The sequence below is a fragment of the Kitasatospora sp. NPDC023120 genome (assembly GCF_055560835.1).
Genome location: NZ_JBVHHY010000026.1, coordinates 56,497 through 114,167 on the forward strand (window position 1 = coordinate 56,497; position 57,671 = coordinate 114,167).

Annotated in this window: 38 protein-coding genes and 3 pseudogenes (2 of these 41 only partly in view); 17 read left to right on the plus strand and 24 right to left on the minus strand. The window is 73.3% G+C overall.

Annotated features, from left to right (window positions below):
* Positions 1-294: the beginning of a hypothetical protein gene (locus ACZ3TI_RS31610; RefSeq protein WP_465732260.1), read on the minus strand. Its footprint begins 375 nt before the window's first position; 294 of the gene's 669 nt are visible here — the first part of the coding sequence; it begins with the start codon at positions 292-294; its stop codon lies off the left edge, out of view.
* A 255-nt stretch (positions 295-549) separates the two neighbouring features.
* Between ACZ3TI_RS31610 and ACZ3TI_RS31615 the strand changes: the two genes are divergently transcribed.
* Both ACZ3TI_RS31615 and ACZ3TI_RS31620 read left to right on the plus strand, forming a co-directional pair.
* Positions 550-1,557, plus strand: a complete 1,008-nt coding sequence (locus ACZ3TI_RS31615; protein WP_465732262.1) for an NHL repeat-containing protein — start codon at positions 550-552, stop codon at positions 1,555-1,557.
* A 237-nt stretch (positions 1,558-1,794) separates the two neighbouring features.
* The gene (locus ACZ3TI_RS31620) at positions 1,795-2,640 is read left to right on the plus strand and encodes a hypothetical protein (protein ID WP_465732264.1); all 846 of its coding nucleotides are present in this window, start codon (positions 1,795-1,797) and stop codon (positions 2,638-2,640) included.
* 89 nt (positions 2,641-2,729) lie between these two features.
* Here ACZ3TI_RS31620 and ACZ3TI_RS31625 read toward each other — a convergent pair whose 3' ends face one another.
* The 6 genes and pseudogenes from ACZ3TI_RS31625 to ACZ3TI_RS31650 all read right to left on the minus strand — a co-directional run bounded on the left by ACZ3TI_RS31625 (position 2,730) and on the right by ACZ3TI_RS31650 (position 6,685).
* On the minus strand, positions 2,730-2,927 hold the full coding sequence (locus ACZ3TI_RS31625) for a hypothetical protein (protein WP_465732266.1): 198 nt from the start codon (positions 2,925-2,927) through the stop codon (positions 2,730-2,732).
* The gene (locus ACZ3TI_RS31630) at positions 2,924-3,367 is read right to left on the minus strand and encodes a hypothetical protein (RefSeq protein ID WP_465732268.1); all 444 of its coding nucleotides are present in this window, start codon (positions 3,365-3,367) and stop codon (positions 2,924-2,926) included. Before ACZ3TI_RS31630 ends, ACZ3TI_RS31625 begins: the two co-directional genes overlap by 4 nt.
* Before the next feature lie 193 nt (positions 3,368-3,560).
* Positions 3,561-5,102 carry a sensor histidine kinase gene (locus tag ACZ3TI_RS31635; RefSeq protein WP_465732372.1) on the minus strand — a complete coding sequence of 514 codons (1,542 nt, stop codon included), beginning with the start codon at positions 5,100-5,102 and terminating at the stop codon, positions 3,561-3,563.
* Positions 5,103-5,110: 8 nt separating this feature from the next.
* A complete protein-coding gene (locus ACZ3TI_RS31640; RefSeq protein WP_465732270.1) occupies positions 5,111-5,878 on the minus strand; it encodes a response regulator transcription factor in 768 nt (255 codons plus the stop codon).
* Between the two features lie 229 nt (positions 5,879-6,107).
* Positions 6,108-6,419: pseudogene (locus tag ACZ3TI_RS31645) on the minus strand (response regulator); the annotation flags it as partial.
* Positions 6,407-6,685 carry a hypothetical protein gene (locus ACZ3TI_RS31650; RefSeq protein ID WP_465732272.1) on the minus strand — a complete coding sequence of 93 codons (279 nt, stop codon included), beginning with the start codon at positions 6,683-6,685 and terminating at the stop codon, positions 6,407-6,409. The pseudogene ACZ3TI_RS31645 and the gene ACZ3TI_RS31650, both read right to left, overlap by 13 nt.
* A gap of 96 nt (positions 6,686-6,781) precedes the next feature.
* On the opposite strand from ACZ3TI_RS31650, the gene ACZ3TI_RS31655 reads away from it, so the two are divergent.
* Positions 6,782-8,122, plus strand: coding sequence for a GH1 family beta-glucosidase (locus ACZ3TI_RS31655; RefSeq protein WP_465732274.1), 1,341 nt, complete (start codon positions 6,782-6,784; stop codon positions 8,120-8,122).
* Between the two features lie 554 nt (positions 8,123-8,676).
* On the opposite strand, the gene ACZ3TI_RS31660 is transcribed toward ACZ3TI_RS31655, so the two are convergent.
* The 5 genes from ACZ3TI_RS31660 to ACZ3TI_RS31680 form a co-directional block, all read right to left on the minus strand.
* On the minus strand, positions 8,677-9,849 hold the full coding sequence (locus tag ACZ3TI_RS31660) for an alpha/beta hydrolase family protein (protein WP_465732276.1): 1,173 nt from the start codon (positions 9,847-9,849) through the stop codon (positions 8,677-8,679).
* A 52-nt stretch (positions 9,850-9,901) separates the two neighbouring features.
* A complete protein-coding gene (locus tag ACZ3TI_RS31665; protein ID WP_465732278.1) occupies positions 9,902-10,264 on the minus strand; it encodes a hypothetical protein in 363 nt (120 codons plus the stop codon).
* Between the two features lie 37 nt (positions 10,265-10,301).
* Entirely contained in the window at positions 10,302-10,499 is a 198-nt protein-coding gene (locus tag ACZ3TI_RS31670; RefSeq protein WP_465732280.1) for a hypothetical protein, read from the minus strand.
* A 275-nt stretch (positions 10,500-10,774) separates the two neighbouring features.
* On the minus strand, positions 10,775-12,079 hold the full coding sequence (locus ACZ3TI_RS31675) for an aminotransferase class I/II-fold pyridoxal phosphate-dependent enzyme (RefSeq protein ID WP_465732282.1): 1,305 nt from the start codon (positions 12,077-12,079) through the stop codon (positions 10,775-10,777).
* 195 nt (positions 12,080-12,274) lie between these two features.
* Positions 12,275-14,530, minus strand: coding sequence for an MMPL family transporter (locus tag ACZ3TI_RS31680; protein ID WP_465732284.1), 2,256 nt, complete (start codon positions 14,528-14,530; stop codon positions 12,275-12,277).
* 141 nt (positions 14,531-14,671) lie between these two features.
* Between ACZ3TI_RS31680 and ACZ3TI_RS31685 the strand changes: the two genes are divergently transcribed.
* Complete coding sequence (locus ACZ3TI_RS31685; RefSeq protein ID WP_465732286.1) at positions 14,672-15,346, plus strand: TetR/AcrR family transcriptional regulator; 675 nt, start codon at positions 14,672-14,674, stop codon at positions 15,344-15,346.
* 184 nt (positions 15,347-15,530) lie between these two features.
* Here the strand turns inward: ACZ3TI_RS31685 and ACZ3TI_RS31690 are convergent, their stop codons facing one another.
* Positions 15,531-16,265, minus strand: coding sequence for a DUF899 domain-containing protein (locus tag ACZ3TI_RS31690; RefSeq protein ID WP_465732288.1), 735 nt, complete (start codon positions 16,263-16,265; stop codon positions 15,531-15,533).
* A gap of 343 nt (positions 16,266-16,608) precedes the next feature.
* Between ACZ3TI_RS31690 and ACZ3TI_RS31695 the strand changes: the two are divergent.
* The 5 genes and pseudogenes from ACZ3TI_RS31695 to ACZ3TI_RS31715 all read left to right on the plus strand — a co-directional run.
* Positions 16,609-17,280 (plus strand): annotated as a pseudogene (locus ACZ3TI_RS31695) (ATP-binding cassette domain-containing protein); the annotation flags it as partial.
* A 213-nt stretch (positions 17,281-17,493) separates the two neighbouring features.
* A pseudogene (locus tag ACZ3TI_RS31700) lies at positions 17,494-18,609 on the plus strand (ATP-binding SpoIIE family protein phosphatase); the annotation flags it as partial.
* A gap of 231 nt (positions 18,610-18,840) precedes the next feature.
* Positions 18,841-20,976, plus strand: a complete 2,136-nt coding sequence (locus tag ACZ3TI_RS31705) for a SpoIIE family protein phosphatase (protein WP_465732290.1) — start codon at positions 18,841-18,843, stop codon at positions 20,974-20,976.
* A 172-nt stretch (positions 20,977-21,148) separates the two neighbouring features.
* Positions 21,149-23,743, plus strand: coding sequence for a SpoIIE family protein phosphatase (locus ACZ3TI_RS31710; protein ID WP_465732374.1), 2,595 nt, complete (start codon positions 21,149-21,151; stop codon positions 23,741-23,743).
* Between the two features lie 280 nt (positions 23,744-24,023).
* Positions 24,024-24,908 carry a metallophosphoesterase family protein gene (locus ACZ3TI_RS31715; protein ID WP_465732292.1) on the plus strand — a complete coding sequence of 295 codons (885 nt, stop codon included), beginning with the start codon at positions 24,024-24,026 and terminating at the stop codon, positions 24,906-24,908.
* Between the two features lie 282 nt (positions 24,909-25,190).
* Here the strand turns inward: ACZ3TI_RS31715 and ACZ3TI_RS31720 are convergent, their stop codons facing one another.
* The 6 genes from ACZ3TI_RS31720 to ACZ3TI_RS31745 form a co-directional block, all read right to left on the minus strand.
* On the minus strand, positions 25,191-27,731 hold the full coding sequence (locus tag ACZ3TI_RS31720; protein WP_465732294.1) for an acyl-CoA reductase: 2,541 nt from the start codon (positions 27,729-27,731) through the stop codon (positions 25,191-25,193).
* Positions 27,728-28,894 carry a LuxE/PaaK family acyltransferase gene (locus tag ACZ3TI_RS31725; RefSeq protein WP_465732296.1) on the minus strand — a complete coding sequence of 389 codons (1,167 nt, stop codon included), beginning with the start codon at positions 28,892-28,894 and terminating at the stop codon, positions 27,728-27,730. The genes ACZ3TI_RS31720 and ACZ3TI_RS31725 overlap by 4 nt, the downstream gene beginning before the upstream one ends.
* A 34-nt stretch (positions 28,895-28,928) precedes the next feature.
* On the minus strand, positions 28,929-30,080 hold the full coding sequence (locus tag ACZ3TI_RS31730; RefSeq protein ID WP_465732298.1) for a GNAT family N-acetyltransferase: 1,152 nt from the start codon (positions 30,078-30,080) through the stop codon (positions 28,929-28,931).
* Positions 30,077-31,399 (minus strand): MFS transporter, encoded by a 1,323-nt coding sequence (locus ACZ3TI_RS31735; protein WP_465732301.1) that lies wholly within the window; start codon positions 31,397-31,399, stop codon positions 30,077-30,079. The genes ACZ3TI_RS31730 and ACZ3TI_RS31735 overlap by 4 nt, the downstream gene beginning before the upstream one ends.
* A gap of 32 nt (positions 31,400-31,431) precedes the next feature.
* A complete protein-coding gene (locus ACZ3TI_RS31740; protein WP_465732303.1) occupies positions 31,432-32,694 on the minus strand; it encodes a phenylacetate--CoA ligase family protein in 1,263 nt (420 codons plus the stop codon).
* 357 nt (positions 32,695-33,051) lie between these two features.
* On the minus strand, positions 33,052-34,329 hold the full coding sequence (locus tag ACZ3TI_RS31745; protein WP_465732305.1) for an aspartate aminotransferase family protein: 1,278 nt from the start codon (positions 34,327-34,329) through the stop codon (positions 33,052-33,054).
* Positions 34,330-34,786: 457 nt separating this feature from the next.
* On the opposite strand from ACZ3TI_RS31745, the gene ACZ3TI_RS31750 reads away from it, so the two are divergent.
* Complete coding sequence (locus ACZ3TI_RS31750; RefSeq protein ID WP_465732307.1) at positions 34,787-36,193, plus strand: family 16 glycosylhydrolase; 1,407 nt, start codon at positions 34,787-34,789, stop codon at positions 36,191-36,193.
* Positions 36,194-36,334: 141 nt separating this feature from the next.
* Here ACZ3TI_RS31750 and ACZ3TI_RS31755 read toward each other — a convergent pair whose 3' ends face one another.
* The 4 genes from ACZ3TI_RS31755 to ACZ3TI_RS31770 all read right to left on the minus strand — a co-directional run bounded on the left by ACZ3TI_RS31755 (position 36,335) and on the right by ACZ3TI_RS31770 (position 41,302).
* A complete protein-coding gene (locus ACZ3TI_RS31755) occupies positions 36,335-38,458 on the minus strand; it encodes an HAD-IIB family hydrolase (RefSeq protein ID WP_465732309.1) in 2,124 nt (707 codons plus the stop codon).
* Between the two features lie 199 nt (positions 38,459-38,657).
* Positions 38,658-39,632 carry a hypothetical protein gene (locus tag ACZ3TI_RS31760; RefSeq protein ID WP_465732311.1) on the minus strand — a complete coding sequence of 325 codons (975 nt, stop codon included), beginning with the start codon at positions 39,630-39,632 and terminating at the stop codon, positions 38,658-38,660.
* Positions 39,633-39,646: 14 nt separating this feature from the next.
* Positions 39,647-40,486, minus strand: a complete 840-nt coding sequence (locus ACZ3TI_RS31765; RefSeq protein WP_465732313.1) for a papain-like cysteine protease family protein — start codon at positions 40,484-40,486, stop codon at positions 39,647-39,649.
* Between the two features lie 327 nt (positions 40,487-40,813).
* A complete protein-coding gene (locus tag ACZ3TI_RS31770) occupies positions 40,814-41,302 on the minus strand; it encodes an Lrp/AsnC family transcriptional regulator (protein ID WP_465732315.1) in 489 nt (162 codons plus the stop codon).
* A gap of 159 nt (positions 41,303-41,461) precedes the next feature.
* On the opposite strand from ACZ3TI_RS31770, the gene ACZ3TI_RS31775 reads away from it, so the two are divergent.
* The 5 genes from ACZ3TI_RS31775 to ACZ3TI_RS31795 all read left to right on the plus strand — a co-directional run bounded on the left by ACZ3TI_RS31775 (position 41,462) and on the right by ACZ3TI_RS31795 (position 53,025).
* Positions 41,462-43,135 (plus strand): PLP-dependent aminotransferase family protein, encoded by a 1,674-nt coding sequence (locus ACZ3TI_RS31775; RefSeq protein ID WP_465732317.1) that lies wholly within the window; start codon positions 41,462-41,464, stop codon positions 43,133-43,135.
* A gap of 501 nt (positions 43,136-43,636) precedes the next feature.
* The gene (locus ACZ3TI_RS31780; RefSeq protein WP_465732319.1) at positions 43,637-44,464 is read left to right on the plus strand and encodes a hypothetical protein; all 828 of its coding nucleotides are present in this window, start codon (positions 43,637-43,639) and stop codon (positions 44,462-44,464) included.
* Between the two features lie 19 nt (positions 44,465-44,483).
* Positions 44,484-46,679, plus strand: coding sequence for a CHAT domain-containing protein (locus tag ACZ3TI_RS31785; protein WP_465732321.1), 2,196 nt, complete (start codon positions 44,484-44,486; stop codon positions 46,677-46,679).
* Complete coding sequence (locus tag ACZ3TI_RS31790; RefSeq protein ID WP_465732323.1) at positions 46,676-51,808, plus strand: hypothetical protein; 5,133 nt, start codon at positions 46,676-46,678, stop codon at positions 51,806-51,808. The genes ACZ3TI_RS31785 and ACZ3TI_RS31790 overlap by 4 nt, the downstream gene beginning before the upstream one ends.
* Complete coding sequence (locus ACZ3TI_RS31795; RefSeq protein WP_465732325.1) at positions 51,805-53,025, plus strand: hypothetical protein; 1,221 nt, start codon at positions 51,805-51,807, stop codon at positions 53,023-53,025. The genes ACZ3TI_RS31790 and ACZ3TI_RS31795 overlap by 4 nt, the downstream gene beginning before the upstream one ends.
* 432 nt (positions 53,026-53,457) lie before the next feature.
* Here ACZ3TI_RS31795 and ACZ3TI_RS31800 read toward each other — a convergent pair whose 3' ends face one another.
* Complete coding sequence (locus ACZ3TI_RS31800; RefSeq protein WP_465732327.1) at positions 53,458-54,870, minus strand: COG1470 family protein; 1,413 nt, start codon at positions 54,868-54,870, stop codon at positions 53,458-53,460.
* A gap of 207 nt (positions 54,871-55,077) precedes the next feature.
* Between ACZ3TI_RS31800 and ACZ3TI_RS31805 the strand changes: the two genes are divergently transcribed.
* Together ACZ3TI_RS31805 and ACZ3TI_RS31810 are read left to right on the plus strand one after the other, a co-directional pair.
* Positions 55,078-55,839: a helix-turn-helix transcriptional regulator gene (locus ACZ3TI_RS31805; protein WP_465732329.1), complete on the plus strand. Its 762-nt coding sequence runs from the start codon at positions 55,078-55,080 to the stop codon at positions 55,837-55,839.
* A gap of 147 nt (positions 55,840-55,986) precedes the next feature.
* Positions 55,987-57,671: the 5' portion of a hypothetical protein gene (locus ACZ3TI_RS31810; RefSeq protein WP_465732331.1), read on the plus strand. 1,597 nt of this gene lie beyond the right edge of the window; only the first 1,685 of its 3,282 coding nucleotides appear in the window; its start codon is at positions 55,987-55,989; its stop codon lies beyond the right edge, outside the window.

Sequence of the window (57,671 nt, forward strand, 5' to 3'; positions counted from 1 at the left end):
CCCCAGCCACTCCAGGGCCGCCGACTCGTCCCCCGCGCAGGACCGGACGACCAGCTCCGCCGCGCGTCCGGCGACCGCCCGCAGCGCAGCCGCCGCAGGCACCCGCAGGCCGGGCGCGGCCGGGTCGCCGAACGCCAGCCAGGCGTCCGCGAACGAGGCCGCCCGCAGTCCGCCCACCCACGCCGGTGCCCCGCCCGCGGCGCCCAGCCACTCCTGCGCGCCCAGCCGGACCAGTCCGACGGCGACCAGGTACGCCGCGTCCCCGTCGAGCCCCGACGCCCGTCCGTTGCGCATCACACACCACCCCCACCAGCGGTCATCACCCCGTGTGCGCACATCACATCACACCGGGATGCGAACCAACTAGTCAGGGCCACGTCACAAAATGAGCCGATTCCGGACGTCCGGAGGGTGCCTGGCCGCGGCGGCGGGGCGACCGACCGGGGGATGTTGCCGCGGGCGCGACCGCCGATCGCGGGTGACGCACAGTCAAGGGTGTTCTGCTGGCGGGCAGGCGATCTCGCCACCCCCGTCGATCAAGGAGAGACCATGTCCCGCCTGCCCGGAGCGGCCCGCCGCTCACCCCTCCGCCCGCTCCACCGCTCGCCCCGCACCGGCAGGGCCGCCGGCGCCGTCTCCGCGGCCTGCGCCGCCCTCGCCCTGCTGGCCGTGACCCCCGCCGTCGCCGTCGCGCCGCCGCTGTCCAACCCCAGGATCGTCGCCCACTTCGACCTGGACAAGGGGCAGCAGCCCGAGAACATCGCCCTCGAACCGGACGGCTCCGCCGACCTCACCCTGTCCTTCGCCCGGCAGATCGGCCGGGTCGACACCGGCGGCAACCTCACCGTCCTCGCCACCCTGCCCGCCCCCGCCAAGCCCGCCACCCCGCTCATCGGCGCCGCGGTCGTCACCGGGATCGCCCGCGCCCACGACGGCACCCTCTACTTCGGCTACGCCACCGGCACCGAGGACCTGAACGGCATCTGGCGGCTCTGCCCCGACGGCACCCCCGAGCGGATCGCCGCCCTGCCCGTCACCGGCTTCCCCAACGGACTCGCCCTGGACGAGCACCACGGCCTCCTCTACACCGCCGACTCGGCGCTCGGCGTCGTCTACGCCGTCCCGGCGGACGGCGGCACCGCCACCACCTGGTCCGACGACGCCCTGCTCAAGCCCACGACCGCCTTCGGCGCCAACGGCCTCAAGCTGCACCACGGCGCCGTCTGGGTGAGCAACACCGACACCGGCAACCTGCTGCGCATCCCCGTCGGCGGCGACGGCGCGGCCGAGCCCGCCGAGGTCCGTGCGAGCGGGCTCGCGGGCATCGACGACTTCGCCTTCACCGGGCACGGCGACGCCCTGATCGCGGCCCTCAACTCACCGACCGAGGCCGTCTACGTCGCGGGCGACGGCAGCCACCACACCGTCCTCACCGGCGCCGACGGGCTCTCCAACCCGACCTCGGTGGCCGTGCGCGGCGGGACGGTCTACGTCCCGAGCGCGGCCTACTTCACCCGGACGGACCCCAACCTGCTGCTCGCCGACCTGCAGCGGTGACGGACCCGCCGCTCTAGGGCCCTCGCCCGGGGCTCCCGCCCGGCCCTCGCCCGGGGCTCCCGCCCGGCCCTCGCCCGGGGCTCCCGCCCGGCCCTCGCCCGGGGCTCCCGCCCGGCTCCCGCGCTCCGGCGTGGTGGCCGGGCGGGGCTGTTCCGGGGGTGCCCCGGGGTGCGGTCGGGAGGGCGGGGTCGGCGTGCCAGGCGGTCGGGCGAGGGGGTGGCGCCGTACCGTCTGCCCATGATCGTCGGTCTGCTGTCCGCCCTCCTCGCCGCGCTGCTCACCGGTTCGGCCACCGTGCTGCAGGCGGTCGGCGCCCGTCGTGCCGCCGCCGCGGGCCCGCAGGCGGGGGAGGCGGCCGCGCTGGCCGGGGCGCTGCGGCAGTGGCCGTTCCTGGCGGGGGTCGGGATGGACATGTGCGGCTTCGCCGCCGAACTCGTCGCCCTGGAGCGGCTGCCGCTCTACGTGGTCGAGGCGGCACTGGCCTCCGCGCTCGCCGTGACGGCGGTCGGGGCGGCCCGGGTGCTGCGGGTGCGGTTGCGGCGCAGCGAGTGGGCCGGGGTGGTGGCGGTGTGCACTGGGCTGTTGCTGCTGGCGCTCACCGCCGGACGGGACGGCCACGGTACGGGTGACGACGCACTGCGGCTGGGGGTGCTGCTGGTCGCGGTGGCCCTGGTCGGCGCGGGCTGGGCGGTGGTGCGGTACGGCGGCGCCCGGCGCGCCCCGCTGCTCGGGCTGGTGGCGGGGCTGCAGTTCGGGGTGGTCGGGGTGGGGGTGCGGGTGCTGCCGGAGCCGAGGCTGCCGCAGCTGCTCGCCGAACCTTCGGCGTACGCGGTCGCGGTGGCGGGGATCGGCGGGTTCGCCGCGCTGACCTGGGCGATGCAGCACGGCTCGGTGACCTCGGCGACGGCCGCGATGGTGCTGGGGGAGACGCTCGGGCCGGCGGTGGTCGGGGTGCTTGTCCTCGGCGACCACACCCGGCCGGACCTGGCCCCGGTCGCCGTCCTCGGTTTCCTGACTGCCGTGGTGGGTGCGCTGACCCTGGCGCGTTTCGGCGACGCCGAGCAGCCGGCCGCCACGGCCTGAGGCCCGGAACGGGGCCGGGCGGCCCGAGGAACTCGGACCGCCCGGCGGTGTGGTCGGGCCCAGGCTCCCCGGCCGGGCGGCTTCGACGCTCAGTTGTCGTCGGCCGCCGTGTCGCTGTCGGCCTGGGCGGCCGCGCTGTCGGCGGCGTCGAGCTTGTGCTGCATGTCCTGGACCTGGCTGGTGTCGGCGGCTCCGGGGGCCGGGTGCTCGGCGGGGCCGCAGGCGGTGAGCAGGGCGGTCCCGGCGAGGACGAGCGCGGCGAGGGGGCCGGTCGGGCGGCGGGTCACTTGGAGTCGCCCTGGTCGTGGGCGGCGCACCAGGTGGCGACGGACTTGAGGTCGTTCTGCCGGGTCTGCAGGGTGGTGACCAGGCTCTTGCGGGCGGTGAGACGGTCGTTGAGGAGCGTCTCGATCTCGGTGTGGCCGGCGGCCTTGGCGTTGGCGGCCCGCTGCTGCAGGCGGGCGACCGAACCGGCGGTGGTCGCGTCGCCGTTCAGCCGGGTGAGCGCCTTGGTGACGCGCTGCTCGGTCTTCGGCAGCCGCTTGCAGACGGACTTCGCACCGTCGCCCGTGGGCGTGGACCCGGCGTGCGGTGCGGCGGACGGCGAGCCGCCCGCTCCGTCGGCCTGGGCGGGGACGGCGGCGAGCAGCGAACCCGCGAGAGCGAGGGCGCCGAGGGCGCCGAGAGCGGTGGCCCTGCGGCCGGCGGACGTGCGGTGGGCGGACATGGGCGTCCCTTTCTGCCGTGGACGGTCTCGGACACCGGGCGGGCAGGCGCGTCGCCGCGCGGCACGGCCCGGCGACGACCCGGCTACGGCCTGGCGACGTCCGGCCCGGCCCGGTCGCCGGGAGCGTAGGACGGCTTCTTGTGGATTCCCTGTGGAACGGGGAGCGCGGCGAGGACGCCCCGCTCAGACGTGCCTAGCCCGTGATCCAGTCCCGCCGCGCCGGGAGCCGTACGGTCGGCGCGTCGGTGTCCGGGAGCGGCAGGCGGACCTCCACCCGGCACCCGGTCCCGCCGGGCGGTTCGGTGATCCGGACGGCACCCCGGTGCAGCGCGGCCTGCTGGGCGACCAGGGTCAGCCCGAGCCCCGAGCCCGGGCTGTCGCGCCGACGGTGGAAGCGGTGGAAGACCGTCTCGCGCTCGTCCGGCGGGATGCCGGGCCCGGCGTCGTCGACGGTGAGCAGCGCGACCGGACCGGCCGGGACCAGCCGGACCGTCATCCGGGCCGGCTCCGCCCGCCCCGACCCGTCGTGCCCGTCGGGCCCGCCTGGCCTGGCACTCCCGTGGACGGCGGCGTTGACCAGCAGGTTGACGAGCATGATCCGCAGCCCGGGCTCCCAGCCGAACACCCGTAGCTCCGACGGAAGTTCGACGGTGATCTCGGCCCTGGGGTGGCGGCGCCGGGCGTCGGCGGCGGCCGCGTCGGTGAGTTCGGCGAGGTCCACCGGGCCGAAGGAGTCGACCTCGACCAGATCGCCGCGCGCGAGCGTGCCGAGCGCGGTGAGCAGGTCCAGCAGCCGGGTGTGGTCCTCGCGCAACTCGGCGACGATCTCGGCCCGTTCGCCGGACGGGAGTTCCGGGTGGGCGGCCAGCACGTCCAGGTTGGTGCGCAGGCTCATCAGCGGTGTCCGCAGCTCGTGCGAGGCGGCGGAGGAGAAGGAGCGCGCGGTCTCCAGGGCTTGGGCGGTGCGTAGCGCCTGTTGGTCGTAGCGGGAGAGCAACAGGGCGAGGGCGGCGGCGAGTTCGTCGACCTCGGCGGTGCCGGTGCGCTCCGCGCTGAGCGCGGCACGGTTCGGTTCCGCGCTGCCCTCGCCCTCGCCGGTGCCGTTGTCGGTGCCGGGCGCGGGAGGTGCCGCGGGGTCGAGCTCCGCCGCCCGGCGGCTGAGCCGGCGCAGCGGTGCGGTGGCGCGTTCGGCGAGGGCGAAGCCGATCAGGGCGGAGACCGGTGCGGCGATCGCGGCCACCAGCAGGACCCGTCGGCGCACGGCCGCCGTCTGGCTGCCGGCCAGTCCGCCGGGCTCGCTGATCCAGAGCGTGCCGCTGCCGCCGTTCGCCCCGGTGCCGGAGACGCGGACGGTCAGTACCCGCCAGGCCGCGCCACGGTCATGGACGGTGGCGGGCCCGCCGGGCGCGGTGGGGAACGCCTGGTCGTCGGCGGGCTGCGGGCCGACCGACAGCAGCACGGTGCCGTCCCCGGCGGTGACCCGGACGCCCGAGTCCAGCGCGGCGTCCAGCACCTTGCGCTGCTGGTTCTGCTCGGCCTTGGAGCGGCCGCGGGCGTCGGCGGAGACCAGCGCGCGCACGCTCGGCAGGACGGCGGCCGCCCGGTCGCCCAGCCGGGCGTCCTGCTGGTGCCGCAGGTCCCGGCCGACCAGCGGCAGCAGGAGCAGCCCGGCCAGTGCCACCAGCAGCGGCACCACGGCGGCGGCCCACAGGGCGATCCGGGTGGAGAGTCTCACGGCGGCCGCTACCCGTTCCCGCCGGGCAGCCGCAGGACGAAGCCGACGCCCCGGACGGTGTGGATCAGCCGGGGCCGCCCGTCGGCCTCCAGCTTGCGCCGCAGGTAGCTGACGAAGGTGTCCACGGCGTCGCTGCGCACCTCGAAGTCGTACCCCCAGACCCGCTCCAGCAGCAGCTCGCGGGAGAGCACGATGCCGGTGTTCCTGGCGAGTTGTGTGAGAAGCTCGAACTCCCGCCGGGTGAGCCGCAGTTCGCGTCCGTCGAGGTGGGCCTGTCGGGTGGCCGGGTCGATCGTCAGTGGTCCGGCGTGCACCCGGTCGGCGGGCTGCGGCGGTCGGCGGCGCAGCAGGGCGCGCAGCCGCAGCACCAACTCCTCCAGGGCGAACGGCTTCACCAGGTAGTCGTCCGCCCCGGCCTGCAGGCCGGCCACCCGGTCGGCGGGCTCGTCCAGCGCCGAGAGCATCAGCACCGGGATGTCGTCGCCCCGGGCGCGCAGGGCCCGGCAGACCTCGGCGCCGCTGAGCCCGGGCATCGAGACGTCGAGCACCAGGACGTCCGGGGCGGTCGGTAGCGGTGCGGTCGGTACCGGGGCGTCCGGTGCGGCGGGCACCAGCCGGGCGAGCGCCGTCTCGCCGTCCTCGGCCAGTGCGACGGTGAAGCCGCTGAGCCGCAGCCCGCGCTCCAGGGTGCGGCGGATCGCCGCGTCGTCGTCCACCACCAGGACCCGGCCACCGCCGCCGGGGCCGTCCCCGCCTGCGGGCCCGTACCCGTGCATCGGCTCCTCCTCGCGTCCGGGCCGCCGACTCTCTCACACCCTCCGGTCGGGGCTGCCGCGGGGGTGCCGGGCGGGGGCGGGCAGGGCCGCACGGCGGAGGGTCAGCCCGCGTCGCCCCGCAGGTGGGCCAGCACCGCGAGGACCCGGCGGTTGCCCTCGGCCGGGTCGAGGTGCCGTCCCCGCTCCGCCCGTCGCTCATGCTCTGCCCGCCCCTGCCCCGCCCGTTGCCGCCCTGCCCACTGCCGCCGCCGAGGAGCAGCTGGGTGGCGTAGGCCGTGGCCACGTACTGGGAGAGCACCAGGACGGGCAACCGCTCGTGTCGGGCGCGCAGTTCGAGTGCCGCCCTGAGCCCTTCGTCGCGGAAACCCGGCGGCATCCGGACGTCGGTGATGACGATGTCGGGCCGGTGCTCGTCCACGGCTTCGGCGAGGGCCCGCGCGTCCCCGACCGCGGCGACCACCCGGTGCCCGCTGCGGTCGAGGATCTCGGTCAGGCCCGCCCTGAGCAGGACGGCGTCTTCGGCCAGGACTACGCGGAGCACGGGACCTCCACCCGGAGCTGGGCACTCGGCGCCGTCACGTTCGCCATCCTGGGTGTGTTCGTCGGCGCCGGTGAGTACGCCACCGGAATGATCCGTACCACGCTGTCGTTCACCCCGGCCGCCACCGGGTGCTCGCCGCCAAGGCCCTGGTCGTCTTTGCCCTCACCTTTGCAGCCGGCGTCGTCATCGACGCCGCCGCCTTCGCGGCGTCCCAGGGCGTCCTGTCCCGCGACCACGTGGGCCGTCCGCTCCACCGCCGGCGCCATCGGTGGTGGGGTCTCCGGGCACGGTCGACGGTCCTCTGGTGTTCCGGTACGGCGTCGATAACATGAGTACTCCTCGCATTATCGTCAGGAGGCTTCATGTCGGACCGCTACGACCTGCCGGCGGGATTCCGCTGGGGTGCCGCCACCGCCGCCTACCAGATCGAGGGGGCGGTGGACGAGGACGGGCGCGGCCCGTCCGTCTGGGACGTCTTCTGCGCCCGCCCCGGCGCCGTCCGGGACGGGCACACGGGTGCCGTGGCCTGCGACCACTACCACCGCTATCCCGAGGACATCGCCCTGATGAAGGGCCTCGGGCTGGACGGCTACCGCTTCTCCATCGCCTGGCCCCGCGTTCTCCCCACAGGCCCGGGTGCGCTCAACCCGGTCGGCCTCGCCTTCTACGACCGTCTGATCGACGCCCTCCTCGAGGCCGGCATCACCCCGCTGCCCACCCTCTTCCACTGGGACCTGCCGCAGGCCCTGGAAGACGAGGGCGGCTGGCTCAACCGCGACACCGCCTACCGCTTCGCCGAGTACGCCGCCGTCGTGGCCGACCGGCTCGGCGACCGCGTCCCCACCTGGATCACCCTCAACGAGCCCTTCGTCCACACCGTCTTCGGCTACGCGCTGGGCACCCACGCCCCGGGCCGCACCCTGATGTTCGAGGCCCTGCCCGCCGCCCACCACCAGCTCCTCGGCCACGGGCTCGCCGCCTCCCTGCTCCACGAACGAGGCCTGGAGGTGCTGCTCTCCAACAACCTCACCCCCGTCGAGCCGGCATCCCACTCGCCTGAGGACGCGGCCGCCGCCGCTGCCTACGACACCCTCCACAACCGGCTGTTCACCGACCCCGTCCTCCTCGGCCGCTACCCCGACCTCTCCGCCCTCGGCGTCCCCGACGACATCTACGGCGCCGTGCGCGACGGCGACCTCGACCTCATCCACACCCCCGGCCTGGACGGCCTCGGCCTCAACTTCTACAACCCCACCCGCATCGCCGCCCCCACCGACCCCGCCCTCCCCTTCGACCTCGTCGACATCCCCGACGTCCCCCACACCGCCTTCGGCTGGCCCGTCGTTCCCGACGCCCTTCGCCGACTCCTCCTCCAACTCCGGGACTTCTACGGCAAAGCCCTCCCGCCCATCACCATCACCGAGAACGGCTGCTCCGTCGCCGAAGCCACCACCCCCGACCAGCCCCGCATCGACTACCTCGCCACCCACCTCGACGCCCTCGCCCAGGCCGTCGCCGAAGGCATCGACATCCGCGGCTACTACACCTGGTCCCTCCTCGACAACTTCGAATGGGCGGAGGGCTACCACCAGCGCTTCGGCCTCGTCCACGTCGACTTCGCCACCCAGCGACGCACACCGAAGGCCTCGTACGCCTGGTACCGCGACCGGATCGCCGCCCATCAGGCAAGGCGCGTGCGGTAGTCGGGCTCTGGGCTGGATGCGGCACCCGTTGGGCTCGACTCAGGTCCGGTGGGGCTTTGCGAGTATCTCTGGGGGCTGAACACCGTGCGAGGCGAGAAATGACAGGGTGATCGACAGGTCGGACGGTCTTCGCCAGTGGTTCGGCCGGAGGCCCGATGACCGCGCATCTTCCGGAGGTGCCCGTGTACCTGCACCGGCTGGTCCTCGGAGCCCCTTCTAGACTCCGGCGCGCGGATGCCGGGGCAGGGCTGCGGCGAGCTGGACCAGGGCGAGTGAGAGTGCTCGCGCAGACGCCGAAGCCGGCCTGGAAGCCCCGCTCTGGCCCTCGCCACCGGCGTCCTGCTGAGGCTTCTCGTTCGGATGACCCGAGTGCCCGGCGGCGGGCACCCGGGCGAAGGCGGGAGCGAACGGGAAGACGAACGCGGAGGACGAAACGGATGAAGCCCGTGGCCCTGCCCAGCTGGGCCGCTTTCGCCTGCGCCGCCCTCACCCTGCTGACGCCGGCCCGGTGCGGCGGGAGACGGTTCGAGCAACGCCAGAGGTGTCGGTCCGGTTCACTGCCAGAGCTGGTCGAAGGTGTGGATGGCCTGCTGGGCCGCCGGGGCGAGGGTGCTGGTGGTGGCGGGCGAACCGGCCGGCTGGAGGAGGTGGGTGACGTCGGGGAGGGTGACCAGGCCGGGCCCGCCGGTGCCGGCGGACTTGAGGGCGCTGACCAGCGGGCCGGTGGTCGAGCACGGCACCTGGGTGTCGGCGGTGCCGCAGGTCACCATCACCTTGGTGCTGGAGGGCAGCTTGGCCGCCAGGTCCGGCGGGTACACGGCGTCGTCGGTGCGAGCGAAGGCGAGGTTGGCGTTCAGGCTCTGGAACACCGTCGCGATCGGCCCGGGCAGGCCCGTGGCGTCGGCGGGGTTGCCGGCACGGATGCTCGACACCCCGTTGGTCACGGCGGTTTTGACGGTGGGGGCCTGGGCGGAGCTGAGCTGCCCGGCCGAGACGGCGGCGTCCACCTGCTGGTCCACCTGAAGAGTGACGAGGTCGAGCAGTCGCTCGTCCTGGGGCTCCAGCAGCGCCAGCCCGGCCACGGCCGGATTCGCGGCCTGCTCGACCTCGAGGGCGATCATTGCGCCCTCGCTGTGGCCGGCGATGAGCAGCCGCTGTGTGTCGACGCCGGGCTGACCGGCGAGGAACTGGTAGGCGGTGGTGGCCTGTTGGACGAAGGAGTTCAGGTCGAGGCCGCCCGGGTTGCTCGCGTAGGTGCCGAGGCCGGTCTGGCCAGTGCCGTACTTGTCGTATCGCAGGGTCATGATGCCGTCGTCGCCCATCTGCTGAGCGATGTCGGCGAGGGTGTCGGGCGTCAAGTGCGGGGGCTGGTTGCCGTTGCGGTCCGTGGGCCCACTGCCGGGCAGCAACAGAGCGGCCGGCATCTTCGCACCGGTCGCGTTCGACGGGATGTGCAGGGTGCCGTAGGTGGTGGTGCCGTTGACGACGAAGGACACTTGTTGGTCGCCCGGGGCCGTGGGCGACCCGGGTGAGGACGGGGAGGCCGAGGCGGTCGCCGGGGTCGCCTCGACCTGGGCGGCGGCGCTGACGGCGGCCCGGCCGCCGGCCGGCGTGGGCTCGGGCTTGTCGCCAGAGCCGCAGGCAGTGGTCAGGCCCAGCGCGGTGAGCAGAGCGATCGCCGAGGCCAGTCGGACGGTCGGACGGTTCGAGGGTGCGGACAGATACATGGGTTCACTCCTGGGATGGAGATCCATCGGTCGACAGCGGACAGCCGCGTCCTCAGAGGTCCGCAGCTGCCCGGACCTGCGCGACCACAGCCTCCGGGTCCGGGACGGCCACCAGGAGCACGTCGAAGTCGCCCCCGTCTTCCGCCAGTTCGATGCGTACGGCCCGTCGGCCCCGACTCGCCAGGACGAACTGTCGTCCCTCGGTTGAACTTCGCCAGGTCCCGGCCTTGACGACGCCCGGAACGCTGGTTCCCGGCGCGCGCAGGCCGTGTGCCGCCGTCAGCGGCTGATCCTCCACCGACACCGAGCGGATGGTGGCCAGCGGCACGGCGATGTCGCTGTGCATCGCCTCGATCCGCTCCCACGCCGTCAGACGCACCACCAGTCGGCCCGCCTCGGTCAGGATCTCCGCCATGCTCGTACCTCCGCCGCATTGTCGGGGGATCCAGGGATTACCACCCCGTTGGCCCCGGGTGCGCCACCGACACCACGCGACCACCCCAGTCCACCGCTGAATGGGTGGATAGGCCGATGCCCGGCTGGTCGAACTTGATACCGACGGTGATCTTCTTACCGCTCATGCCGCCGCCGGAGCTGCAGCCGGCAGCCGTCAGGGACAGCACGAGCGCTGCGGAGGCCCCGACGGTCACCTAGCGAAGCTTCATGGTGCTCATCCCTCGTGGCCGGGCGTGTACTCCTCCACGATCCGTCCATCTGCGATGAACACCACGCGATCCGCAGCCGAACGGGCGAATCCCGCCCGCTGATGGGCGCCAGAAGGCGGCGGGTGCCCGGTGGTCGTGTGGTCCGGGAGGGCGAGCCGCGGGTGCCGAACGTCGTGGTCGACAGCCGGCCTGACCGGCCCGTCGCCGATCGCACCGGCAGCGTGCTGGACGCCGCTCACACTCAGGCGTTGGGCATTGCGTCACGCCGACCCGGTATGTTCGGCGCCGGCGTGAGGCAGCACGGGACCGAAGGCGGCTCGGACGTCGGCCATCGTACGGCCGACGTCCCGGACGGCCTTCGGGAGATGGCGTGCCAGTGCCTCGACCAGTCTCCGGATGTGACTGTGGTCGACGTGCCGGGTGAGGGTGAAGCGCAGGCCCGACTTCCTGAGGGGGACGACGGGGAAGGACGTCTGGTTCACATACAGCCCCTCGTCGATGACGCGACGCACCATGGCGTAGCTCACCTCGGGCCGGCCGAGTCCGAGGTAGTAGATCGGTGTCCGGGGGTCGGAGACGACGGGAAGGCCGCAGGTGGTGAGGAGCTCGTTGCAGTATTCCCGGCGCTGCGCCAGTTCCGTCTGGAGGGCTTCGATGTGGTCGGACAGGTGGATCCGCGCGGAGGCGATCGCGGCTCCCAGCATCGGGGGCGGCAGCGGGTGGGAATACATCAGCGGTCCGCCGTTGATCTGGACCTTGTCGAACAGTTCCTCTGTGGGGAACACGGCGACGCCGCCGATGGTCCCGAAGCCTTTGGCGAGCGTCGTGGCGAGCACCACCCGGTTGCTCAGGCGTCGGCCCAGCTTCTCGAAGACGTAGCCCGCGCCGTGTCGCCCGTACCAGCTCATGCCGTGGGCGTCGTCGGCGTAGAGGTGCAGCGAGGGGTACGCCTCCATGAGCCGGACGAGGTCGTCGATCGGCGCCACGTCGCCGAACATTGAGTACACGCCGTCGATCAGGTACCAGACCCGCTCGCCGGTGGCCTGAGAGTGCCGGAGCCTGCGTTCGAGTGCGTCCAGGTCGTTGTGCCGCACCATCGTGAGCCGGACCCCCTGCTGCCGCACGAGTTGGGCGGCGGTCTGGACGCTGAAGTGGACCTGCTGGTCCAGCACGGCGATGTCGCCGGCCTCAAGCAGCGCCGGCAGCACGGAGATGTGGCACAGCGACGTGGAGGAGTACACGAGCACCGGGTGACCTGCGTACATCTCCCTCAGCAGTGCTTCGAGTTCGAGGTTCAGGCCGGAGGCCACATACGACCGGGAGACCGAGAACTGAACGCCGAAGCGCTCGATCGCGTCGACGGCTCCACGGCGGATCCGCTCGTCCTGTTCGAGGGAGAGGTAGCCGCAGGTGCCGAAGTTGACCAGATCCCTGCCTCCGATCCGCAGGTGCGTGCCCGGCCGCGCGTCGAGCTCGGTCGCCAGATGGCTGGTGCCCCGCCTCCTCGCCTCGGCGATCAGCTTCCTGGCGGTGTCGGCGGAGCTCTGGTAGGGCACAGTGGCCATGGCGTTCCCCTCAGACCATGCGTCGGTCGGACTATGAGACAAACGCCATGGCGGCATGGAGGTTACGCGGAATCCAGCCCGGATCCGGCGGCATGCCCGGTCGGCTACCGCCAAGCCCACGTGACCGGCAGGTGATCTTCTTCCATGGGATGCGGACCGCGGGCGTCCTGGGGCGCCCGCGGTCCGCTGCTGTGACTAGCCGACCACTGCCGGGGAGCGGGGCGCCTCGGCGGCGGCCTCCGGCTGGTAGGACTCGGCGTGTCCTTCAACGTGGAGGTGGGGCAGGCGGCGGTCCAGCCAGGTGGGCAGCCACCAGTTGCCGCGGCCGAGCAGGTGCATCACGGCCGGTACCAGCAGCAGTCGGACCAGCGTGGCGTCGATCAGGATCGCCGACCCCATGCCGACGCCGATGACCTTGATCGGCAGGTCGGGCGCCGGGACGAAGGCCGCGAACACGGCGACCATGATGGCCGCCGCCGCGGTGATCACCCGCGCGGTGCCCGCCAGTCCGCTGACGATGGACTCCGCGTTGTCGTCGGTGCGCAGCCAGGCCTCACGCATCCGACTCACCAGGAAGACCTCGTAGTCCATCGAGAGGCCGAACAGGACGGCGAAGGTCAGCACCGGGACAAAGGCCGGCAGCGGGGTGGGGCTGTCGATGCCGATCAATCGGCCGGCGGTGCCGCCTTCGAGGACGAGGGCGACGACGCCGTACGCGGCGCCGACGGAGAGCAGGTTCATCACAGCGGCCTTGAGGGCGACGGCGAGGCTGCGGAAGGCCACCAGGAGCAGGAGCATCGACACCGTGACCACACCGCCGACCAGCAGCGGGATGCGGCGGGCGATGTTGTCGGTGCTGTCGATCGCGCTGGCGGTCGCCCCGCCGACGTGCACCCGGACGCCGGGGCCGACCGCAGCCGGGATGACGTGATCGCGGAGGTCGCGGACCAGGGTCTTGGTGGCGCTGGACTGCGGACCGCTGTCCGGGACGACGGTGAGCAGCAGCGAGCGGCCGTCGGAGCCGAGCACCGGAGGGGTCACGGCCGTGACGCCCGGCACCGCCTTCAGTGCGGTGGGCAGCGAGGCTGTCGCGTCGGCGGGGGTGCCCGGCGCCAACTCGGCGACCAGGACCAGCGGTCCGTTGCTGCCCGGTCCGAAGCCGGCGGCCACCGTGTCGTACGCCAGCCGGTTCGAGCGTCCGGCGGGGTCGTTGCCCGCGTCGGGGAAGCCGAAGCGCACACCGAGGAACGGCGCCGCTAGCGCCAGCAGGACGACGACCCCGGTGACGGCACCGAGGACGCGGTGCCGCTCGACGAGCCTGCTCCAGCGCAGCCAGCCGGCGCCCACCGGGCGCTCGCCCTGGGCGGCGCGGCGCTGGGGCAGGGGCAGCCGGAGACGCTCGATGTGTCGGCCGAGGTAGCCGAGCAGGGCGGGGAAGAGAGTGGCGGACGCGGCGATCACGACGAGCACGGAGAGGATCGCCGAGACCGCGGCGCCGCGCATGAACGACAGGCCCATCGCGAACAGCCCGAGCATGCTGACCACCACGGTCATTCCGGCGACCACGACCGCGCGGCCCGCGGTGTCCAGCGCGGCGACCGTGGCGGCCTCGGGTTCGAGCCCCTCGGTGCGCCACTCGCGGAACCGGGTGACCAGCAGCAGCGCGTAGTCGATGCCGACGCCGATGCCCAGCATCGCGGCGAGCGAGGTCGACCAGTCCGGGACCGGCATGATCGCGGCGAGGACCGGCAGCAGGGCGCTGCTGACCGCGAGCCCGCCGAGCGCGGTGAGCATCGGCAGGCCGGCGGCCACGACCGAGCCGAAGGTGATCACCAGGATCACGGCGGCGGCCGCGATGCCGATGCCCTCCGAGCCGATCGCGCCCTGCTCGGCCTGCTGGACCGTCATGCCGCCGAGGTGGACGCGCACGCCGCCGTCGACGGGGCGGGCGAGGTCGAGCAGCCGTTGGGTGTCCGCCTTCGGCATGTCGGGGGCGGCGGCGACGTCCAGGTGGATCTGCCCCAGGGCGGTGCGGCCGTCGGCTGACACCTTGCCGCGCGGGCCGTACGGGTCGTCGATGCCGCTGACGTGCGGCACCTCGGCCATCCGGGCGAGCAGGTCCTTGACCCGGTCGCGGGTGTCGGCGTCGGTCACGCTGCCGTCGGAGGTCAGCACCAGGCTGATCGATTCACCGCCCAGCCCGGGGAAGTCCCGTGCCAGCAACTGCTGGGCCTGCTTGGAGTCCGAGCCGGGCGCGGAGTAGTCGGCGCTGTACTTGGCGCCGAGGCCGGCCGAGAGGCCGAAGGCCGCGCCGGCGGCGAGCAGCCAGAGCAGCACCGTGCGGCCCCGGTTCCGGAAGCTCCAACCGGCTATTCGGCCGAGCGGCCCGGGCCTGTGCGGCCCGCTCTCCCCGGCGGCTGTCCGCCGATCCTCGCGCAGTCCCTGCGACATGTGGTCCTCCGTACGTTGTCAGGGGCCCCGTCCCCCGGCAAAGCGTTACGCTTCATAACGCGTCTTATGAACCGTAACGTTTCCCTCGACGGGTACGGATTGTCAACGCGGTGACTGGCACAGCGAGCCGATGGAGATGTGATGACGGGTGGGACGACCGATGAGAGCGGGGGGCGGAGCCGCCGTGAGCGGCTGCGCGCCGACACCGTGGAGGAGATCAAGCACGCGGCCCTGTGCCTGATCGTCGAGCGCGGCGCCGCGAACCTCCGCTTCACCGACATCGCCCGCAGCATGGGCATGACCCCGCCCGCGCTGTACCGCTACTTCGCGGACCGGGACGACCTGCTCACCGCCCTGGTCGCCGACTCGTACGACAGCCTGTCTGACGCGTTGACGGCGGCCTGCGAGACCGTGCCGGTGGACGACCGGGACGGACGCTTCGTGGCCACCTGCACCGGCTACCGCACCTGGGCGCAGCGGAATCCGGAGCGCTTCGCCCTCATCTTCGGCTCCCCCGTGCCCGGGTACGCGGCCCCACCGGACGGACCGACCGTGGTGGCCGCCCGGCGGGCGATGGAGCACATGGCCGAACTCGTCGCCGACACGGCCGAACGCGGCGGGCTCGGCAGCCCGCTGGTGCCGGACGCGGGGGAGGCCCTGATGCTGGCCTGGGCCACCGTGCACGGCTTCGTCACCCTTGAGGCGTACGGCCACTTCCACGCGCTCGACCAGGACGCGCGGGACCGCCTCTTCGCAGTCCAGGCGGGCGTCGCCGCGCGCACCGCGGGCCTGTCGCCGGCCGTGGACCAGTGGTGATCAAGGCCCGCACGGCAGACGGCCATGGCTTGGGCGGAGGACGGGCCCGGGACCTCATCAGCCGCGCAGCCGCCCGCGGCCATCCCCGGAGGTCGCCTGGTACCGCGACCTGATCACAGCCCACCGGGAGTCGTGGAAGCGGTAGTCGGGCGTGGGGGGAACTGGTCCGTGTCGGGTCGGATCCTCAGGCTTTCCCGTACTCGTCGTGGCGGCGCAGCCAGTGGGTCTCCTCGCCCTCCTCGTGGCGGCCCAGCGGCGTCCGGTCGAGGAGGCCGTAGTAGGCCATGGCGGGCTCGAGGCCGCGCGCAGTGGTGACGTACGTGCGGTGGACGGTGCCGTCCGAGCGCGCGTAGGCGCTCAGCCCGGGCCCCTCGGTGACGTATCCGAGCACGTCCGTGCCGCAGGCCTCGGCCATCTGACGCACGGTCGGGGGGATGTCGCCCTCGAGGAACGGCCTCAGTTCCTCCTCGGTGTACTGGAATCCGAGGTCACGGTGGAAGTCGCTGCCGCCGGCGGAGACCCAGTCGAAGCGCCAGCCCATCCGCTCCCGGTAGGCGAGGAGCTTGTCGACGGGCGCCCGCGAGGAGCAGATCAGCGTCACGTCGCGGGCTTTCAGGTGGACCGCGTTGGGGCTGAGGGTGTCCGCGATCGAGGAGCAGACCGGGCATCCGGCCTCGTAGGGCGGGCCGAACATGAAGTGGTAGACGAGCAGCTGCGAGCGCCCGTCGAAGAGGTCCGCGAGCGACTTGGTCCCGTCCGCGGTCTCGAAGCCGTAGTCCTTCTCGACCGGCACCCAGGGAAGCTCCCGCCGCTTCCGCGCGAGCTCGTCACTTCGCCGGGTGAGCTGCTTCTCCTCCGCCAGCAGTTCCGCTCGGGCCGCCTCGAACTCGTCCTGCGTGCCGATCCTGTGCTCGGGCATGGCCTTTCCCTCCTGTGTGGGAGCAGAACACCGCGTCGCGGCGTGCGGCACCCGCGGTGGCAGCCGACGGCGCGTGCCTCCGGCTACCCGTTCGGCCGTACATCCACCGTACGCGCGCGGCGGCGGGCCCGGTTCACGGTCCGTGCCGTCGAAGGACGGCCCCCGGCGGCCGGGTGCCCACCGGAGCCCGGGCCGTCCGTTCACTCGCCCGGTACCACGTTCGACAGCGGCAGGCCTTCGAAGAAGGCCACCGCCTCCTCGCGCCGGTCCGTCGGCGGACGACCGTCGTCGCCCCGCCTCCGGAGCCTGCTCGGCAGGAGTGTTCAGGGCCGCCCGGGCCAGTATGGGAAGGAGGCCGGCCGCTCACTCACCGGCTCGAACGAGGTCTTGTGACGGGCATGTCGTGGCAGGCGGCGGCACGGCCCGGGCGGGGAGCACCGCACCGACGACACCGTGCTGCTCCCCGTCCGGTCCGTCCCCGGTGAATCACGACGGGAAGGAGGCGGTTTCCGTGGCGCGAACCCCCCTGCTGGCCGTACGCGGCATCTCCAAGCGGTTCGGCGCCGTACAGGCACTGAGCGACGTCGACCTCGCCATCGAGGAGGGGGAGGTGGTCGCGCTCGTCGGGGACAACGGTGCCGGCAAGTCCACCCTGGTCAAGGTCGTCTCCGGGGTGTCCTCGCCGGACAGCGGAGTGATCGAGTGGGAGGGGCGGAGGGTCGACCTCCGCAGGCCGCTCGACGCCCAGAACCTCGGCGTCGCCACCGTCCACCAGGACCTGTCGCTGTGCGACAACCTCGACACGGTCGCCAACATCTTCCTCGGCCGTGAACTGCGCAGATTCGGCATCCTCGACGAGATCGAGATGGAGAAGCGCTGCCGGAGGCTGCTGAGTGCCCTGTCGCTCCGTCTTCCCAGCCTGCGCGTCCCGGTCGGCTCGCTCTCCGGCGGTCAGCGTCAGACCGTCGCCATCGCGCGCGCGATGATCGGCGAGCCCCGGATGGTCATCCTGGACGAGCCCACCGCCGCCCTCGGGGTCGGTGCGACCGCGGTGGTCCTGGAGCTGGTCGAGCGCCTGAGGGCCCGGAAACTCGGCGTACTGATCGTCAGCCACGACCTGGACAACGTGCGGGCGGTCGCCGATCGGGTGGTGGTGCTGCGCCTGGGCCGTAACGGAGGCTTCTTCGACACCAGGTACGCCACCCAGGAACAGATCGTCTCGGCCGTCACGGGCGACCACAGCACGGCGGTGACCCTGCAGCAGAGCCTGCTGCCGCACGGGCTGCCCGAGCAGGACGCTCTGGACGTCGCCTACCGCTACCTGCCCGCGCAGTCGGGCGTCGGCGGGGACTGGTTCGATGTCATCCCCCTGTCGGGCACCCGCGTCGCGCTGGTCGTGGGGGACATCGTCGGGCACGGTGTGCACGCGGCCGCCACCATGGGCCGTCTCAGAACGGCCGTGCACAACTTCTCGATGCTCGACCTGCCTCCCGACGACCTGCTCGCGCACCTCGACGAACTGGTCAGCCGGATCGACAAGGACGATGCCGCCACCCGTGGCGACCCCGGGATCACCGGTGCCACCTGCCTGTACGCGATCTACGACCCGGTGTCGCGGTACTGCGAGCTGGCCCGGGCCGGCCACCTCCCGCCCGCACTCGTCTCGCCGGACGGCACGGTGGAGTACCTCGACCTGCCGACCGGGCCTCCGCTCGGCGTGGGCGGCCTGCCGTTCGAGACCGCACGGCTGCGGGTGCCCGATGACGGCCGGCTGGTCCTGTACACCAATGGCCTCGTCGAGGACCGGCGCCGGGACATCGACCGCGGACTCGAAATCCTGCGCAGGACCCTGGCCGACGCGCACCGGACACCGGAGGAGACCTGCGACGCGGTGCTCGAGGCGCTGCGGCCCGCGAACTCGACGGACGACATCGTCCTGCTCGTGGCGCGTACCCGCGCACTGCCGGCCGACGGGGTCGCGGAGTGGGAGGTTCCGCCGGATCCGGCCGCCGTGGCAGGCATCCGGGCCGAGGCCGGCCGGCAGCTGGCCAAGTGGGGGCTGGCGGAACTGGAATTCACCACGGAGCTGATCCTCAGCGAGCTGATCACCAACGCGATCCGCTACGGCAGCGGGCCGATCGGCGTCCGCCTGCTGCTGGGCCGCACCCTGATCTGCGAGGTTTCGGACGCCAGCAGCACCGCCCCGCACCTGCGCTACGCCGCGGCCACGGACGAAGGCGGACGCGGACTCTTCCTCGTCGCCCAGTTCGCCGAACGCTGGGGGACCCGCTACACCCCCGATTGCAAGATCATCTGGGCGGAGCAGCGCTACTCGGGTCGGTAGTGGGTCAGCAGCAGGGCGATGTCGTCGGAACGGTGCGGGGAGTTCCTGGCCCTTCGCAGGAGTCGATCGGCGAGTCCGTCGAGGCTCCCGTCGGCCGGATGGACGGTCGGGCTCCCGGCATGGGCGCCGGCCGGGAGGCGAGGGCGCCCGAAGGAGCTCAGGTGGGCCCGGCCGGGCCACTATGGGAGGGGGCGCGCGGGTTCACTGGTCGGCTCGAATGGGGTGCTCGTGATGGGCGTGCCGTGGCATCCGTCGCCGAGGCCCGGGCACGAGGCCGCCGAGGCGCCGGGCAGCAGCGGTCTTGCGGCGCTGGAGCAGATCCTGCGGTCGGCGCCGGACCGGCTCGACGCGCACATCGGCGGCCTCTACCTGCTGTCGGAGGACCGGCAGCTGCTCGAACTGGCCGTGACGCTGGGGGCCGCCCGGCAGTTCACCAGGCCGTGGCAGCACATCGGCGTGACCGCGCCGGTTCCGGTGGCCGAAGCGGCGCGCAGCGGCCGGACGGTGTGGGTGGGCAGCGCGGAGGACATGGCGCGCCGGTACCCGAGGGTCGCGGTCGCCATGCCGTACCCGTTCTGCCTCGCGGCCGCGCCCGTCGTCACACGGCGTACGGTGTACGGGGCCGTCTTCGTCCTCTGGCCCGCCGCGCACCCGCCCGCTATGACGCCGGGCGAGAGCGCGGGGCTCGACGCGCTCGCCGCCCGCCTGGCCGGGGTACTGGCGGAGGCGGCCCGGGCAGGCCGTCCGATCCGAGCGGGCCCGCGCCCTTCGGTGGTGCAGCACCGTGACGCCGACCCCCTCGCCACGATGGCGGCACGACTTCCGGAGGGCATCTGCGACGTCGATCCGGACGGCAGGCTGGCCGCCGTCACACCGGCCGCCGCCGAGTTGCTCGGCGAGCCGGTCGAGCGACTGCTGGGCGCACGGCCGTGGGTGGTCCTGCCGTGGCTACGGGACCCGGTGTACGAGCACCGCTACCGGACCGCGGTGATCAGCGGGCAGCCCACCGCGTTCGTCGCCCTACGGCCGCCGGACCGGTGGCTGTCGTTCGAGCTCTTTCCGGACCCGTCCGGAGTCACCGCGCGGATCGTCGCCGCCGACGGCGCCCACCGCGGCCGGCCCACCGGGGAGCCGGTGGAGCGGGTGGAGCACACGCGGCCCGGAGCGCTGTACCACCTCCTCCACCTCGCCAGCGCGCTGACCGAGGCCGTCAGCGTGCAGGACGTGGTGACCATGGTCTCCGAGCAGATCGTGCCGGCCTTCGGCGGCCAGGCCGTGGCGGTGCTGATGGCCGAGGGCGGCCGACTGCGCATCGCGGGCCACCGCGGTTATCCACCCGGGCTGATCGACCGGTTCGACGGCACCCCGCTGACCGAGCCCACACCCGGGGTGAAGGCGTCCACCAGTCCCGTGCCGGCGTACTTCGAGACGCGGGCGGAGCTGGAGCGGCTCTACCCGAACCGGTACGAGACACAGGACGGGATGGCCGCCTGGGCCTACCTTCCGCTGGTGACCTCGCGCAGGCTGATCGGCACCTGCGTGCTGGCGTTCGCCGAGCCGCACCACTTCGACCTGGAGGAACGCGCCGTCCTCACCTCGCTCGGCGGACTGATCGCCCAGGCCCTGGACCGTGCCCGGCTGTACGACACCAAGCTCGTCCTCGCCCACGGCCTCCAGGAGAGCCTGCTGCCCGGTGCGCTGCCCGAGGTCCCCGGTCTGGAGATCAGCGCCCGCTACCTGGCGTGCACCGAGGGCATGGACGTCGGGGGCGACTTCTACGACCTCATCCGGGTCGGGCCGGACTCCGTGGCGGTGGTGATCGGCGACGTCCAGGGCCACAACGTCAACGCCGCCGCGCTGATGGGCCAGGTCCGCACCGCCGTCCGTGCCTTCGCCGCCGCCGATCCCGATCCGAGCACCGTCCTCTGCCGCACCAACCGCCTGCTGGGCGACCTGGACACGGCCCTGCTGGCGAGCTGCGCCTATCTCCGCGTCGACCTCGCGCGCCGGCAGGCCTGGCTGGCCGACGCCGGCCACCCCGTGCCCCTGCTGTACGGCCCGGACGGCCGGGCGGACGTCGTGGAGCCGCACATCGGCACGGTGCTGAACGTCGACCCCGCCGCCGAGTACCCGCAGATCCGCGTCGACCTGCCAATCGGCACCACGCTGGTCCTGTACACCGACGGCCTCGTCGACAGGCCCGGCACGGACCTCGACCAGGCACTGGCCGACCTCACCGCCACGCTGGCCCGCCATGGCGGCGAACCGCTCGACCGACTGGCCGATGCGCTCGTCGACCGGGCCGGGCACGGAGAGCACCGCACCGACGACGTCGCGCTGCTGCTGATCAGGTCCGTCCCCCGGTGAGCCGGGACGGGAGGGGGACCATGGGTGTATGGCGAAAGACACGGGCTCCTCTCCCGGGGCTCCGGGCCGATCGGGTGGCCGCCGTGGCCGGCGGCATCCGGGCCCGGTCCCGCGGGATCCGTCGGTGCGGCGTCTGCGGTCGGTGTTGAGCATCCGCAGCGTCGCCGGTCAGATGTTCGTCCTGCAGGTGCTGATCGTGGTGCTGCTCGTGGTGGCGGCCGTCGTCACGCTGCTGATCGAGTCCCGCACCGACCGCTTCGCCGCGGCGCGGGACCGCTCGCTCGCCGCGGCCGAGGCGTTCGCCCACAGCCCCGGCCTGGTGGCGGCGATGCAGGGCCCCGACCCCAGCGCGGTGCTCCAGCCGCTCACCGAGGCGGCCCGCAAGGACGCCAACGTGGACTTCATCGTGGTGACCGACCGCAACGGCATCCGCTACACGCACCCGGAGCCGGAGCAGATCGGCAAGCAGTTCGTCGGCACCATCGGGCCGTCGCTGCGGGGACTGGTCACCGTCGAGCAGGTGCACGGCCCGCTCGGCCTGGAGTACCAGGTGGTGGTCCCGGCGGAGGACTCCCACGGCGCGGTCGTGGGCATCGTGTCCGCCGGGATGAAGGTCGCCAATGTGAGCAGCGCGATCAACCGCCAGCTGCCGGTGGTCCTGGGCGCCGGCACCGTCGCGCTCGGCCTGGCCACGGCCGGTACGGCGCTGGTGGGCAGACGCCTGCTGCGGCAGACCCGCGGCCTCGGGCCGGAGGAGATGACCCGGATGTACGAGCACCACGACGCGGTGCTGCACGCGGTGCGCGAGGGCGTGGCGATCGTCAGCGGCGACGGCCGGGTCCTGCTCGCCAACGACGAGGCGCGTCGGCTGCTCGACCTTCCTCCCGACGCGGAGGGGCGCGCGGTCACCGACCTCGGCCTCGCCCCCGGCGCGGCCGAACTGCTGGTCTCCGGCCACGAGGTCACCGACGAGATCCTGCCCGTCGGCGACCGCCTGCTGGCCGTCAACAACCGGCCCACCGACAGCGGGGGAGGCCCGTCCGGCAGTGTCACCACGCTGCGCGACTCCACCGAGCTGCTCGTCCTCGCGGGGAAGGCCGAGGTCGCCCGCGGCCGGCTCAGGCTGCTGTACGACGCGAGCGTGGCCATCGGCACGACCCTGGACGTCCGGAGAACCGCGCAGGAGCTCGCCGAGGTGGCCACCCGGGAGTTCTGCGACTACGCCACCGTCGACGTCGCTGAGGAGGTCCTGGTCGGCGAGGAACCGCGGACCCTGGCCGTCGGCGCTCCGGTGGTACTGCGGCGGGTGGCGGTCACCGGCATCCGGGACGACTCGCCGCTGTACCCCCAGGGGGAGCTGGTCAGGTGGGCCGGGAGCACCCCGCAGGCGGCGGGCTTCGTCAGCGGGCGGTCCGCGCTGGTCCCCGAGCTGGCGACCGACGCCGGGTGGCGCAGGCAGGACGCCGAGCGCACGCAGGCGGTGCTGGAGTTCGGCCTGGCATCGCTGATCGCCGTCCCGCTGACGGCGCGGGGTGTGCTGACGGGCGTCGCCTGCTTCTGGCGCAGCCGGGACCGGGGACCGTTCGAGGAGGACGACCTGTCCCTGGCCGAGGAGCTGGCCGCCCGGGCCGCCGTGTCCGTGGACAACGCCCGCCGTTTCACGCGCGAGCACACGATGGCCGTCACGCTGCAGCACAGCCTGTTGCCGCGCGCCCTGCCCGAGCAGAGCGCCCTCGACGTCGCCTACCGCTACCTGCCGGCCCAGGCCGGGGTCGGCGGCGACTGGTTCGACGTCATCCCGCTGTCGGGCACCCGGGTGGCGCTGGTCGTCGGCGACGTGGTCGGCCACGGCCTGCACGCAGCCGCGACCATGGGCCGCCTGCGCACCGCGGTCCAGAACTTCTCCACCCTGGACCTGCCGCCGGACGAGCTCCTCGGCCACTTGGACGAACTGATCGCCCACATCGACCAGGAGACGGCCGCGGTCGACGGGGCGATCGCGATCACCGGTGCGACCTGCCTCTACGCCATCTACGACCCCACCACCGCCACCTGCGCCCTGGCCCGGGCCGGCCATCCCCCGCCCGCGCTCGTCCACGCGGACGGCACGGTGGAGTTCCTCGACCTCCCGGCCGGCCCGCCGCTCGGCCTGGGCGGGATGCCCTTCCAAGCCACCGAGGTGCGGCTGGAGCCGGGCACCAGTCTGGTCCTCTACACCGACGGCCTCGTCGAGGACCGCACCCGCGACATCGGCATCGGCCTGGACGTCCTCGGCGCCACCCTGGCCCGGCCGGACCGATCGCCCCAGGAGGTCTGCGACGCCGTGCTGGAAGCCCTGCTGCCGGCCCGGCAGACCGACGACATCGCCCTCCTCGTCGCCCGTACCCGCGTACTGGAGCCCGACCGGATCGCCGGGTGGGAGGTGAGCGCGACTCCGGCGGCCGTGGCCCTGGCCCGCGCCCAGGCCACCCGGCAGCTCGCCGAGTGGGGCCTGGACGAGGCCGGCTTCGTCACCGAACTGGTGCTCAGCGAGCTGGTCACCAACGCCATCCGCTACGCGACCGGACCGATCGAGGTGCGGCTGCTGTACGACCGCACGCTGATCTGCGAGGTCTCCGACACCAGCAGCACCGCCCCGCACCTGCGCTACGCGGCCGCCGAGGACGAGGGCGGCCGCGGCCTGTTCCTCGTCGCCCGGCTCGCCGACCGCTGGGGCGTCCGCTACACACCCGAGGGCAAGACCATCTGGTCCGAGCAGTGCCTGTAGCCGAGCGCCACGGGGCGGTCCCGGGGGTCAGCGGGAGCCGAAGTCGGCGTTCCAGGAGGCGGTGCCGTCCGGGCCGGCCGCGCAGGTCGAACCGCTGGGACATGCTGACTTGACGGCTGTTCATCCCGTTCCGATACTTGCGTCGGCTCGGTCGGTCGGTAGGACGGCGGAGCGCTGGGTCGTGGGCAACCGGGCATGGGACCGGTGGTCGACATCTCACCGTTGCGTCGCTCGACCTGCCGGGACACGAACAGTTGTCTCGATTCATGGGATGTGAGCGATGAAGATTGCCTTCGTCGGTGATGTGCACGGGCGCGTGCTGCACGCGCTGGGCGCTCTGACGATGTTGCAGGCGCGGCAAGGAGTGCGGCTGGACGCCGTCATCCAGGTCGGGGACCTGGGGGCCTACCCGTCCGCCGGACGGTTCGACGAAGCGAGCCGTCGGTTCCATGCGGACAATCCCGCACAGGGAGACTTCTTCCGACTGCTCGATTCGACGGCGCAGGTGGCCGAGGGGGTCGTCGCCGCCCTCCGGCAGCTGCCCCGGATCCTGTTCCTGAGCGGGAACCACGAGGACCACGAGTGGCTCGGTTCCCTGCACGACGAGGGCCGCGCCGACGTCGTGCCCGTGGACCCCTTCGGCGCGTTCCACCACGTCGTCTGCGGTCACGTCATGGAGGTCGCCGGGGAGCGGGTGGCATTCCTCGGTCTGATCGAGGCGCCGGGGACGATGGACTTCGACGAGGCCGCGTACGCGCGGCTGCTCGCCACCGAACCGGGCACCGTCGACGTGCTCGTGACGCACGACGGCCCCTACGGCATGTCCCGCAGCAGGCGAGGAGACGTCCAGGGCTCGGCGAGGCTCTCCAGGCTCATCGAGCACCTCCAGCCGCGTCTGCACGTCGGCGGCCACTACCACCACGAGAACGGACCCCGCCGCTACGGCCGGACGGTGTCCCACGCGCTCGCGCAGTTGGTCGACCCCAAGAGGGACCGGTGGCAGCCGGAGCCGGTCAACCCGCAGCAGCGCGTCACGGCCGGCAGCATCGGCGTGCTCGACACCCGGACGTACGCCTTCGAGTACGTCCACGGCGACTGGCTCGCCGACGTCAGCGGCGACGACCTCGACCTCGCCGGGATCGCCGAGACGGCGAGGCCCCGGTGACGGCGGCCCCGGCGCGCTGATCCGGTCCGCGGTCGGGGGATGCCGCCTGACTGCGGCTCCGGCCGCGGCTCCGGGCCGCGCGCTCGACAGCCCACCGCACGACTCCGGCACCGGTGCCGGAGCCGTGCGGTGGGGCGTCGACGGACGCCCATCGGTGTCGGGTCAGCCGGTCTTCGGGCTGTCCCGGAATTCCTGCCGTTGCTCCAGGTCGTTGGCGAATTCGGCCAACCAGCGGGTCCCGGCGCGCCGGCGGCACGGCTGGTGGGCGGGCCCGGCCGAGTGTCAGACGGCGGCTTGCCGCCGGTCGACCACCGTGCGGAGCTTGCCGCTGGTGGCCGTCCGCTCGAAGGCCCCGCCGGCGGCCGTCTCGACCGTGAAGGCGAGCAGGCCCTCGGTCACGGCGGAGGCCAGTTCGGGGATGGCGGCCGGGAAGGCGGCCGCCGCGGCCGCGGCGTCGGGGGCGTACCTCTCGTCGAGGCGGACGGTGACCCGCTCCCGGCCGTCGCCGGCGTCCAGGACCAGCTGCAGCTCGCCGCGGTAGCCGAGGTGCTCCTCCGCCACCGCGATGAAGCGCCGGACGTTGAAGAAGTACGTGCCGACCCGGACGACGTCCCCGTACCGGCCGAGGAGTTCGATCCGCGGGGTGTGGCTGCCGCAGGGGCAGACGCCCTCGACCGAACGGCCGAGGTCGCCGATCTGGTAGCGCTCCAGGCGCTGCCCGGCGCGGGTGCGGCTGGTGAAGACCAGGCGGCCCGGCTGCCCGGCGGGGGCCGGGCGGTCGGCCTGCGGATCCAGGATCTCCAGGGTGTGCAGGTCGGTCAGGACGTGGTGGACCGAGCCCTCGGCGTGGGTGCACTGGTAGCCGAGCGGCCCCAGGTCGGTGCTGCCGTACGCCGCCGAGCGGATCACCTCGACGCCGAACTCCTCGGTGAGCACACGGCGTTGTTCCGCCGTGAAGTGCTCGCCGCCGTAGAACACCTTGCGGATCCCTCCGTAGGCGCGCAGTGCCGCGCCCTCGGAGTGGAACAGCTGCCACAGGTAGGAGGGCATGCCGAACACCGCGTTCGCGCCGTGCGTCACCAGCGCCTCGGCGGTGGCGGCGTGGTCGGGGCCGGCGGCGATGGGCAGCTGGGTGGCGTTGAGGCGCTCCAGGATCGAGAAGAAGCTGATGAAGCTCCCGTACATGCCGCCGCAGTAGAAGAGGTTGGCGGCGCGGTCCCGGGCCGGGTCGAACCCGGCGGCGAGCAGGCCGTCGGCGGCGGCCCGCATCTGGGTGTCGTAGTCGGCGTTGGTGAACACCGACAGGGCCGGGGCGCCGGTGCTGCCGCCGCTGCGGAAGTACAGGTGGGCGTGGACCGGCGAGAGGGTGCGCAGCTGCTCCTGCACGCCGGCCTTGTCGAGCAGCGGGCCGCTCGGAGCGGCCGGGAGGACGGCGGGGGCCGCCAGGTCGTCCAGGCAGGCGGTGGTGGCGAAGGCCTCGTCCGCCCGGACGCTGACGCGCCGGCTGTAGCGCTGGAGCGCGTAGACGCCGTCGTGGGGCTCGCCGTGGTAGCTGTCGAGCATCCCGCCGACCGGGGTGACCCGCAGCACGCCCGCGGCGAGCACGGCCCGCGACAGCCGGGCGACGTCGGCGCGGCTGCCGCCGATCGCGGCGGTCTGCAGGTAGCGGCGCATCGGGCGCAGCACGGTCATCACGGAGGTGCGGGGCAGCGGCTTGACCCACACGCTGCGGTTGAGCGGCGAGGCCGCCAGGGCGGGGCGGGTGTCGCCCAGGACGCGCCAGGACCCGTCCTCGGCGGCGACGACCCGGGTGAGGCCGAGGTGCTCCTCCAGCCGCGCGACGAGTTCGGTGGTGGTGATCTCGGCGTGCTCGGCCGGTCCGAGCTCGGGCCGCGGCAGCTTGGCGGAGGCCTCGGCGAGGTGGGCCGCGAAGCGCTCGGCGAAGGCGAAGACCTCACCGTCGTCCTCGGTGTCGAGGTAGACCACCTGGGGGCTGGAGCAGGCCTGCTGCTCGAAGCGGCAGACGTCGGCGGCGAGCGCGTCCAGCGTCACCCCGTCCGACCAGGCGTCACGGGTCAGGTAGGCGAAGGAGATCCGGTGGCCCCATTCGATCAGCCGGCAGCCGGCCGGGGCCAGCTCGGCGATCGAGCGGACGGCGTCCTCGCCGCCCCAGACCGCCACCGCGTCGGCGGGCGCGCACAGCAGGCGCAGCCACTCGGTGCGGGCGGAGGGGAAGCGCAGCACGACGATGCGGCGGGCCAGGGCGCCGGTCGGGTCGGCGGCGGCCAGCTCGGCGAGCAGGTACCCGGCGAGCAGGGTGTCACCGCTGCTGGTCTTCAGCACGTTGAGGTTCCCGGTGAGCAGGCCCTCGACGACGCACAGCGGTGCGACGGCGGCGGCGTTGCCGGGGGCTATGTGGACCAGCAGCCCGACCGGTGCCCAGGCCTCGTAGGTGGTCTCCCGGGCGTCGGGCCGGGTGAGGCGCTCGGGGCGCAGCCCGCCGAGCTCGCGCCGGAGCTTGCGCTCCAGGGCGGGGCGGGTGATCGCGTCGGCGATCTCGGAGAGCGTCGCGGATGCCTCCTCCGGGCCGGTGCCGCCGTCGGTCAGCACGCCGAGCAGGCGGGTGCGGACGGGGCCGCCCGGCGTGTCGAGGGCGTCGGCGAGGTGCTGGCAGGCGTCCAGCACCAGCTCGGTGGAGAGGGGTTCGGCGAGGGCGCGGGCGGCGAGTTCCGGGAGTTCCGCGAGTCGGCGGGCGGCCTCCTCGTCGTCGATGAACGTGCCCTGCCAGAAGTGGGGTGCGGCCGTTGCGGGTTCGGGGTTCACGACTGTCCCTTCAGGAGTTCGGCGGCGGCCGCCGCGCAGTTGCGGTTGCGGCTGACCCCGGCTCGCCCGTGGATGGTGAACCACGGCGTGGGCAGGGGGCAGGCGCACTCCTCGGCGGCGTGCAGCGAGGCGAGGTCGCCCATGACGACGCTCTGCGCCGGCACCGAGGTGATGTACGGGGAGACCAGGTGGAGGAAGCCGCGTTCGCCGTGGGGCAGCGGCCGCAGGGTACGGGTGTCGCGTACCGCGGCCCGCGACCAGACCGGGACGTGCAGGCGGTGGTGCTCGCACTCGATGTACGGCACGCAGTGCTCGACCGAGCCGAAGGTGTCCCGGATCCGCTCCGAGGGGATGCCCAGGTGCTCGGTGACCGCGGCGTAGAACTCGTCCTTGCCGATCTGCCGGTCGGTGTGCCCCTTCCAGCCGCCGCCGAGCAGGACCAGGGAACCGGCCGGCAGTTGCAGCGGCGGCAGGCCGAGGGACCGCATCCGCTCCAGGGTGAAGTGCAGGAACGCGGGGAAGCCGAGGATCCGTACCGGCAGGCCGTCCTCGGCGTAGCGCTGCAGCGCCGCGATGCAGCCGTGGACGTCGAACTCGTGGCTGCTGCCGGTGTGCCGCAGCGCGTGCGTGGTGTGGTTGGCCGGGGCGAAGTCGCAGAGGTAGTTGTCGGTGAACGAGGTGCCGAGCTTGAGCTGCGGGGCGGGTTCGTAGCTGTAGAGCAGGTAGTTGACCGGCTGGTCGGGGGTGATCCAGCCGTAGTGGTCGAAGATGCGGGCCACCATGCGCTGCGCGGACCGGATCGTCCACTCGTCGAAGAACATCTGCGACTTCTGGCCGGTGGTGCCGGAGGAGGTCAGGTGGAGGAAGACCTCGTCCCGCGGGATGGAGAGCACCTCCTGCCGCTTGAAGAAGTTGGCGTGCACCAGGGGAGCGCGGACGTCCTCGCCGACGGTGGGCGCGGCGACCTCCGCCGGGCCGTCCAGCAGGGAGCGGTAGAACGGCGAGCGCTGCGCGTGCCAGGCGTGGCTCTCCGCCATCGCGGCGGCGAACAGGCGGTCGGTCTCCGGCCCGGCCGCGTACGGGGAGGCCAGGTCGCACAGCTGCTGGACGTGCGGGAGCGCGGCGGGGTCGGGGACCTCGACCGGCGCGAGATGGGCATTCACGGGATGGACGGTCACGGGGCAACCTCGGGATCGGTCATGGGGCGACCTCGGCAAGGGGAACGGGCAGGTAGGTCGAGGTCCAGGCGGTCAGGTAGGCCGGCAGGTACGGCTGGAGCGGGCTGCCGACGGCGGTGGTCCTGAAGTCGATCTGACGGCTGGTGCGGGACAGCACGACGTAGTCGTGGAACCGTTCGCCGATCCGGCGCATCGCCGGGTACACGGCGCTCGGGATGAACCCGGCCGCCAGGAACGCGTGCAGCCCGGCGGTGTCGGCCAGCGGCAGCAGCGTCTCGACGTAGTCGGCGCCCGCACGGGTCACCGCCGCCATCAGCGGCTCCAGCGCACCGGTGACGGCGGCCGGGGACGGGTGCACCGCGACCAGCGAGCAGCTCGCCGCGACCGGGTCCAGGTCGGCGTACGCCTCGAACGCGCCGTCCGGCGGGGTGAGGACGGCGTTCGGGACGTGCAGCGGGAAGAACCGCTGCGCCGGGTCGGGGAAGAGTTCCAGGAACCGGCGGCGGACGAACCCGGGCGCCGTGATCAGCTCCATCGGCGCGGTCACCGGAGCGCTACGCCCGGTGGGCGCGAGGGGGCCGTCCACCGGCTGCGGGTCGCCGTAGCCGAGGCCGGTGCTCTGCCGCGCGGCCTCCAGCAGCGGGAGCAGGGCTCCGGGCACCAGGTCGACGCTCTCGCGCCGGGCCAGGACACCGTCGGCGTGCCGCGCGAACAGCGCCAGGCTCTCGCAGCCGGCCACCTCGACGGCGTTCGGCAGCAGACCGAGGGCGTGGAAGCCGTTGCGGGCGAAGACCTGTTGCGGGCCCGGGGTGACCACCCGCACGGTCGCGTAGATCGAGTCCGGGGCGCCGGTCGCGAAGGCGTCCGCGCAGACCGCGGCGGTCAGTCGGCCGGCCAGGCCGCTGCCGCGCTGGTCGGGGTGGACCGCCAGGCCCACCAGCTTGCCGATCCGGCTGCCGGGGTCGGTCTGTACGGCCACCGACCCGGCCAGGTGGGCGACGCCCTCGCGTCGCGCGGTCAGCCAGTGGGTGTGCGGGTCGGCGATCAGGCGGCGCATCTCCGCGGGGTCGCTGCCGAGCGCGACCGGGTAGCCGTGGCCGTAGACGTCGAAGTAGAGCTGGCGCAGCTGGGCGACGTCCGCCGGGGCCGCGGGGGCGATCGTCACGGTCATCCGACGTGTCCGATCGTCTTCGCGGCCGGGAACGGCTCCTCCTGCGGGGCCGCCACGGGGGCGGGGGCGGCCGGTTCGCGCCGGCCGGTCCACCACAGGGCGGCGGCGACCGGGAGGACGCCGAGCGCCTGGACCAGGCAGAGCGTGCGCGGTGAGAGGTGGTCGCCGAGCAGGCCGAACACCAGCGAGGACACCGGGAAGGTGGCACCCAGCAGCGCCTGCATCACGGCGAAGAAACCGGCCCGGTCCCCGACCGGGACCAGCCGCTGGAACAGGGTGACGAACCGGACACCGATCACGCCCACGCACCAGCCGGCCACCGCCATCGACGCCACCGCCGCGGCCTGGCTGCCGACCAGACCGGGCAGGCCGAGCGCGGCGGCCAGCAGGCCGAGACATCCGGCGCCGACGACGGTGGGGGCGCCCGGAAGGCGGCCGCCGGTGAACGAGCCCACCAGCGTGCCGGCTCCGAGGGCCGCCTCCAGGGCGGCGACGGTCGAGCCGTCGGAGTGCAGCACCGCCCGAGTGAACAGGGGCATCACCACGAACACCGCCGTGGTGAACAGGTTCGCCGCAGCGAAGCAGAGCAAAACCCGCCGGACGAACGGCAGTTCGGCCAGGATCCGGCGAAGCGGCCGGGGTTCGGCGGGGCCGCTGCCGTCCGGGGCCGGGGCGTCCGGGCCGGCGGGGAAGCGGGTCGCGCCGATCAGCGCGGCCGCCAGCAGATAGGCGCCGGCGCACCCGGTGATGATCCCCGCCAGACCGGCGGCGTCGACCACCAGCGGGCCCAGCAGCCCGCCGGCCAGCCCGGCCAGCGACTGGGTGCCGAGCTCGAAGCCGGTCGCGGCCTCGATGTCGGCGTCCTCGACCAGCTCGGGCACGGAGGTGGTCAGACAGGGGTCGAAGACGGCCTGGCAGCCCGCCAGCAGCAGCGCCGCGCCGTACGCGACGGCCATCGGCAGCGCCGAGGTGTACGTCCAGACGGCCGTGCCGAGGGCGATCAGCCCGGCGGCGGCGGCCGAACCGCCCAGCACCGTACGGTGCGGGCAGCGGGCGATGACCGTGGCCACCAGCGGCGCCAGCGCCACAGCGGGCAGGGTGCTGACGGCGAGGAAGACGCCGGAGGCCAGACCGCGGTCCGCGCCCGCGGCGTATCCCACCAGCCACCACACCGCGCCGACCTGGAACATCCGGCCGGCGGCCTGGGTGAGGACCTGGGCGGCCCACACGGCGCCGAACCGCCGGTTGCGCAGGACGAGCGGCAGACGGCGGCCACCCGTGGCGGGGGCGGTCCCGGAAGCCGTCCCGGGGGCTGTCACGGAAGCCGTCTCCGGGGTCACGCCGGTGCCCGTCACGAGTGCGGCCGTTCGTCGAGGACGCTGATCAGCTTGCCGGTCCGCGGGTTGACGGCGAGCTCGTGGTGGCGCACCCAGGTGACGGACAGCGGGTGGACGTAGCCGGCGGCGACCGCCTCCGGGTACAGCGGCCGCGCCGCGTGGATCCCGGCCTCGACGGCGGCGGCCAGCTCGGGGAGCCCGTCGGGGTTCCCGTCGCAGGCCAGACGCAGCACCAGGCCGTCCCGGCCGTCCCAGCGGCGCACGACCAGCTGCACACCGGTCACCCGGCCGGCCGGGTCGGCGGCCCGGACGAGGTCGAGCACGTCCTGGGTGTAGAGGGACACCGGCCCCACCCGGACGCCCTCCTGGGCCCGGCCGAGGATGCGGAACTCCCCGGCGGCGGGGTCGGTCCACTCCGCGCGGTCCCCGACGGGGTAGCGCAGCACGGGCATCAGCCGTCGTCGCAGGTCGGTCACCACGACCCGGCCCGGCACCCCCGCACCGGTGATCGGCTCGCCGGTGTGCTCGTCGAGGATCTCCACCACCGTCTCCGGGGCGAACACCCGGTGGACCCGGGTGTCCGGTCCGGGCACCGGTCGCCCGAGCAACCCGGCATCGACGGCGGCGTAGCCGATCGAGGAGATGCGGGCGTTGGGGAACACCTTGCCGAGCAGCGGCTGCTGGTCCTGGTAGAGGCCCTCGCCGCCGAACAACAGCAGCTCCACGGAAGGGAGTTCGCGACCGGCGGCGAGAAGGTGATCGGCCAGTGCGCACAGCGTGGTCGGAGTGCCCGCGACCACCTCGACCTCGAACTGCTCCAGGGTCTGCACGGTCGACTCCACCGGCGCGGCCCCGCCGATCGGCAGCCTGACGTTGGCGACGGGCGAGCGGTGCAGTGCGTCGAGGATGAAGGTGTAACTGGCGTACAGGTCGCCCGCGTAGAAGAGGTCGGCGACCCGGTGCCCCGGACGCAGTCCGGCATCGAGCAGCCCGGCGCCGAAGGAGGTGGTGAACTCCCGCCACTCCTCCCGGCTGTAGAACGAGAACTTCGGCGAGCCGGTGGTGCCACCGCTCTTGAAGACCACCGCCTCCTCCAGCGGCCCGGTCAGCAGCCGGTTGCCGCGAGGCGTGTTCGCCTGCCAGAAGTCGGCCTGTGGGACGACCGGGAGATCGGTCAGTCGCACGGTCCGGTCCGGCAGACCGGCGTACAGCTCCGCATAGAAAGGCGAATTGCGGCGCGCGAACCGTACGAGCTCCGCTATCGGTTGAACGGGCATCAATTCCTGCTCTGAGGATGTGAGGAGAACGGACCGAGTTCCGGCGTCATCAGGAATCCGGATGCGCACGGATCATTCGGTCGAGACTGAGGCGATGTCAGGAGGAACTGGCCTCACGCTCGCAGGAAGAGAGGCTAGCACCTTGATGAACCTTCGGATCCCAGTCACTGGCCTGCCGTTGGGCTGGCGACGAGGCGATCTGAGGCTTCATCAGCGGGGTTTATCGGTCAGCCGGAACGAAAGGGTGACATGCGTCTCAGTCGGAGTTCAGGGAGCCGAACATGAAATGTCTCGAATTCAACTAAAGATTGGTCGCAGAGGAATCCGGCGTTGCGACCGCCGGCCGCCGGGGCGATGTCAGCAGACGGCGGCGAGCGAGTCGACGAGGATGTCGAGCCCTTCCCCGGCCTCGTCCTCGGTCAGGGTGAGCGGGGGAGCCATCCGAAGGGCGTGGCCGTAGAGGCCGCCCTTGCCGATGAGCAGGCCCCGCTCCTTCGCGTGCTCCAGCACCCTGGCGGCCAGCGACGGGCTCGGTGATCCCGAGTCGGGGTCGATCAGGTCGACGGCGAACATCAGGCCCTTGCCCCGGACCTCCCGCACGACCGGAAGCCGTTCCGCCGCCGTCCGCAGGCCGTCGATCAGCAGGCGGCCGAGCCGGTGCGCATTGGCCTGGAGATCGTGGGCGATCAGGTAGTCGAGGGTGGCCTTGGCGGCTGCCGTCGCGATCGGGTTGCCGCCGAAGGTCGAGATGCCGTTGGCCGGAAGCGCGTCCATCAGCGTGCCGTCCGCGACCACACCGCCGATCGCGAAGCCGTTTCCCAGACCCTTCGCGAAGGTCATGGCATGGGGTGTCACGCCATGGGCCTGGATGCCCCAGAAGTGCTCGCCGGTGCGGCCCCAGCCTGTCTGCACTTCGTCGGAGACCAGCAGGATCCCGTACCGGTCCAGGATCTCCCGGTATCCCGCGAGGAGCCCGTCCGGCGCGACGGTGAAGCCTCCGACGCCCTGGACGGGCTCCACGATCAGGCAGGCGACATCGGTGGCGGTGGCCGTGTCGAGGACGTGCTGCAGATCGTCCGCACAGAAGGCCAGGAACTCCTCGTCCGACAGCTGCGGGAAGCGGGCGCGGTCGGTGCCGTGCAGGTAGTGCACGTTGACGGGCGAGAGCGAGGAGTTCTTCCAGCTGCGGTTGCCCGTCACGGCCGTGGCCGCGTACGAGCGCCCGTGGTAGCTGTTGCGCAGGGCGAGCACCTGGTCGGACCGTCGGGCATTGGTGGCGAGCAGCAGCGCCGTCTCGTTGGCCTCGGTGCCGGAGTTGGTGAAGAAGACCTTGGCGTTCGCGATGCCCGACAGCTCCGCGATCCGCTCGGCCAGCTCCACCTGGGTGCGGATGAGGTACAGCGTCGAGGTGTGCGCGATCCCGGTGCGCAGCTGCCGCTCGACGGCCTCCCGGACCTCGGGCACGTCGTACCCGAGCATGTTGGTGAGGATGCCGCCGAAGAAGTCGAGATAGCTGCGCCCGTCGGAGTCGGTGACGCGGCGCCCCTCGCCGCTCACGATCTCGATCGGCTCGTCGTAGTAGAGCGACACCCACCTCGGCATGACCGCGCGATGGCGGCCGAGCAGGTTCGACATGCGGGGTTCACTCTCCCTGCGGCAGCGTCGACTTGGCGTTCGAACGGACGGCCGGGACGCACGGACGGCTTTCGCGAAAGCTACCCGACCTCCGGCCCGCAGGCCGGTCAATCGGCCGCGACACGGGCCGCGACCGCGCGGCCGCGACATCGTGACCGGGGATGGGTGTTCCGTCAATCTATGTCCGAATTGTCCGTATTAATGGGAAAAGTAGTGAATGGTAGGTCCCGTGCGGGGGATCGACCGACTCGTCGGAGGGCGTCGGCAGGTCGGTTGTGCGCCGAATCACAGGGGGGCGATGGCGGTGCCCGGAACCCCCGCCCGACCAGGGGACTTGTCCGGGTACACGATCGATCCCGCCGAGCCGGGCGCGGCATCGAGCTTGCGTACGGACCGTCCCCTCCTTCAGGCTGCTGCGAGTCCACAGCCGAGGGGGGAACGAAAGGGTCCTCCTCGCATGGCCAAACGTTCGAAGCACCGCCGCAGTACGCCCAGCGGGCGCCGTTTCCTCGCACTCGGGATCGCGCTGGCCGCCACGGGCACCGGCGCGGCCGCCTGGGCGATGCCGACCGCGACCGCGCAGACCGAGCCGGTGGTGGTCGACTCGATCTCGATCACGCCGAACGGTCCAGCCGCCGGCAGCCCGGTCACGGCCACCGCCACCCTGCACGCCACCAGCCGGACCTCGGTCCAGGCGCTGACCATCGCGGTGCGGTCGGCCGACGGAGCCCACTACGACTTCCGCGGTGCGGTTCCGGCGACGCTGACCTCCTCGCCGCTCACGTTCACGCCGGACAGCCGCACCTTCCCGGCGGGCACGTACACGTACTTCGTGGCGTACGAGACGTCCAACCACTGGCACAACCTCAGCCCGGTGAAGACCTTCACCGCGGGTGCCTCCTCGGCTCCGGCGCCGAGCCCGTCGCCCACGGCCACCGCGACGCCCACCACCTCGCCGTCGCCGACCGCGACCGCCACGGTGACGCCGTCGCCGACCGCCACTGCCACGGCGACCCCGTCGCCGACCGCCACTGCCACGGCGACCCCGTCGCCGACCGCGACTGCCACGGTGACGCCGTCGCCGACCGCCACCGCCACGGCGACCCCGTCGCCGACCGCCACCGCGACGCCGTCGCCGACCGCCACGGCTGCTCCGACGGCCGGTGCCTCGACCGGCACGTCCGCTGGGCCGCTGGGGATCGCGGGCTCCTGGCGCCCGGTCTTTGCGGACGAGTTCAACGGCAGCTCGCTCGACGCCACCAAGTGGAACCCCAACTGGTTCGGCTGCAGCACCTGCACGACCCAGCCGGTGAACTCCCAGGAGGCCGCCGCGTACTCCCCGTCCCAGGTCACGGTGAACGGCGGCAGCCTGCACCTGTCGGCGGTCCAGAAGCCGGCCACCGTGAACGGCAAGACCTACCCGTACACGTCGGGTCTGATCAACACCAACGGCAAGGCCCAGTTCACCTACGGTGCGTTCGAGGCCCGGATCTACCTGCCGCCGTCCGGCTCGCAGGTCGCCAACTGGCCCGCCTTCTGGGCGGACGGTCAGAACTGGCCGACCGACGGTGAGCTGGACGTGATGGAGGGTCTGGGCGGCGACGCCTGCTACCACTTCCACTCCACCGCGGGCGGCCCCGGCGGGTGCGCGCCCGGCAACTACAGCGGCTGGCACACCTACGGCGCGGAATGGGCGCCGGGCTCGGTCACGTACTACTACGACGGCGTGAAGGTCGGACAGATCACCAGCGGCATCACCTCGGCGCCGATGTACCTGATCCTGGACAACGCGGTCGATTCCAAGTACCCGGCCGTCACCCCGGCCGACATGCAGGTCGACTACGTGCGGGTGTGGCAGCACTGACCCGACCCCGCCCCGACAGCGGCCCGGCTGCGCGGACTTCCACCGCGCGGCCGGGCCGCTGTGTCGCAGCGTCGCGTGTGGCCGGCGCGCGACGCCCCCACCGGGCGGCGGCGGCGCGGTGGCAGGTGCTCGCTGTGCGGGTCAGGCGGTCGGGGGTGTGCCGTCGGGGTCGGTGCTGCGGATCGCGTGGATGATGCGGGTCGCCCAGTCGGCGGGCCGTTCGTGGCCGAGGAGTTCGGAGAGCCGGTCCATGCGGGTCCGGCGTTCGGCCGGGGGGAGGTCGAGGGCCCGGCCGAGGACGGTGCCGAGGTCCTCCGGGGAGCGGGGGTCGGTGAGCAGGGCGGCCTCGCCGAGTTCGGTGGCGGCGCCGGCGTGGCGGGAGAGCACCAGGACTCCCGGGTCGGTGTGCCGGGGGAGCGCGGTCCGGGCGGCGATGAACTCCTTGGCGGTCAGGTTCATCCCGTCCTGGAGGGAGGTGACCCAGAGCACGTCGGCTGCCAGGTACTGGTCGACGACCTCGGTGGTGGACAGGCGCTGCGAAAGGTAGTCGACCGGTTGCCAATTCCGCTGGCGCCAGCGGGCGTTGATCTCTCCGATGCGCTGCTCGAGGTGGTGGCGGGTGGTGTCGTAGGCGGTGATGCCGGGCTCCGGCGGCGGGCAGACGAGGCGGAAGACGAGCCGGCCGCGCAGCCCGGGCCGGCGGGTGAGCAGCCGGTCGACGGCCTCGACCTTCTGGACCGGGGCCTTGGCGTAGTCGAGGCGTTCGACCGAGAGCACGACGCGGCCGGTGGCCGGGCGGCGGTGCGGCGCCCGGAGACGGGCGAGCTCCTCGACGGCCGGCCGGTCGATCCCGAGCGGGTGGACGCCGGTGCGCGGCGGATCGGGCAGACCGGCCAGGGTGCGGCGGAAGTGTGCGGCGAACTCCTCGGTGTGGAAGCCCGCCCAGTCGAGGCAGGCCAGCGAGGAGCGCAGTTCCGCGGCGACCGGGAGGGTGGCGAAGGTCTCCGGGGCGGGGAACGGAGTGTGGTGGAAGAGCCCGGTCCTGAGGTCGGGGCGGGTCCTGCGCAGCAGGCCGGGGACGAGCCAGAGGTTGTAGTCGTGGAGCCAGACGGTGGCACCGGGGGCGGCCCGGGCGCTGATGTGCCGGCCGAAGCGGGCGTTGACCGTGCGGTAGTCGGTCCAGGCGCGTTCGTCGAACAGCGCCCGGTCGGGTTCGGACATCAGCACCGGCCACAGCGTTTCCTTGCAGGCGCGGTGGAAGTAGCCGCTCCAGGTGGCCTGGTCCACCGGGACGGCGGCGAGCGGCGGTGAGGTGGGGCGCGGGAGTGCGGCCTGCCGGTCGCACCCGGTCAGCGCGGTGACCCAGACGCCCGGCAGGCTGTCGGTGAACGCGCTGGTCAGGGTCGGCAGGATGCCGTTGGGGCTGCTGGGTGGCTGCCAGCTCTCGCCGTTCCAATGCAGTGGCGGGCGGTGGTAGGCCACCAGGAGGGAGTGCCGGTCCGCGGGCGGTTCGTCAGCGACACCGGGGTCGGGGCCGGCGTCGCGGGAGATCCAGTCGAGGTCGCGGAGCGCCGCGTGGATGCCCGCCGCGCCGGGGCGGCCGGGGCGGTGGACGCGGGGCTCGTCGGCGAGGGCGGTGAGCAGCGCGGGTTCGGCCCCGCCGACGACCACGGTGTGCGTGCCGAGCCGGAACAGCGAGAGGTCGTTGAGGGAGTCCCCGGCGACGAGGATCTCCTCGGGCTTCCAGCCCAGCTTCCCGGCGAGGACCCGGAGGGCGTTGCCCTTGGAGGCTCCCGGCGGCAGGACGTCGAGGTAGCGGTCCGCCGAGTACACCCAGGTGCAGCCGAGGGCGTCGACGGCTGCGGTGAGTTCGTCGGTGAGCCGGTCGGGGGCCAGGTGGTAGGAGCAGCGGCCGTCCTGGACGACGTCGTGCTGGTAGGTGAGCGCGGGGAAGCGGCGTAATGCGGCGCGTACCCGCTCCGGCCCGGGCCAGCCGGTCCGCAGCTGTTCCTGCACTGGGTCCACGGGGGTGAAGTCCGTGCCGTCGATGACGGTGGCGCCGACGTCGGCGATGATCCACCGGGGGCGCGGCACGAGCGGATCGCGGAGAAGCTCGCGGACGGAGGCCAGTGCGCGTCCGGTGGCGAAGACCGGGGTCACCTCGGGGTGGCGAGCCAGGGCGTCCCGTAACCGGCGCCGGTCGTCCCGGGTGCCGCCGAGTAAGGTGCCGTCCAGATCGGTGACCAGAATCCTCGACTTCGACATCCGAGGGACGCTAACACGATCACCGCGCGTAGTGAAGTGTTCACCTCAATCGAGGCAGGGGCGACGGTCCGGTTCCTCCTCGACCGGCGCGAGGGCCTGGGCCCTCTCCCCCCGCCCGGCTCCGGCGGGCCGCCCGCGCCCGAGCCGTGCTCGGGCGAACGGACGGGCCGCCGGTACCGCGGCGAGGACCCGCCGTGGGTCAGTCCGCAGCGGAGCGGCGCCGGCGCAGGCGGAGCCAGAGGCCGGCGGCCCCACCGGCCAGTGCGGCGGCTCCGAGCGCCGGCAGCTGCCACGACCTCGGGGACGGCTGATCGGCCGAGGCCGAAGCCGAGACCGACGAGGTCGCCGGAGCCTGCGCCGTGGACGGCGGCTCCGGCTGGGCCCCGGGCGGCGTTCCCGGCTGGTCCCCGGGTGCGGCTCCCGTGCCGTCGAACAGCCCGAACCCGCCGGCGAGCCCGTTCCGGTCGTAGCCGGATCCGGGGAGCTTGTCCGCGTACCGGCCGGTCACCAGCTTCTGGTAGGCGGCCAGTGGGAGGCTCTGCTTCCCGCCGAGGCCGGTGGTGGCCTCGGTGTTGAGCGGCTCGACGTCGCCGTTCCCGGTGAGCCGGTACCAGGCGTGGATCTGCGGCTCGGTGAAGGTGCGGGCACCGGCGGCGGCGCGTTCGGCGAGCTTGAGCTCGGTGTCGCCGTCCCGGATGCCGGCCAGCCGCCAGCCGCCGCCCTTGCCGGGCGGAGCGAGCAGGACGGCGGCCTGGTGGCCGTCGGCGGCGTTCACCCGCGAGGCGAGGTAGGACAGCCTGAGCGCGTTCTGCGGTGTCGGCTGGGCCTTCCCGGTGACGAAGTCCACCGACAGCTCGTACATCGGGACCGGGTCCTTGAGCTCGAACGACGGTGGTGCGGCTGCCGCGTTCGGCGTGATCGGTCGACCGCCCGTACTGCCGCCGTCGGCACCGGGACCGGCGCCGGTGCCGCTCCCGCCGCCGGGTACGGCGGCCGTCTTCGCGGCGCCGAGGAAGCGGGAGACGGTGTCGTGCGTCTGGCCGGAGCGCAGCACTTGCTGGGCGGCGCCGTAGTCGGGGGCCTCGCTCCCGTCGTCGGCCCGGGCTGTCGCGGTGGCGGTGAAGACGCTCGCGAGTGCGGCGGCGGTGAGGACGGCCGCCTTCACTGTCCTCATGGTCGGTTGTCTCCTCATGCGTGGATGCCGATCCGTGAGTGGGTCCACCGGAACGAGCCGTTGTCGGCGTAGGTGTTGAAGTTCCACCAGGTGTACGTCTGGGTGCTGGGCCACGGATCGCCCACCGCGATCATGTTGCTGGTGCTGTCGTAGCCGTAGATGACGTTCATGTGGCCGCCGCCCGAGGTCCAGCCGATGCGCACCGCGAACGGGCGCCCGTTGGCTATCTCGTTGCTGACCTCGCTGAACGAGGCGTTGCGGTTCAGGTCGTAGCCGCCGTTGCGGAAGCCCATGGCGGACAGGCCGTTGGCCATGTCGTCCAGCGTGGCGGGCCGGTCGTTGCAGTCCAGCCACCGGCCGCGCTGGGCGAGGCGGCAGAAGTCGTACTGGTTGTACTGGTTGTAGCCCCAGTAGGTGGCGATCGTCAGGCCGGAGGCGTCCCAGCACCACTGGTCCTGGACCTGCTTCTGCATGGTGATGTCGAGCGCCGTCCAGCTGGTGGGCCGGGTGGAGGCGCAGACCGGGAGGTTCCCGGTGTTCTCGCGGATGAAGGCGTCCGCGATGTAGTAGGCGCCGGACCAGATCCAGCGGTTGTTGTTCTCGACGGTGTCCCCCGTGGTGCGACAGACCATCGGGATGCGGTCACCCTGCTGGGCCTGGCCGGTGATCCGGGCCGAGAGCGAGGCCAGCACCCGCTCGTTGACGGTGCTGAAGTTCCCCTGGCCCCCGATGACGGTCCCCTTGACCAGGCCCGCCTGGGCCACGGCGCCGATGCCCAGCGCGGCCGCTCCGGCCAGCACGGAGGCGGTTGCCGCCAGTGCCCATCGGCGCGATTTCCTGCGGTGTCTGCTCATGCGTCAGATCTCACTCCCCGTTAGGTGAAACCGAATGCGGGGGAGTCTGGCAGAGCCGTGGCGAAACCGGAACGGAGGAGTTCGGTCCGATCGGCGGCTACGCGCATAGAGGGCAGGAGCCGCTGGTCAACGGGTGCTTCGCGAGAGTGACTTGGCGACCTCTGGTGCAGCTGGTCTAGTCCTCCGTGATCTTATCGTTATCGGCGGGTGAATATCCTTCAGGTTGTGTAATTTCACAGAGTGAGTGCAATGTTACTCACGATGAGGGTTTCAGAAGCGGGGATTCAGGAATCCGAAGGAGCGCTTATACGGGCTCGGCGCGGGCGGTCAGGCGGGATCCAGGTACCGGCGGCCCGGTATCTGCTCGAAGATCAGGTTGGTGCGGGTCTGGGCCACCGCAGGGTGGGTGGTGAGGTGGTCGACGACGAAGTCGCGCAGGGCCTCGGGGCCGGCGACGCCGACGTGCAGGAGGTAGTCGTCGGAGCCGGCCATGTGGAAGACGGCCAGGACGCCGGGCAGGTCGGGGGCGGTGCTGCGGAAGCTCTCGTTCTGCTCGCGGGTGTGGGCGCGCAGCCGGACCGAGATCATCGCCTGGAGCGGCAGGCCGATCGCCGCCGGGTCGACCTCGGCGCGGTAGCCGCGGATGACGTCGCGCTCCTGGAGGGCGCGGACCCGGGCCAGGCAGGTGGAGGGGGCGATGCCCACCGCCTCGGCGAGGGCGTTGTTCGGGAGGCGGGCGTTGTCGGCCAGGGCCCGGATGATCGCCCGGTCGGTGTCGTCGATCGGGGTCCGCCGGCGCTGCGGATTGTTCGGCATGCCTGCCAGGATCCCAGCCGATTCCGTCGATGAGCAAACCCGTTCGGGCTTCGACCGAATCTTCTTCGGGGGAGCTTCCCAGGGTCGCCGGAAAGTTCCATCCTTGGCGCGAGCGGCGAACGCCCTCGACCTCCCGACCACGCCCGGAGTGCCCCGCCCATGAGCCCGACCGCCGCCTTCGCCGAGCCCGCGACCGCACCGGCCACCTTCGCCGCGACCGCCGTCGACCCGGGCCCGGAGCTGGACGGCGGTGACTTCGTGCTCCCTGCGGCCGGGCTGGACGACGCCCAGCGGCTGCGCGCGCTGGACACGGTGGACGAGTACCTGACGCGCAAGCGCAAGCACCTGGTCGGCTACCAGGCCACCCAGGACATGCAGGGCACCGCGCTGGACCTGGCCCGGTTCATGCCGAACAACATCAACAACCTCGGCGACCCGTTCCAGAGCGGCGGCTACAAGCCGAACACCAAGGTCATCGAGCGCGCCGTCCTCGACTACTACGCGAAGCTGTGGCACGCGAAGCGCCCGCACGACCCCGCCGACCCCGAGTCGTACTGGGGCTACATGCTGTCCATGGGCTCGACCGAGGGCAACATGTACGCGCTGTGGAACGCCCGCGACTACCTCAGCGGCAAGGCGCTGATCCACCCGCCGGCCGCGCCCCGCGACGAGCTGCGCTACGTCCAGGCCGCGCCCGACCGGAACAACCCGAACGCCCACCGCCCGGTGGCGTTCTACTCCGAGGACACCCACTACTCCTTCGCCAAGGCCGTCCGGGTGCTGGCCGTCGAGACCTTCCACGCCGTCGGCCTGGAGCTGTACCCGGACGAGTGCCCGCTGGTCGACCCGGCCACGGGTCGCCGCGAGTGGCCGGCCGAGGTGCCCTCCCGCCCGGGCCCGTCCGGGTTCTCCTGGGACGGCCCGGGCGAGATCGACGTCGACGCGCTCGCCGTCCTCGTCGAGTTCTTCGCCGCCAAGGGGCACCCGGTCTTCGTCAACCTCAACCTCGGCAGCACCTTCAAGGGCGCCCACGACGACGTCCGGGCGGTCTGCGAGCGCCTGCTGCCGATCTTCGAGCGGTACGGCCTGGTGCGCCGTGAGGTGGTGTACGGGACGGACCCGCACACCGGGCAGCCGCTGGTCGACGTGCGCCGCGGCTTCTGGATCCACGTGGACGGCGCCCTCGGCGCGGGCTACGCGCCGTTCCTGCGAATGGCCTCCCAGGACCGGGCGTACGGCTGGACGCCGGAGGCGGAGCTGCCCGAGTTCGACTTCGGACTCGCCCTGCCCACCGCCGGGTACGGCGAGGTCGACATGGTCTCCTCGATCGCGATGAGCGGCCACAAGTGGGCCGGCGCGCCGTGGCCCTGCGGCATCTACATGACCAAGGTGAAGTACCAGATCTCGCCGCCCTCCCAGCCGGACTACATAGGCGCGCCCGACACCACCTTCGCCGGCTCCCGCAACGGCTTCTCCCCGCTGATCCTCTGGGACCACCTCTCCCGCCACTCCTACCAGGACCAGGTCGACCGGATCCGCACCGCGCAGGAGCTCGCCGACTACCTGGAGCGGCGCCTGCTCGCCATGGAGCAGGAGCTCGGCGTCGAGCTCTGGCCGGCCCGCACTCCGGGTGCCGTCACCGTGCGGTTCCGCAAGCCGAGCGCCGAGCTGGTGGCGAAGTGGTCGCTGTCCTCGCAGGACGTGCTGCTCGTCCCGGGCGACGAGTCCAGCCGCCGCACCTACGTGCACGTCTTCGTGATGCCCTCGGTCGACCGCGCGAAGCTGGACGCCCTGCTCGCCGAACTCGCCGAGGACCCCGCCATCCTGGGCTGACCCGCCCGTCGGCCGCCGGGCCCCCGGGACGTGACCGTGTGTTCGACGGGCCGGGGGCGTCGCACCGGCGCCGCGGCCCGTCCGGGTCGATGGCGGTGCCCGGCGTCGTGCACCGGACGCCCTCCGCATCCGGTGGCGCGAGCTGATGTCCGTTCACGGCCCTTGCGGCGAAGGGGAGTCGGGTACGTGCCGCCGGCGGCCACCGCAGCCGTCGTGGCCGGTCGAGCACGTCCGCCCCGCCGGCCGAGGCGTGGCCGGGGGCGGCCGGTGCGGCGGTGGCGACTGCGCACGGTGACCGGACGGCCGGAGGCGGCGGCGGGCGGGAATCATCGGCGGCGGCGGGCTTTTGACACCTCGATTTGAGGCGGCTAGCGTGATTTTCAAGGGTATCGCTGCCGGTCGGCCCTTCGAAAGACCGGCCCGCGGAATTCATTTCTCCTGGCGACGATCCCGTCGGGAACCGAGCCCGGTCCCCTTTCCGCTGCCTGGCATGCGAGAGGCGTGATGAAAGGCTACGACGTCTACTCCAAGGCGATGACCGAGGATCAGTGGAGGGGCTGGTGGGTCACCTGGCCCCCGTCGGAACACGTCGCCCTCGGTGCCGTCCTCGACCGGCAGGACGCGGTCCGCAGGGCGGGAAACCTGGCCGACCGCGGAATATCCTTCACGCCCGAGGAAGGGGCTCCGCCGAGCCTGTTCGTTTACGATTCGAATAATTCGGTGAGCGTGTGCTTCAAAGCCGCCGGGGCGGCTCCCGATCCGTTCTCCGGACTGACGGCGATCGACGCCGGCGCCTCGGTCACGTTCCGCAAGGAGAAAACCGCCTTCGTCGTTTTCCGCGGGATTTCGCAAACGGGGATCGCCGACGTGCGAGGCCTGGCGAACGACCTGGCGACCCTGTGGTGGAACGGCGCCTGGGACGAGACGTTGCTGGCCGTGACCAGCGTGGTCCGCGCGCAGGGCGGGACGGTGCTCTCGGCGGCGGCCGCGGGCGCGACGGCGGAGCTCAAGGTGTCGGCGTCGGCCGGTGTGACCGGCGTGCTGGAGCCGGCGGACCTGGCCCTCGACGCCTCGGTCGTCCACCGGAACGGTCTCGGCGCCGAATGGACCGGCACGGACGTCACGCCCTTCTACCAGGTGGTGCGCCTGCGCGAGAACTGGCGCGGCAGGGTGCGCGCCGAGTACGGTCCGCGGCAGCCTGGCCGCGGGGCCCTCCCCTCCGCCCTCCCCCCACTGCTGACCGAGGAGATCCAGGACGACCCCGGTGCCGTCCTCGGTGCGGTGGACGGGGACGAGCAGGTGCCGTTCGCCTCCCCGCGGGACGGCTGACACGCCTCCAGAGGCCGCGGTGACGAACGCCCGATTCCGCATAGCACCCGGACCGTCCGAGCAGGCGGGCCGGGGCGCCGGGCACCCCACGGTCAGTCTGCGGGTGGCGGGGCTGCGACCCGGCCCGCCGCAGGAGGCGGCGGAGGACCTGGACCTGGCGGAGGCCGCGGAGTGTTCCGGCGAACTCACCGGAGTGCTCGCCCCCGGGGCCACCGACCAGCGGCGGAAGGCGGCGGGCGAGCGGCTGTTCGCCCTCCTCACCCCCGGCGCGGTGGGCGCGCTGTGGGCCGGGGTACGGGCGACGGCGGCGAAGCAGCGGGCGGAGGGCGCCACGACGGATCCCGTGCGGGTCAGTCTGGAGATCGCGATCGAGGACCTGCGGCCGCTGCCGTGGGAGCTGCTCCGCGACGGCGGCACCTGGATCTTCCACGACCCGAAGCTGCTGGTCTCCCGCCGGCACCCTCCCGTTCCCGGCGAGGAGGACACCGCCGCCGGAGCGGAGGACACCACGGGAGACGAGGCCACCGCCGGGGAGGCGGACCTCACCCGGCCGGACGCCGCCCGACGGCGGGCCGGGCCGATCGAGCTGGGGCCGCTGCGGGTGCTGCTCGTGGTCTGCAATCCGCTCGACCGGACGGATCTGGCCGACCAGGAGCGGGCCAGGGTCGCGGCGGCGCTGAGCACCTCGCCGGGCCGCGCGCACCTCCAGGTCCTCGAAGGCCCGCCGCACCACCGGCTCTTCGACGAGGTCAGGACCTGGCGCCCGCACGTCCTGCACTTCATCGGCCACGGCATGCCGGCGGTCCCGGGGGCCTGCGCGGCCCTGCCGTTCAACTGGGCCACCCGGCAGAACCCCGAGATCGACCCGACGACGCAGTGGAGCCTGGAGTCCGAGGACATCACGGAGCTGCTGGACGAGTGGCGGCCCCGGCTCGTCGTCCTGAACGCCTGCCGGACCGCGGCCGACCCGGCGGACAAGCTCGGCGGCCTCGCCCACGCCTTCCTCGCGGCCGAGGCCGAAGCGGTGGTGTCGATGCAGGCCGACATCGATTCGCCGGCCGGTGTCGCCTTCGCCGGCGTGCTGTACCGGGAGGTGGCGAAGGGCCTCGCGGTGGACCGGGCCTTGCGCACCGCCCGTCGGGAACTGCGCAACAACTACAGCCGGGAGGGGTACTGGGCGCTCCCCGTCCTGGCCACGCGCCACGATCCGGAATCCACTCTGGCGATCGGCTTCGTGCCGACCGAGCAGTCCATCACCACGCTCTGCGAGAACTCGCTGTACCGGGACCTGAAGCTCTTCGTGGACCGCGCGGACGAGCGTCGGGCGGCCTGGCGGGCCCTCGACCCCGTCGGGCCGCAGGACGACCGCCCACTGCTCGTCATCACCGGGCACTCGCAGGTCGGTTCCAGCTGTACCGGCAAGACCTGGTTCACCCGGTCCTGCCTGCTGAGCTGCTTCCTCCACGGCCACCGCATCACCTACGTGGACCTCGGCAGCCGGAGTCCCGGTGCCGGAGGGGAACCGGGCAGCACGCGCAAGGACTGGCTGGGACTGCTGCGCGCGGTTCGCGACGGGTGCCTGGACGAGAGCCAGCCGGAGCCGATGCGGCCGGAGGCCTTCTTCGCCTTCAACGCCGAGCTGAACGCCCTGGTCGAGGGCGTGGTGCCGGTGACCGCCGGCCCCGGCGGCGCCCCGCCCGACGAGCCGGTCGAGGACCGGGGGCAGCCGTTCGACGAGCAGGTCGGGCAGGCCGACCGGCGGAGGTCGGGGATCTTCCGCGCCTTCCTGGACGCCCTGCGCGCGGCCGACCCCGACCGCGTCCACGTCCTCGCGCTCGACCATGCCGAGTTCCTGCTGTCGGAGATGTGCCGGCAGGTCGTCTACCCCGAGCTGATCGGGCCGGTCGCGCACAGACGGGAGCCACCGCTGCGCCTGCTCCTGGTCACGACCCGGGACTGGATCGACGGCGGCGCCCTGCCGCAGGAGGACAGCGGGTGGTGGCAGCCGGTGCTGACCCTGGGCGACTTCCCGGTGCGCGAGTACCTGCGACTGGCCGACGAGTACTGCGAGCAGGCGGGCCTGGACTTCGCCACGGCGCGGGTCAGGCGGGTGTTCGAGGGGTACAGCGAGTTCGTCTCGTGCCAAGGAGGTGTGGCGGTCGACCTCTTCCGCGAGATCAGGAAGACCATGGCGCTGATGGGCGGGGGAGCATGACCGGCTCGCTCGAACAGATCACCGCCCGGATCAGGGGCGGTGCCGGCCCCGCCGAGATCCGCCGGTCGCTGCGCCCCGCCGGGTGGGAGCCCCTGCTCAAGGCCTGCGCCGCCGCCGGCGCCTTCGACCGCGACCTCTTCGACGGGGTGCTCCGGCCGCTCGCCGGGCCGGACGTGCCCGGGCTGGACGGCCTGGTCGAGCTGGAGGTCGTCGAGCCGGCCTCCGATGCACCGGCCCGGTACCGGCTGCCGCACGACGACCGGGTGGCGTACATGAAGAGCTGGCTCGTGGACTGGGCCGGCGGCGGGGCGCCCGCTGACCTGGCCGAACTGGAAGGGCGGTTCGCCGAGCACTGGGCGGCCGCCGGAGACCGGCGCGAGCAGCTGAGGCACCTGCTCGTGGCCGACACACCGCGGGCCCTGCGGCTGTTCGACGACCTCTTCGCCGAGGCGGACTCCCGGCGGGACTTCGCCCGCTGCCAGGACCTGCTCGACGTGCTCGCCGACGACGACCGCCTGTCCCTCTCCGGCCCCGAGGTCGCCCGGGCCCGGGAGGACCGCGCGGGCTACGTGCGGGCCCGGTGCCACTGGGCGGTGGACTACGCCCGCTGCGCGCAGTACCTGGCGCGGCCCGGTCTGGAGGAACAGGCCGCCGCCCTCATGGCCGGCTCCGACTCCCGGGCGTGGCAGGTCTCCGGGCCGGCCGGGACGGGCAAGACCATGCGGCTGCGCTGGCTCGTCACCCGCTACTGCGTCTGCGCCGAACGGGACATCCCGTGCGCCCGGCTCGACTTCGACGTGGTCTCCCCGGTGACCATCGGCCGCTACCCCTGGCTGGTCCTCCTGGAGGCCGCAACGCAGTTCGACAACCGCTGGCCCAAGCGGGCCTTCGGCAGTCTCGACCGCTACGCGTCGATGCGCAGCCTCCTCGGCCGCCACCCGTCCGACCTGGGCCGCACCGCGGCGCAGGGCTTCCGGACCACCCAGGACCCCGGCACCCTGGGGTCGGAGATCACCCGGACCTTCGTCGACCGCTTCAACGACGCCGCCGGCCACAAGGCGGCCCTGCTGGTCTGCGACACCACGGAGGAGCTGCTGCTGCGGGGCATGCAGGGCACCGGCCGCTTCCTGGAGCTGTTGGGCCAGGTGCAGCACGCCTGCCCCATGCTCCGCATCGTGCTGGCCGGGCGGTACGACCTGGCCAAACGGGCGCCGGAGGCAGTGGCGGCGCTGGACGGGATCCGGCAGATCGAGGTCACCCCGTTCACCGACGAGCAGGCCGAGACCTACCTCCACGAGATCCGCGGCATCGACGACGAGCGCAAACGCGCCGTCGCGCGACGGCGTTCCAACGGCCGGCCGCTCGTCCTCGCCCTCTTCGCCGACGCCGTCGAGCAGGACCCCGGACTGAGCGTCGAGGCACTGGAGAAGACGCGGGATCCGGTCATCCCGCCGCTCATCGAGCGCGTGGTGTGCCGGATCACGGAGGAACCGGTGCGCTGGCTGCTGCGCTACGGCGTCGTCCCCCGCAAGCTGCGGCGCGAGGACCTGGCGGTCATGCGCCCGTACCTGGGCAACATGGCGGGGCCGACCCCGAATGACGACCCGCGGACGGACGTCCACGGCCTCGGGAGCGCGGACGTCTACCCGTTCACCCGCCCGCCCGGGACCGACGCCGAACTCGACCGGCTCTGGGAGCAGCTGCTCAACTACGCGGGCTCCTCCTCCTGGGTCTCGCAGACGGCGGAGGATCGGTCGACGGTGGTCTTCCACCCGGACGTCCTCGGTCCGCAGCGGCTGCTCCTCGCCGACCACCCGGTCTTCGTGGACCTGCACCGCGCCTTCGCCCGCCACTTCGAGGAACTCGCCGACGAGAACCCGGGCCGGTGGGCGGACTTCACCCGTGAGGCGGTGTACCACCGGTTCCAGCTGGGCGACCCGGAAGCCGCCGCCACCTGGCGGGCCGCGCTGCGCCGGGCGCGGGAGGCGGACGCGCTCGACGAGCTGCACGAGCTCGCCACCGAGGTGCTGGGCACCGACTACCTGGACGAGGACGGCAAGCCCCGGCCCACCGGACACGGGACGACGCTGATCTCGTACGCCGAGGTGGCCGAGGCCCACCTCCAGGAGGCCTACGTGGTCAGCCGTCGGGCGCTGCGCGAGGAGGCCAGGGCGGCGGATCCGCAGTGGGGCGAGGTCGAGTACGCCCTGGACCGGGTGAGCTGGGCCCGCGACGCCGCACCCGAGGCGGTCCCCGTCTCCGCCTGGGAGCACGTCCTGCGGGCGACGCTGCTGAACGCCGACGGCCGCGCCGAGGAGGCCCTGCGGTCCGCCGAGTACGCGCTGGCGGCGGTCGGCCCGGAGGAGCGCCTGGACGCGCTGCGGGTCCTCGGGGACAGCAGGGCCGCCGTCGGCGACCCCACCGCGAACGAGGCATACGAGCGCGCCTTCCGACTGGCCCTGCGGGCGGGGAAGGCCGTCCAGGCCGTGGAGATCGGCCTCGCCCTGGCGCGCGAGCGCGAGGCGCAGGGGCGGCTGGACGAGGCACTGCGCTGGTGCGAGCAGCTCAGACCGCTCGCACCGCTCGCCGGGTGTTCGACCGTCGTCCTGCGGCAGGCCCGGCTGCTGCTGGCCTGCTACCGGCCGGGCGCGGCGCTTCGCGTCCTGCAGCCCCTGCTCACCCCCGACGCGGAGCCGCCCGCGGGCAGCGCAACCGTCGACGCTCGCGTGGAGGCGGAACTGCTCCAGGCCCGGGCGGCGTTCGTGCTCGGCTGGGGGGAGCACGCCCGGACGGCCCTGGGGCGTGCCGCCGAACTCACCGAGGGCATCGTCGGGGCGGCCCGCTACCGGTCGCGGGCCCGCATCCACCAGTTGGGCGCCGCCGTGTCCGGCGAACTGCTCGCGGTCGACGAGGCGGAGCGGTACCTCCTGCAGGCCGGGAGCCTGTGGGAGGAACTCGGATACCGCGGCGGCCACCCGGAGTGCCACTACCTGCACGTCCGCTTCCTGCTCCGCACCGTCGGCGACCTGGTGGAGACGCGCGAGCTGCTCACCGCCACCGGCGGCCGTACCGGCCCTGCGCCCGGGCGGTCGGCCACGCCGGAGGAGGAGTTCGCGCTCCGCACGGCGTTGCTCGGACGTGAGCTCGCCTTCGACGAGGGAGACCGGCCCGAACCGGAGGAACTGCCCGCGGAACCGGACCCGCCGGTACCGCCGCGGCACGCCGCCCTCCTCGCCGCCCAGCGGCTGGTCGAGGCCTGGCGGCGGGACCGGCGGTCGGACGCCGCACGGGGGGACCGCCCACTGGAGGCCTCACCGCGGACCCGGAAGTCGGTGCCTGCACTCGTCCGGGCCCTCGAAGCCCTCGAACCGCCGTCCGCCCGGCTGTTCATCGTGGAGGAGCTGCAACGGTGCCGGATCTCGCGCGACGCCTCCGACACCACGCTGGCCCCACTGCGCCAGGTGCTCCCCGCGGGCGACGACGCGGACAACCGGCTGGACCGCGCCCTGCACCGCGTGCTGCTGGCCGAGCTCGACCGACTGACCGGCCGACCCGACCGGGCCCGCCGGGCCGTCGACGAGGCCCAGGCCGTCCTCCAGGAGGGCGCGCACGACCGGGACCCGCTGGCGTGGTGGCGCTGGTTCCGGGCCGGCAGCCGGCTCGGCGTCCCCGTCGATCCGGCACGCCGGGACTGTCCGCGGACCATCGCCGAGCGTTTCCCCCTGCTCCACACGGCCGTCCTGGTGGGCCTCGCCGAGGGCACCCGCAGGGCCGGGGACGACGCGGGGGCCGCGGAGCTGGTCGCCCGGGCGGTGGACGCCTCGGCACGGGTGACCAGGCTGACCCACTGGGCGGCCGACGCGCTGCACACCTACGCGGAGATGGCCGACGACGCGGACGCGCGCCGGACGGCCGCCCGCCTCTACCGGCGCCTCGGTCGGCCGAGGCGCCACACCGAACCCGCCCCGGCGGCGGTGCAGCCGCCGGAACGGAGCGCCGACCGGCCGGCGATCGCCCTGTCCGTTCCCGAGGGCCTGCCCCTGGACGATCCCGAGGCCCTGCAGCGGCTCCTGTTCCGCGATCCCCGAGCCGTCGTCTCACGGCTGCGCGAGCCCCTGGCCGAGGCGCTGAGGGCCTTCGGGGACGGCGCCCGGGTCGGGGTCCTGCGCCTGGAATCGGACGACGTGATGGTTCACTCGCTGCCGTGGGAGCTGGCCGTCACCGAGCCCCGCGGACTGACACCGGACCCCGGGCTGTACGGATTCCGCACCCTGCCCAGCGCGGCCGAGAACGGCTCGTCCATAAGCCTCCAGAGCATCCTGCGCGACACGGTCGACCCGGACCTGCCGGTCGACGGATTCCTCGGCCCGCGCACCAGACGGGCCTTCGCCCTGGCGACCGGGCAGGAGGGCCCGGGCACCCCCGGGCCGGACGCTGCCTCACTGGCCGGCCTGAGCGGTCTTCACCGGCCTCCTCCGAGCGGACCGCGAACCGTGGTCATCGTGACCCCGCCCGCGGCCGTCCAGTACGAGTCCCGCGGCAGTCACCGGCTGTCCGGCGTGGACCTCGCCGACATCTACGCCTCCTTCGGCTTCGGCATCCGGTTCGCGGAAGCCGTCGACTCCGGCGACCCCCTGACGGCCCGGCCCAGCCTGGTCCACATCAGCGCCCCGCTGGAGGCCACCGCACGCGGGCCGTATTTCGACCTGTCCGGGTCGTACGCGGAGTCGAGGCTGGAGACCAGGTCGCGGGGGTTCGACCTGCCGGCGGCGGCCCTGGCGGAGTGGCTGCGGGCCTCGCCCGACTGCCTGGTGGTGCTCGACCCGCCGGTGCCAGGGTCCCCCCTCGACATCCCCGAGCAGATGCTGCGGCGCAACCACTTCGCGGCCCAGCTGTTCATCCGGCTTCCGGCCGCCGCGATCCTCGGCATCGGGTTGAACGACTACCACACCTACGCGTCCGTCGCCCGGCTGGCGACCGCCGTGCGGGAGCAGCGGCCACTGGCGGACACCTTCCACGAGCTGGTGCTGATCCGCAGCGGCCCGATCTGGGAGGGCGCGAAGTGGCGGGCCAGCGACACCACGCTGTTCGCCGCCGCCACCACCCACGCGAACCGGGTCCTCGGATGACCGCCGCCGAGTACCAGCAGCGCAGTCGGGCCCGGACGCGCCACCTCAAGGCGAGCCTGGAAGCGGAGAGCGCCCACTGGACCCGGGCCACCGGGCCCGGCGAGCCGCTGGAGAAGCACCACAGCCAGGTGGCCTGCCTGGTGCGGCTGCTGACGACCTGCCTGGAGGACCTGTCCGGGCTCCCCGACCGCGAGCTGGCGGAGCCGGTCCTCGACCTCCACCACGTGTGGGACTTCTTCCGCAGCAAGCTCGTCCTGCGCTGCCTCCCGCAGTACCAGGACTTCCTGGAGGCGGCCGACGAGCTCGCATGGGCCTGTTACCAGCCGGCGCCCGGAGCGGCCGGTCCGGCCCCCGGGGTTCCGCCGCTGGTCTTCCTCAACCGGGCCGAGGTCCCCTTCGCGGTCGCCCGCGGACGCGACTACCGGGAGCTGCTGCCCAGTGCCGTCCGCACCCGGTCGGGCGACACGGCGGCGGGCACGCTGCCGTTCCCGATCATCGGCGTGCCCTGGCACCAGACCGAGCACCTCCCCGGCCTGCTCGCCGTGGCCCACGAGGTCGGCCACCACATCGAGGACGACTGCGGGCTGACCGACGAGGTGCGGACCAGGGTGGGGAACAGCGGCCTCCCGCGTGAGCGGCAGAGCCTGTGGCAGGGCTGGGCGGGCGAGGCCTTCGCGGACGTCTGCGCCTGCCTCTCGTGCGGGCCCGCCTACCTCGACACCCTGTCCGACGCCCTGGCGGAACTGCCGCCGCTCGCGTTCGGGGGGTACCCGCCGAGGGAACTGCGGCTGCGGATCTGCCGAAGCGTGGTCGAGCCGACGGAGCCGGACGCCTCCGACGAGGCGGTGACGGTCGTCCGGTCACTGACCGCGGACGGCTACGCCGAACTCGGCGGCCGGACGCTGCCATCCGTGCTGACCTGCGTCGAGGCCCGGGATCCGGGTCCGGCGGCCGGCCGGCTCCTGGCCGGCATGCCGTCCGGGACCGGTGACGCCCGGGCGTCCGTGGCATCGGCCGCCGCCGCCTTCGCCCGGGATCCCGCCGGCTACGACGACATCGGCGTGGGGCGGCGGGTGGTCCGGGAGGTCCTGGAGCGCCGCCCCAAGGGCCCCCGCGCCGCCGCACCCGCCCCCGAGGCCGCCGACCGGCAGGCCGCCGCGGCCGGGCACCTCCTCGCGGGCCTGCTCGCACGGCCTCACCCGTCGCAGGAGCGCTGAGCTCCGGCCGCGGTGGCGCCCCGGCGGCTCGGTGTTCCTGGCCGGATGACGTGGGTGATTTCGCGCACAGTCCCGGCGCCACCGTGTGGGCACGGGGGCAACGCCGCTGCCGGACCGGCGGTGCGTCGGCAGCGCGCCGGGGCAGAATCCGCCGTCCCCCGGGGGACGGATCGGTTGCCCCCCGGGGACTCTCCGGTTGCCCCGGGAGGGCAGGATTCCCGAGCCGGCGCGGTCCGGACCCGTTGTCGGGCGGTGCGCGGACCAGCTGCCTTGCCGCAGGGTATTGACATGGTCACGGGATGTAGGAGGAGATACGGGAGGGGGAATTCGGAGAAGGCGGGTCGGACCGGGACTCGTCGACATCGTTGGGACAATCGGGGCGACCTTCCCTCCCCGGTTGCCCGGGGAGGGAAGGTCGCCCTGTACGCCGAGTCAGTTCCCCTGCCTGATATCGCTCAACGTGCCACTGATGTTGAGGAGTTCGTGGCACGTCGCCGCCTGCTTGCCCGAGGCCGGGGTGCCCGGTGTCTCGCAGGTCACACTCGCCGTCACCGCCTGGTCCTCGGCGACCTGGATGGGCGTCACCCAGTGGTAGTCCTGGTTGCGGAAGGTCTCCAGGGCGATCGTGGTGATCGTCTGGCTCCCCGCGGTGATGGTCAGTAGCCCTTGGTCGCCCTGGAAGTTGGCTGCGACGACGTCCGTGATGTCGAAGACCTTGCCGTGCGGCACCTGGTAACTGCCCACGGCGGCAGCGCCGTTCGCGGTCTGCACGTCGATCGTGGCGGAGCTCTGCTGTCCCGTCCCCGGCACCGCCAGACCGCCCGGACCGCCGTTGCGGCCGTTGGTGCCGAGGCTCGGCTGCCCGGCGCCCGGCTTCGTCTGGCCGCCGGGGTTGGCACCGCCGGGGTTCGCGCTGCCGGGGTTCGCGCTGCCGGCAGCCGTCGGCGCACCGGCGTCGGGGGCGGCGACCGTCGGAGCCGGGGCGGCGCTGTGCTGGGCGACGGCCTTCTCGGCGGCCTGCTTCGCGGAGCTGCGCACCGCCGGACGGACCAGCATGAACCAGGCCAGCAGCAGCGCGAGCAGCGCCGCCAGGAGGGCGAGCAGCCACTTGGGGAGGATCGGCAGTTGAATGAACTCACCGTCGAGCGAGAGCGGTCGGGCGGCCGGCGGAGCGGTTTCGGCGCTCGTACCTCCGCCGTCCGGGCCGCCGCCGCGCGTGCCGTCCGTGCGCGCTTCCGGGCCCGGTTCCGGGCCGACCGCGGCCTCGAACGGCCAGGTGGCCGGTTTGCCGAACCAGATCAGCTTGCGGGTGCGCGCCTGCAGCCGCAGCTCGCCGGACTCGCCGGGCGCGAGGCGCAGCCGCTCCGGGGTGGCCCGGAACCGCAGGTCCTCACCGGCCTGTCCGGGGGTGAGGGTGACCGTGGCGGGGGCGTTCCCGAGGTTGCGCACGGAGGTGCGGTAGCGTCCGCGCAGCCAGCCGCGACGGCGACGCGGTGCGAGGGCGGCCTGCAGCTCGTGGAACGGGGTCACGGTGACCGTGGCCTCCGGAACCGTCACCAGCTCCGGGCGCTCGGTCGGCAACACCCGGACGCCGAGCGGGAACTCGCCGGCCCGGGCGGCAGAGGAGTGCGGCGGGGCGAGGCGCACCGTCACCGTCTCCGAGGTCCCCGGGAAGAGCGAGATCCGGGCCGGCTCGACCGTCGTCCACGCGGCACATTCCCCGACCACCTCCAGCGTGTACGCCTCAACGATGTCGAGATCGTTGCGTACCGTCAGGGTCGTGGTGGCCACGCCACCGGGCGCCACCGTCAGCGCGGACAGGCCGAGTTCGGCGGATGTGGTCATGGCGTGACGGTAGGTCCGCCGGACGGCCCGAGGAGAGGGCCGTACGGGCAAGCCGTGGGCACACCCCTTGCCCGCGCGGACGGACCGCCCCTGCCCGGGGCCGTCGCGGCACACACCCGGCGGTCCCGGGCGGCCGCACCACCGGCCGGACCCGGAGAACGTGGCCGACCGTAACGACCGTAGATCTACTGAGGAATGGAGTGTTCGATGACGTCGACCGATACATCCCGCACATGCCGTGAGGAAGCCCTCGCGACCCGGCGGACAGTGCCGCGACAGCCGACCGCGCGGTCCGGTGGCGCCCGGCCGTCCGGGCCGGACCTCTCGGCCCAAGTGCGCGGCAAGCCCGGCCAGGTGCGGGTGGCGGTGTACGCGGAGGACCTGATCCTGCAGACTGGCGTGGTCCAGCAGCTGCGCCAGCGGCCCGAAGTGGAGCTGCTGAGCGAGAGCGAGGCAGCAGAGGCGGAGGTCTCGCTCCTGGTGGTGGACGCCCTGACCGAGACGGTGGCCGAGCACCTGCGTCGGCTGCGGCTCGCCACCTCGGGCCGGATAGGCCTGGTGGTGGGGCAGTTCGAGGCCGGCGGGCTGCAGACCATCGTGGAGTACGGGGTCGCCGCCGTACTGCGACGCTCGGAGGCGAACCAGGACCGGCTGGTGCACCTGATCACGGCGCTGGCCAACGGCGAGGGCGTGATGCCTGGGGACTTGCTGGGTGAGCTGCTCGACCGGATCGGGATGCTCCAGCGCACCATGCTCGACGGCCGGGGCCTGACCCTGTCGACGTTGACGGCCCGCGAGGCGGAGATGCTGAAGCTGGTGGCGGAGGGCTTCGACACGAGCGAGATAGCCGCCAAGACGTCGTACTCGGAACGCACCGTCAAGAACGTGTTACACGAGATCACCACGCGGCTGGGACTGCGCAACCGGGCGCACGCGGTGGGCTACGCCATGCGGCGCGGCCTGATCTGAGGAGCCGGCCGCCGTGCCGACCCGGTCGGGCTGCCCTTTGGGGACACCGGTCGTTACCCCCGGCTCGGGCACCAGGGCTCTGTTCCCGGGTGCCCGGGCCGGGGAGACTGCCGGGGATACCGCCCCTGCCACCCTGTGAGGTCGAGCGTGTTCGGCGCCACCGGCACTCCCCGCTCCATCCGGCGGCCGGCCCGGGCCGCCGTCGCGGTGCTGCTCGCGCTCGCGACCGCCCTGGTGACCCTGGGCACCGTCGCCGCCCCCGGCGGGCAGGGCGCCCCGGCCGCCGCTGCCGCAGCCGACCCCGCCGCCGGGCGGATCGTCTTCGCCGGCACCAACCACCGTGGTCTCGGCCGGGTGACCGGCACGGCCGCCGGCGCCCCGCTGTTCGGGCCCGGCCCGGTCCACTTCGACCAGGACCCCTCCTCCCGCGGCGACGAGCTGGTCTTCACCAGCCTGCGGGACAGCACACTCCCGCAGGTCTACCTGCGCGACGCGGCCGGCGCCGTGCGCAAGCTCACCACCGGCATGGACACCGCCCGCCCCGCGCTGGCCCCGGACGGCAAGGGCGTCGTCTTCGAAGCCCTCGAGAGCAGGCCGGACGGCTCGTCCCAGCACGTCCTGTGGGCGGTCAACCGGGACGGCTCCGGGCTGCGCCGGATCACGGACGGCTCGGCCGACGAGACCCATCCGACGGTCTCGCCCGACGGCAAGTGGATCGCCTACGCCTGCACCGGCGATCCGGCGCACCGTCAGATCTACCGGCGGCCGTTCGAAGGCGGCGCGCCGGTCAAGATCACCGACGTGACCAACGGGGACGCCGTCGACCCGACCTGGAACCCGGTGAACGACGACGCGCACCGCAACCAGATCGTCTACACCTGGGACCAGGGCGACCAGGGCCGCACCCTGATGCTCACCTCGCCCACCGGCGGCGACAAGGCGTTCTTCCTCCGCACCGGCTCCACCTGGCGGACCGGCTCCGCCTCCTGGCTGGCCGACGGCAGCGGGGTCCTCTTCCTCAGCTCCGACCTGCTCACCCCCGGCTCCCCGGCGCAGCAGCCCGAACCGCCCAGGCCGCCGGTCGTCAACCTGTACCGCGCGCCCACCTGCTCCTGCGACGACCCGAAACTGCTCTACAGCACCGACCGGTTGATCGCGACGCCGACCTGGCTCGGCACCCAGGACAAGGGCGGGCCGGTGGTGGAACAGACCAGCGCCACCGCCGCCAACGTCGCCGACCTGCAGGACGTCCGCCCCGACGGGGTCGACCCGCGCGACCTCGGCGTCAGCGTGCTCACGGAGGATCCGGCCGCCGACACCAACACCAGCACCGACCCGGCCGCCGACCCGCTCTTCCACCCCCGCCCCGGCTACGACCCCTGGTACGAGCGCCAGTCCTACACGCCCGACGGCCGGCAGATCGTGGTGACCCGCTACGAGGACTCGGCGGCCGGGCGGATCCAGCGGATCTGGCTGACCGACGCCGACGGCGCCAACCCGCACCCGATGAACCTGGCCGGACGCGGCCCGCTCGACCGGGACACCGACCCGTCCGTCTCACCGGACGGCAGGCTGATCGTGTTCAGCCGCAGCGCCCCGGCCGGCGGCCAGGAGCCGGCCCGCCCCGGGCGGGTCCTGATCGCCGAGGTGGCGACGGGCAGGATCGTCGGCACCGTCCAGCCGCCTGCCGGTCGGCAGGGCGGCTCCGACGGCCAGCCCTTCTGGTCCCCCGACGGCAAGCTGATCGCCTTCTCCCGGACCGCGGTGGTCGACGGCAACGCCGGCAACGTGCACATCTGGACGGTGCCCGCCGACGACCTCACCCGGCAGAC

Excerpts from the sequence above, each read along its gene's own strand:
- ACZ3TI_RS31615 (WP_465732262.1), top strand. The coding sequence starts at position 550 with ATGTCCCGCCTGCCCGGAGCGGCCCGCCGCTCACCCCTCCGCCCGCTC.
- ACZ3TI_RS31620 (WP_465732264.1), top strand. The coding sequence starts at position 1,795 with ATGATCGTCGGTCTGCTGTCCGCCCTCCTCGCCGCGCTGCTCACCGGT.
- ACZ3TI_RS31630 (WP_465732268.1), bottom strand. The coding sequence starts at position 3,367 with ATGTCCGCCCACCGCACGTCCGCCGGCCGCAGGGCCACCGCTCTCGGC.
- ACZ3TI_RS31640 (WP_465732270.1), bottom strand. The coding sequence starts at position 5,878 with ATGCACGGGTACGGGCCCGCAGGCGGGGACGGCCCCGGCGGCGGTGGC.
- ACZ3TI_RS31650 (WP_465732272.1), bottom strand. The coding sequence starts at position 6,685 with ATGGCGCCGGCGGTGGAGCGGACGGCCCACGTGGTCGCGGGACAGGAC.
- ACZ3TI_RS31655 (WP_465732274.1), top strand. The coding sequence starts at position 6,782 with ATGTCGGACCGCTACGACCTGCCGGCGGGATTCCGCTGGGGTGCCGCC.
- ACZ3TI_RS31660 (WP_465732276.1), bottom strand. The coding sequence starts at position 9,849 with ATGTATCTGTCCGCACCCTCGAACCGTCCGACCGTCCGACTGGCCTCG.
- ACZ3TI_RS31665 (WP_465732278.1), bottom strand. The coding sequence starts at position 10,264 with ATGGCGGAGATCCTGACCGAGGCGGGCCGACTGGTGGTGCGTCTGACG.
- ACZ3TI_RS31675 (WP_465732282.1), bottom strand. The coding sequence starts at position 12,079 with ATGGCCACTGTGCCCTACCAGAGCTCCGCCGACACCGCCAGGAAGCTG.
- ACZ3TI_RS31680 (WP_465732284.1), bottom strand. The coding sequence starts at position 14,530 with ATGTCGCAGGGACTGCGCGAGGATCGGCGGACAGCCGCCGGGGAGAGC.
- ACZ3TI_RS31685 (WP_465732286.1), top strand. The coding sequence starts at position 14,672 with ATGACGGGTGGGACGACCGATGAGAGCGGGGGGCGGAGCCGCCGTGAG.
- ACZ3TI_RS31690 (WP_465732288.1), bottom strand. The coding sequence starts at position 16,265 with ATGCCCGAGCACAGGATCGGCACGCAGGACGAGTTCGAGGCGGCCCGA.
- ACZ3TI_RS31705 (WP_465732290.1), top strand. The coding sequence starts at position 18,841 with ATGGGCGTGCCGTGGCATCCGTCGCCGAGGCCCGGGCACGAGGCCGCC.
- ACZ3TI_RS31710 (WP_465732374.1), top strand. The coding sequence starts at position 21,149 with ATGTTCGTCCTGCAGGTGCTGATCGTGGTGCTGCTCGTGGTGGCGGCC.
- ACZ3TI_RS31715 (WP_465732292.1), top strand. The coding sequence starts at position 24,024 with ATGAAGATTGCCTTCGTCGGTGATGTGCACGGGCGCGTGCTGCACGCG.
- ACZ3TI_RS31730 (WP_465732298.1), bottom strand. The coding sequence starts at position 30,080 with ATGACCGTGACGATCGCCCCCGCGGCCCCGGCGGACGTCGCCCAGCTG.
- ACZ3TI_RS31740 (WP_465732303.1), bottom strand. The coding sequence starts at position 32,694 with ATGCCCGTTCAACCGATAGCGGAGCTCGTACGGTTCGCGCGCCGCAAT.
- ACZ3TI_RS31745 (WP_465732305.1), bottom strand. The coding sequence starts at position 34,329 with ATGTCGAACCTGCTCGGCCGCCATCGCGCGGTCATGCCGAGGTGGGTG.
- ACZ3TI_RS31750 (WP_465732307.1), top strand. The coding sequence starts at position 34,787 with ATGGCCAAACGTTCGAAGCACCGCCGCAGTACGCCCAGCGGGCGCCGT.
- ACZ3TI_RS31755 (WP_465732309.1), bottom strand. The coding sequence starts at position 38,458 with ATGTCGAAGTCGAGGATTCTGGTCACCGATCTGGACGGCACCTTACTC.
- ACZ3TI_RS31760 (WP_465732311.1), bottom strand. The coding sequence starts at position 39,632 with ATGAGGACAGTGAAGGCGGCCGTCCTCACCGCCGCCGCACTCGCGAGC.
- ACZ3TI_RS31765 (WP_465732313.1), bottom strand. The coding sequence starts at position 40,486 with ATGAGCAGACACCGCAGGAAATCGCGCCGATGGGCACTGGCGGCAACC.
- ACZ3TI_RS31770 (WP_465732315.1), bottom strand. The coding sequence starts at position 41,302 with ATGCCGAACAATCCGCAGCGCCGGCGGACCCCGATCGACGACACCGAC.
- ACZ3TI_RS31775 (WP_465732317.1), top strand. The coding sequence starts at position 41,462 with ATGAGCCCGACCGCCGCCTTCGCCGAGCCCGCGACCGCACCGGCCACC.
- ACZ3TI_RS31790 (WP_465732323.1), top strand. The coding sequence starts at position 46,676 with ATGACCGGCTCGCTCGAACAGATCACCGCCCGGATCAGGGGCGGTGCC.
- ACZ3TI_RS31795 (WP_465732325.1), top strand. The coding sequence starts at position 51,805 with ATGACCGCCGCCGAGTACCAGCAGCGCAGTCGGGCCCGGACGCGCCAC.
- ACZ3TI_RS31800 (WP_465732327.1), bottom strand. The coding sequence starts at position 54,870 with ATGACCACATCCGCCGAACTCGGCCTGTCCGCGCTGACGGTGGCGCCC.
- ACZ3TI_RS31805 (WP_465732329.1), top strand. The coding sequence starts at position 55,078 with ATGACGTCGACCGATACATCCCGCACATGCCGTGAGGAAGCCCTCGCG.